The 57,671-nt window shown below is 66.9% G+C and carries 49 protein-coding genes and 1 pseudogene (1 of these 50 running past the window's edge); 29 read left to right on the top strand and 21 right to left on the bottom strand.

Going from position 1 to position 57,671, the window contains the following annotated elements; translation table 11 throughout:
• From MOTC310_RS23760 to MOTC310_RS23750, 3 genes are all read right to left on the bottom strand, one after another.
• Positions 1–274 carry part of the coding region annotated (locus tag MOTC310_RS23760) for a glycosyltransferase family 2 protein (RefSeq protein WP_331303532.1) on the bottom strand (this coding region is incomplete at its 3' end). The annotated region extends 614 nt beyond the left edge of the window, so 274 of the 888 annotated nt are shown.
• Positions 271–1,269, bottom strand: coding sequence for a glycosyltransferase family protein (locus MOTC310_RS23755; protein ID WP_331303531.1), 999 nt, complete (start codon positions 1,267–1,269; stop codon positions 271–273). The genes MOTC310_RS23755 and MOTC310_RS23760, both read right to left, overlap by 4 nt.
• Positions 1,266–1,898: a PadR family transcriptional regulator gene (locus MOTC310_RS23750; protein ID WP_331303530.1), complete on the bottom strand. Its 633-nt coding sequence runs from the start codon at positions 1,896–1,898 to the stop codon at positions 1,266–1,268. The genes MOTC310_RS23755 and MOTC310_RS23750 overlap by 4 nt, the downstream gene beginning before the upstream one ends.
• Positions 1,899–2,225: 327 nt before the next feature.
• Between MOTC310_RS23750 and MOTC310_RS23745 the strand changes: the two are divergent.
• The 6 genes and pseudogenes from MOTC310_RS23745 to MOTC310_RS23715 all read left to right on the top strand — a co-directional run bounded on the left by MOTC310_RS23745 (position 2,226) and on the right by MOTC310_RS23715 (position 16,853).
• Positions 2,226–6,493, top strand: a pseudogene (locus tag MOTC310_RS23745) (glycosyltransferase).
• A 1,092-nt stretch (positions 6,494–7,585) separates the two neighbouring features.
• Positions 7,586–9,868 (top strand): glycosyltransferase family 4 protein, encoded by a 2,283-nt coding sequence (locus tag MOTC310_RS23735; RefSeq protein WP_331303527.1) that lies wholly within the window; start codon positions 7,586–7,588, stop codon positions 9,866–9,868.
• Positions 9,861–10,871: a DUF4214 domain-containing protein gene (locus tag MOTC310_RS23730; protein ID WP_331303526.1), complete on the top strand. Its 1,011-nt coding sequence runs from the start codon at positions 9,861–9,863 to the stop codon at positions 10,869–10,871. The genes MOTC310_RS23735 and MOTC310_RS23730 overlap by 8 nt, the downstream gene beginning before the upstream one ends.
• A 1,358-nt stretch (positions 10,872–12,229) precedes the next feature.
• Entirely contained in the window at positions 12,230–13,936 is a 1,707-nt protein-coding gene (locus MOTC310_RS23725; RefSeq protein ID WP_331303525.1) for a glycosyltransferase, read from the top strand.
• Positions 13,936–15,981 (top strand): glycosyltransferase, encoded by a 2,046-nt coding sequence (locus tag MOTC310_RS23720; protein ID WP_331303524.1) that lies wholly within the window; start codon positions 13,936–13,938, stop codon positions 15,979–15,981. The genes MOTC310_RS23725 and MOTC310_RS23720 overlap by 1 nt, the downstream gene beginning before the upstream one ends.
• Before the next feature lie 11 nt (positions 15,982–15,992).
• Entirely contained in the window at positions 15,993–16,853 is an 861-nt protein-coding gene (locus tag MOTC310_RS23715) for a hypothetical protein (protein ID WP_331303523.1), read from the top strand.
• A gap of 374 nt (positions 16,854–17,227) precedes the next feature.
• Here MOTC310_RS23715 and MOTC310_RS23710 read toward each other — a convergent pair whose 3' ends face one another.
• The 3 genes from MOTC310_RS23710 to MOTC310_RS23700 are packed head-to-tail and all read right to left on the bottom strand — an operon-like array spanning position 17,228 to position 20,359.
• A complete protein-coding gene (locus MOTC310_RS23710) occupies positions 17,228–18,154 on the bottom strand; it encodes an NAD-dependent epimerase/dehydratase family protein (protein ID WP_331303522.1) in 927 nt (308 codons plus the stop codon).
• The gene (locus tag MOTC310_RS23705) at positions 18,141–19,094 is read right to left on the bottom strand and encodes an NAD-dependent epimerase/dehydratase family protein (RefSeq protein ID WP_331303521.1); all 954 of its coding nucleotides are present in this window, start codon (positions 19,092–19,094) and stop codon (positions 18,141–18,143) included. The genes MOTC310_RS23710 and MOTC310_RS23705 overlap by 14 nt, the downstream gene beginning before the upstream one ends.
• 26 nt (positions 19,095–19,120) lie before the next feature.
• On the bottom strand, positions 19,121–20,359 hold the full coding sequence (locus tag MOTC310_RS23700) for a class I SAM-dependent methyltransferase (RefSeq protein WP_331303520.1): 1,239 nt from the start codon (positions 20,357–20,359) through the stop codon (positions 19,121–19,123).
• A gap of 316 nt (positions 20,360–20,675) precedes the next feature.
• On the opposite strand from MOTC310_RS23700, the gene MOTC310_RS23695 reads away from it, so the two are divergent.
• Both MOTC310_RS23695 and MOTC310_RS23690 read left to right on the top strand, forming a co-directional pair.
• Positions 20,676–21,137 (top strand): NUDIX hydrolase, encoded by a 462-nt coding sequence (locus tag MOTC310_RS23695; protein ID WP_331303519.1) that lies wholly within the window; start codon positions 20,676–20,678, stop codon positions 21,135–21,137.
• 98 nt (positions 21,138–21,235) lie between these two features.
• The gene (locus MOTC310_RS23690; protein WP_020094679.1) at positions 21,236–21,385 is read left to right on the top strand and encodes a hypothetical protein; all 150 of its coding nucleotides are present in this window, start codon (positions 21,236–21,238) and stop codon (positions 21,383–21,385) included.
• A 56-nt stretch (positions 21,386–21,441) separates the two neighbouring features.
• On the opposite strand, the gene MOTC310_RS23685 is transcribed toward MOTC310_RS23690, so the two are convergent.
• The 5 genes from MOTC310_RS23685 to MOTC310_RS23665 all read right to left on the bottom strand — a co-directional run bounded on the left by MOTC310_RS23685 (position 21,442) and on the right by MOTC310_RS23665 (position 26,045).
• Complete coding sequence (locus MOTC310_RS23685; RefSeq protein ID WP_331303518.1) at positions 21,442–22,680, bottom strand: HAD-IIIA family hydrolase; 1,239 nt, start codon at positions 22,678–22,680, stop codon at positions 21,442–21,444.
• 10 nt (positions 22,681–22,690) lie between these two features.
• On the bottom strand, positions 22,691–23,278 hold the full coding sequence (locus tag MOTC310_RS23680) for a D-sedoheptulose 7-phosphate isomerase (protein ID WP_331303517.1): 588 nt from the start codon (positions 23,276–23,278) through the stop codon (positions 22,691–22,693).
• Positions 23,279–23,357: 79 nt separating this feature from the next.
• Positions 23,358–24,290, bottom strand: a complete 933-nt coding sequence (locus MOTC310_RS23675; RefSeq protein WP_058607231.1) for an NAD-dependent epimerase/dehydratase family protein — start codon at positions 24,288–24,290, stop codon at positions 23,358–23,360.
• 67 nt (positions 24,291–24,357) lie between these two features.
• Positions 24,358–25,359 carry a GHMP family kinase ATP-binding protein gene (locus MOTC310_RS23670; protein WP_331303516.1) on the bottom strand — a complete coding sequence of 334 codons (1,002 nt, stop codon included), beginning with the start codon at positions 25,357–25,359 and terminating at the stop codon, positions 24,358–24,360.
• Positions 25,360–25,592: 233 nt separating this feature from the next.
• Positions 25,593–26,045 carry a DUF4214 domain-containing protein gene (locus MOTC310_RS23665; RefSeq protein WP_331303515.1) on the bottom strand — a complete coding sequence of 151 codons (453 nt, stop codon included), beginning with the start codon at positions 26,043–26,045 and terminating at the stop codon, positions 25,593–25,595.
• A 213-nt stretch (positions 26,046–26,258) separates the two neighbouring features.
• Between MOTC310_RS23665 and MOTC310_RS23660 the strand changes: the two genes are divergently transcribed.
• From MOTC310_RS23660 to MOTC310_RS23645, 4 genes are all read left to right on the top strand, one after another.
• Positions 26,259–27,674: a phosphomannomutase gene (locus tag MOTC310_RS23660; RefSeq protein WP_331303533.1), complete on the top strand. Its 1,416-nt coding sequence runs from the start codon at positions 26,259–26,261 to the stop codon at positions 27,672–27,674.
• A gap of 138 nt (positions 27,675–27,812) precedes the next feature.
• Positions 27,813–28,184 (top strand): hypothetical protein, encoded by a 372-nt coding sequence (locus MOTC310_RS23655; RefSeq protein ID WP_331303514.1) that lies wholly within the window; start codon positions 27,813–27,815, stop codon positions 28,182–28,184.
• Between the two features lie 10 nt (positions 28,185–28,194).
• On the top strand, positions 28,195–28,947 hold the full coding sequence (locus MOTC310_RS23650) for an FkbM family methyltransferase (RefSeq protein ID WP_331303513.1): 753 nt from the start codon (positions 28,195–28,197) through the stop codon (positions 28,945–28,947).
• 11 nt (positions 28,948–28,958) lie between these two features.
• Entirely contained in the window at positions 28,959–29,279 is a 321-nt protein-coding gene (locus MOTC310_RS23645) for a hypothetical protein (protein ID WP_331303512.1), read from the top strand.
• A 751-nt stretch (positions 29,280–30,030) separates the two neighbouring features.
• Here MOTC310_RS23645 and MOTC310_RS23640 read toward each other — a convergent pair.
• On the bottom strand, positions 30,031–31,155 hold the full coding sequence (locus MOTC310_RS23640) for a plasmid recombination protein (RefSeq protein WP_331303511.1): 1,125 nt from the start codon (positions 31,153–31,155) through the stop codon (positions 30,031–30,033).
• A gap of 332 nt (positions 31,156–31,487) precedes the next feature.
• On the opposite strand from MOTC310_RS23640, the gene MOTC310_RS23635 reads away from it, so the two are divergent.
• Positions 31,488–31,934, top strand: a complete 447-nt coding sequence (locus MOTC310_RS23635) for a hypothetical protein (RefSeq protein ID WP_331303510.1) — start codon at positions 31,488–31,490, stop codon at positions 31,932–31,934.
• Between the two features lie 302 nt (positions 31,935–32,236).
• Here the strand turns inward: MOTC310_RS23635 and MOTC310_RS23630 are convergent, their stop codons facing one another.
• Positions 32,237–33,961, bottom strand: coding sequence for an AAA family ATPase (locus tag MOTC310_RS23630; RefSeq protein ID WP_331303509.1), 1,725 nt, complete (start codon positions 33,959–33,961; stop codon positions 32,237–32,239).
• 568 nt (positions 33,962–34,529) lie between these two features.
• On the bottom strand, positions 34,530–35,417 hold the full coding sequence (locus MOTC310_RS23625) for a hypothetical protein (protein WP_331303508.1): 888 nt from the start codon (positions 35,415–35,417) through the stop codon (positions 34,530–34,532).
• A gap of 756 nt (positions 35,418–36,173) precedes the next feature.
• Between MOTC310_RS23625 and MOTC310_RS23620 the strand changes: the two genes are divergently transcribed.
• Entirely contained in the window at positions 36,174–37,352 is a 1,179-nt protein-coding gene (locus tag MOTC310_RS23620; protein ID WP_331303507.1) for a type II toxin-antitoxin system HipA family toxin, read from the top strand.
• A 455-nt stretch (positions 37,353–37,807) separates the two neighbouring features.
• On the opposite strand, the gene MOTC310_RS23615 is transcribed toward MOTC310_RS23620, so the two are convergent.
• Positions 37,808–38,098 carry a hypothetical protein gene (locus MOTC310_RS23615; RefSeq protein ID WP_331303506.1) on the bottom strand — a complete coding sequence of 97 codons (291 nt, stop codon included), beginning with the start codon at positions 38,096–38,098 and terminating at the stop codon, positions 37,808–37,810.
• 204 nt (positions 38,099–38,302) lie between these two features.
• Here MOTC310_RS23615 and MOTC310_RS23610 point away from each other — a divergent pair, with 204 nt between their 5' ends.
• A complete protein-coding gene (locus MOTC310_RS23610; RefSeq protein WP_331303505.1) occupies positions 38,303–38,569 on the top strand; it encodes a hypothetical protein in 267 nt (88 codons plus the stop codon).
• A 19-nt stretch (positions 38,570–38,588) separates the two neighbouring features.
• On the opposite strand, the gene MOTC310_RS23605 is transcribed toward MOTC310_RS23610, so the two are convergent.
• The 4 genes from MOTC310_RS23605 to MOTC310_RS23590 all read right to left on the bottom strand — a co-directional run bounded on the left by MOTC310_RS23605 (position 38,589) and on the right by MOTC310_RS23590 (position 43,696).
• Positions 38,589–38,816 carry a hypothetical protein gene (locus tag MOTC310_RS23605; RefSeq protein ID WP_331291340.1) on the bottom strand — a complete coding sequence of 76 codons (228 nt, stop codon included), beginning with the start codon at positions 38,814–38,816 and terminating at the stop codon, positions 38,589–38,591.
• Between the two features lie 116 nt (positions 38,817–38,932).
• Positions 38,933–42,106, bottom strand: a complete 3,174-nt coding sequence (locus MOTC310_RS23600) for an efflux RND transporter permease subunit (protein WP_331303504.1) — start codon at positions 42,104–42,106, stop codon at positions 38,933–38,935.
• A gap of 8 nt (positions 42,107–42,114) precedes the next feature.
• The gene (locus MOTC310_RS23595) at positions 42,115–43,422 is read right to left on the bottom strand and encodes an efflux RND transporter periplasmic adaptor subunit (RefSeq protein ID WP_331303503.1); all 1,308 of its coding nucleotides are present in this window, start codon (positions 43,420–43,422) and stop codon (positions 42,115–42,117) included.
• A 76-nt stretch (positions 43,423–43,498) separates the two neighbouring features.
• Positions 43,499–43,696, bottom strand: coding sequence for a polyhydroxyalkanoate synthesis regulator DNA-binding domain-containing protein (locus tag MOTC310_RS23590; protein ID WP_012318231.1), 198 nt, complete (start codon positions 43,694–43,696; stop codon positions 43,499–43,501).
• A 289-nt stretch (positions 43,697–43,985) separates the two neighbouring features.
• Here MOTC310_RS23590 and MOTC310_RS23585 point away from each other — a divergent pair, with 289 nt between their 5' ends.
• From MOTC310_RS23585 to MOTC310_RS23570, 4 genes are all read left to right on the top strand, one after another.
• Complete coding sequence (locus tag MOTC310_RS23585) at positions 43,986–44,663, top strand: response regulator transcription factor (protein WP_331303502.1); 678 nt, start codon at positions 43,986–43,988, stop codon at positions 44,661–44,663.
• Positions 44,656–46,062, top strand: coding sequence for a HAMP domain-containing sensor histidine kinase (locus tag MOTC310_RS23580; RefSeq protein ID WP_331303501.1), 1,407 nt, complete (start codon positions 44,656–44,658; stop codon positions 46,060–46,062). Before MOTC310_RS23585 ends, MOTC310_RS23580 begins: the two co-directional genes overlap by 8 nt.
• 127 nt (positions 46,063–46,189) lie before the next feature.
• Positions 46,190–47,722 (top strand): GGDEF domain-containing protein, encoded by a 1,533-nt coding sequence (locus tag MOTC310_RS23575; protein WP_331303500.1) that lies wholly within the window; start codon positions 46,190–46,192, stop codon positions 47,720–47,722.
• 206 nt (positions 47,723–47,928) lie between these two features.
• Positions 47,929–48,177, top strand: coding sequence for a PilZ domain-containing protein (locus MOTC310_RS23570; protein ID WP_331303499.1), 249 nt, complete (start codon positions 47,929–47,931; stop codon positions 48,175–48,177).
• Positions 48,178–48,290: 113 nt separating this feature from the next.
• On the opposite strand, the gene MOTC310_RS23565 is transcribed toward MOTC310_RS23570, so the two are convergent.
• Positions 48,291–49,019 carry a GntR family transcriptional regulator gene (locus MOTC310_RS23565; protein ID WP_331291350.1) on the bottom strand — a complete coding sequence of 243 codons (729 nt, stop codon included), beginning with the start codon at positions 49,017–49,019 and terminating at the stop codon, positions 48,291–48,293.
• A gap of 176 nt (positions 49,020–49,195) precedes the next feature.
• Between MOTC310_RS23565 and MOTC310_RS23560 the strand changes: the two genes are divergently transcribed.
• The 10 genes from MOTC310_RS23560 (at position 49,196) to MOTC310_RS23515 (ending at position 57,181) form a co-directional block, all read left to right on the top strand.
• The gene (locus tag MOTC310_RS23560) at positions 49,196–49,945 is read left to right on the top strand and encodes a maleate cis-trans isomerase family protein (RefSeq protein ID WP_473753943.1); all 750 of its coding nucleotides are present in this window, start codon (positions 49,196–49,198) and stop codon (positions 49,943–49,945) included.
• Entirely contained in the window at positions 49,942–51,030 is a 1,089-nt protein-coding gene (locus MOTC310_RS23555) for an ABC transporter ATP-binding protein (RefSeq protein ID WP_331303497.1), read from the top strand. Before MOTC310_RS23560 ends, MOTC310_RS23555 begins: the two co-directional genes overlap by 4 nt.
• Before the next feature lie 67 nt (positions 51,031–51,097).
• Entirely contained in the window at positions 51,098–52,141 is a 1,044-nt protein-coding gene (locus tag MOTC310_RS23550) for an ABC transporter substrate-binding protein (protein ID WP_331303496.1), read from the top strand.
• Complete coding sequence (locus MOTC310_RS23545; protein ID WP_331303495.1) at positions 52,138–53,043, top strand: ABC transporter permease; 906 nt, start codon at positions 52,138–52,140, stop codon at positions 53,041–53,043. Before MOTC310_RS23550 ends, MOTC310_RS23545 begins: the two co-directional genes overlap by 4 nt.
• 18 nt (positions 53,044–53,061) lie before the next feature.
• Positions 53,062–53,880: an ABC transporter permease gene (locus MOTC310_RS23540; RefSeq protein WP_331303494.1), complete on the top strand. Its 819-nt coding sequence runs from the start codon at positions 53,062–53,064 to the stop codon at positions 53,878–53,880.
• Between the two features lie 18 nt (positions 53,881–53,898).
• Entirely contained in the window at positions 53,899–54,651 is a 753-nt protein-coding gene (locus MOTC310_RS23535; protein ID WP_331303493.1) for an aspartate/glutamate racemase family protein, read from the top strand.
• Positions 54,648–54,842, top strand: coding sequence for a hypothetical protein (locus MOTC310_RS23530; RefSeq protein WP_331303492.1), 195 nt, complete (start codon positions 54,648–54,650; stop codon positions 54,840–54,842). Before MOTC310_RS23535 ends, MOTC310_RS23530 begins: the two co-directional genes overlap by 4 nt.
• Positions 54,839–56,272 (top strand): amidase, encoded by a 1,434-nt coding sequence (locus MOTC310_RS23525; protein WP_331303491.1) that lies wholly within the window; start codon positions 54,839–54,841, stop codon positions 56,270–56,272. Before MOTC310_RS23530 ends, MOTC310_RS23525 begins: the two co-directional genes overlap by 4 nt.
• Positions 56,269–56,601 carry a hydroxyisourate hydrolase gene (locus tag MOTC310_RS23520; RefSeq protein WP_331291359.1) on the top strand — a complete coding sequence of 111 codons (333 nt, stop codon included), beginning with the start codon at positions 56,269–56,271 and terminating at the stop codon, positions 56,599–56,601. The genes MOTC310_RS23525 and MOTC310_RS23520 overlap by 4 nt, the downstream gene beginning before the upstream one ends.
• A 133-nt stretch (positions 56,602–56,734) precedes the next feature.
• Positions 56,735–57,181 (top strand): hypothetical protein, encoded by a 447-nt coding sequence (locus MOTC310_RS23515; protein WP_331303490.1) that lies wholly within the window; start codon positions 56,735–56,737, stop codon positions 57,179–57,181.
• Here the strand turns inward: MOTC310_RS23515 and MOTC310_RS23510 are convergent.
• The gene (locus tag MOTC310_RS23510) at positions 57,166–57,498 is read right to left on the bottom strand and encodes a hypothetical protein (RefSeq protein ID WP_331303489.1); all 333 of its coding nucleotides are present in this window, start codon (positions 57,496–57,498) and stop codon (positions 57,166–57,168) included. The two genes, MOTC310_RS23515 and MOTC310_RS23510, sit on opposite strands and share 16 nt — an antisense overlap.
• Between the last annotated feature and the right edge of the window lie 173 nt (positions 57,499–57,671).

Raw genomic sequence — 57,671 nt, 5'->3', positions numbered from 1 at the left:
GGTTCAGGAACAGGATCGCGGGGGCGTCGCCGGCGGCGGCGCCCTGGTCGCAGGCCCGGCCGAAGCCGAGATTCGCGGTGTTCTGGATCAGCCGCAGCGGGCGGGGCAGGGCGGGCAGGGTCTCGATGGAGCCGTCCGTCGAGGCGTTGTCCACGACGGTGACCTGCACGGCCGCGGCGTCCTCGGCGGCCGCGAGGCTCGCGAGGCAGGCGCGCAGCAATTCGCCACCGTTCCAGTTGACGATCACCACGTCGAGGGCAGGGCGGTCGGTCACGGCAGGTCCCGGGGCAGAGCTCGCGTCCGATCTCTCGGCGCAACTTCGGGCAGGCCCCGGGGCGGCCCGAGGCGCCCGAGGGCGCCGTCGCGGGCGGCTGCGAGGAGCCTGAGCAGCACGGCGGGCCGGAAGCCCGAATCCGCCCAGTACAGCCCGGCCTGGAGCGGCAGGTAGGCGGCCTGGGCGAGCTTCCAGCGCAGCGGCACGTGCGGCAGCCGCCACGCGTAGACCGCGTTGCGCAGGTAGGTCCCCATGCGGAACAGGGGCTGGCGCGGCATCGTGATCCCGAAGGCCCGGATCGTCCCGCCGCCGACGCGGTGCGGGATCGCGACGGCGCGGGCCAGGTAGCAGCCGTAGCCGAGGCTCCAGGCGCGGAAACACCACTCGAGCTCGACCCCGTCGATGAAGAAGTCGCCGCGGAACGGCCCGACCCGCGCGAAGGCGTCGAGATCGATGAGCGAGCCCGAGGTCGCCAGGAACTGCACCGGGGCGAGGCCGTCCCGTTCCGGCGCGCCGGGGCGGGGCGGGTAAGCGGGCGCCTTGTGGCCCTGGGCCGGTCCCGGGGCCGGGCCGACCACCGCCGCCGGGATCCCGGCCTCCCGCAGCCGGTCCCGCGCCGCCAGCAGCGCGGCGGCGAGATCCGCGGGCGGCTCGGCGTCCTGGTCGAGGAGGAGGAGGGTCCCGGCCCCCGCGGCGCGGGCGGCCGCCGCGATCCGGTTGAGCGCCTCGGCGATGCCGAGATTCGTGCCCGCCGACAGCAGGGTCACGCCGGCCCGGGCGAGTTGGTCGGCCGTCCCGGCCGGAAGGCCGCCATTGTCGAAGGCGATCACCGCGGCGAAGCCGGCCGAGGCCAGGGTGCGGACGCGCTCCACCTGGTCCGGCCGCGGCCGGAACAGGGTGATGCCGAGAACGAGGCGGCCGGGTCGCGTGTCCGGCACCGGCCGCGTCCCGGTGACGTTCGCGGTGACGGGCGCGAGAGGGTCGCGACCCGTCACGCCCGCTCCACCGCGGCGGTCGCCGCCTCCAGCGCGGCCGTGACCGCGGCGGCCTGCTCGGCGCTGAGCGGGCCGCGGGCGAGCCGCATCTGCAGGGCGAGCTTCAGGCCCTCCTTGGCGCGCACGACCGAGGGCGGTGGCCCCTCACCCCGGGCGGCCTCGGCCTCCGCCATCCGGGCCAGGATCGCCTCGAGAGTCGGGCGGTTGCCGTCCAGGAAGGCCTGCCCCTCCGGCGTGATCGCGTGCAGCCGCTTGGTGCCCTCCCCGGGGGTCACCGTGACGTGGCCGAGTTCCTCCAAGAGAGTGAGCGTCGGGTAGACGGTTCCGGGACTCGGGCTGTAGGCGCCGCCGACCCGCTCCTCGATCGCCTTGATGATCTCGTAGCCGTGGCGCGGCTTCTCGGCGATCAGGTGGAGGATGACGAGGCGCAGGTCGCCATGGGCGAAGAAGCGCGCGAGGTCGCCGCGGCCGCCGCGGCCGAACATCCGGCGCTCGCCGGGCCCCCGGCCCGGGTGGCCGTGCGGACCGTGCCGCCCGTGGGGATCGCCGCCCATCGGGCCCCGATGGGCGCGGACGCGGAAGGCATCGAAGGGATCGGCGCGGAGGAAGTCCGAGAAACGGCGATGCATGAATGCGACTCGCTTTCGATATGTCTGAAATTCAGATATATCGAAATACGGTCGCCAGCAAGGCTCCCGCTCCCCTCGCGAGCCACGGTCCCCGTTACGGGCGGCACCGGCACCCCACGGTTTACGGAGTCGGCCGGTTCCGTTAGTGCGACTTGTGTCCGACAGGACGATCCTCCCGCGCCGCCTCGCGCCTCCGACGCTGCCCGCCAGCTGCCGCCCATGACCCGATCAGAGCCCCGCGCCTCGACCGCGCCCGCCCGGCGGGCGGCCGATGGATCCCGCGCCCCGTGACGGCCCGCGGCGAACGCCCCTCCGCAGAGGCCTGAGATGCGCCGCGGCTCCGACGGGACCGGCCGGATCTCGGCCCTGACGCGGATGCGACGCCGCCTCGGCCGGCTGCGCGACCCGCTGGCCAGGCCGGCGGCGCTGCACCGCCGCTTGGCGGGTGCGGCGACCGGCGCGGATCTCGAGGCGCGCCTGGTCGCCGTGCTGACGCCGCACGTCGACGCGGCGTTCTACGCGAGCTGGTACGGGATCACGGCCGACCCGGTGCGCGACTACCTCGTCCACGGCTGGCGCGCGGGCCGCGACCCGCGCCCCGACTTCGACTCCGCCGCCTACCTCGCCCGGCATCCCCACCTCGCCCGCGCCGGCATCAACCCGCTCCTGCACGCCCTCGCCCGCCGCCGCGCCGGGCGTGGCCGGGCCGGCGGTGAGGGAGAGGCGGCCGCCCTGCCGAAACCCGACACGGCCGAGGCCCAGCGCCTCGCCCGCCGCCTCGTCGACGGCGCCTTCTACCTTGCCGGCAACCCCGACCTCGCCGCCGCCGGCGTCGACCCGGTCGACCACTACATGGCCTCGGGCTGGCGCGAGGGCCGCGAGCCGGCGCCGCAATTCGACACCCTGACCTACTGCCTCACCCGCGGGATCACCTTCGCCACCCAGAACCCGCTGGTGCACTACGTCCTCCACGGCGGCCCGGCCCGGCCCGACCCGGAGGCGGCGCTGGCCCTGCGGATCGAGACGCTCGCCCCCTACTTCGACGCCGCCCATTACCGGCAGCGCCTGCCCGAGCCGCAGGCCGAGGCCCTGGCCGGCGCCGCGGACGCCGAGTTGCTGCGCCACTACGTGGCGGAGGGCTGGCGGGCGCGGATCGGCCCGCGGCCGGACTTCGACCCGGCCGGCTACGTGCAGGCGCGGGCCGGCAGCCGGGCGGTCGCGGACGACCCGTTCTTCCGCACCGTGGCCGAGGCGCGGCTGACGGGGGCCGAGCCGTTCGCCGAGCCGCACCGGCTGAACCTGCCGGCGGTGGAGGCGGACTGGTACCGGGCGACCTACCCGGACGTGGGCGGGCGCGAGCCGTTCCTGCACTTCGCCGAGGCGGGCTGGCGGGAGCTGCGCGATCCCGGGCCGGGGCGCTCGACGCTGGCGGCGCTGCTGCGGGTCTGCGGGCTGCGGCCGGCGCGGGCGCCGGTGGAGGACACGGCCTGGCTCGGGGCGATCGGGCGGGAGCCCCCCGACCGGGACGCGCTCCTGGACCTGCAGGCGCGGCTGGTGGCGGGGCATTTCGACCACGGCTTCTACCGGGCGCGCTACGGGCTGTCGGAGGCGGAGGACGCGGTGCGCGACTACTGCGACACCGGCTGGAAGAAGGGCCGCAACCCCAGGCCCGACTTCGACGGGCAGGCCTACGCCGACGCGCATCCCGGGATGCGCGAGACCGGGCTGGCGCCCCTCGTGCACCTCCTCGCCACGGCGCTGATGCACGGGACCGACATATCGCCCGGCGCCTTCCAGCCCCGCTACGGCACGCCGGATTCGCGGGAGGCGGCGCTGGCCGACGAGGCCCGGGCGATCGCGCCGTTCTTCGATGCCGCCTTCTACGCCAAGCGCAACCCCGACGCCGCCGACGCCCCCGGCGGCCCGCTCGCCCACTTCGTCGCCTACGGCCAGCATGAGGGGCGCGATCCGAGCGGAACCTTCTCCATCGCGTTCTACAGGGAGACCTACGGCCATCTCCTGGGTCCCGGGGAGTCGCCGTTCCTGCACTACGTGCGCACCGGCCGGGCCGCCGGGCTGATGGGCTGCCCCGAGGATCTCGGCACCTACCCGCCCATGGAAGCCCCCGCGTCCCACGACTGGGACCGCCTGCCCCGGGCCCTGCCCATCGATCAGGCCCGCGTCGTCGTCATCGTCCCCGTCTACAAGGGCCGCGGCGAGACCCTGCGCGCCATCCACGCCTGCCTGTCGGCACCCCAGGCCACCCCCTTCACCCTGCTCGCCGTCAACGACCGCTCCCCCGACCCGGAACTCGCCGCAGACCTCGCCGCCCTCGCCGGCCGCGGCCTGTTCCACCTCGTCGAGAACGAGCACAACCTCGGCTTCGTCCGCTCGGTCAACCGCGCCCTCGGCCTGCGCCAGGGCCGCGCCGTCGTCCTGCTCAACTCCGACGCCCAGGTCTTCGGCGACTGGCTCGACCGCCTCGTCGCCCACGCCGAACCGCAGACAGACCCTCAGGCCGGGTCCGGCGGGGAGGCAGGGGCAGGGATGGGCGCGGGGCTGCCCGTGGGCAGCGTCACGCCCCTGTCCAACAACGCCACGATCTGCTCCTACCCGCGCTTCAACGCCAACAACACCATGCCGCTGGAGATCGCCCGGCCCGAGCTCGACCGCCTCGCCGCGCAGGTCAATTGCGGCCGCGCCGTGCCCGTGCCCACCGGCGTCGGCTTCTGCATGTACATGACCGCGCAGGCCCTCGACGCGGTCGGCGTCCTCGACGCCGAGGCCTTCGGCAAGGGCTACGGCGAGGAGAACGACTGGTGCCTGCGCGCCATCAAGGCCGGCTTCGTCAACCTGCTCGCCGAGGACGTGTTCGTCCACCATGCCGGCCAGATCTCGTTCGGGCTCGACGCGGGCGGCGAGTACGACCAGGGCCAGGCGGCGCTGCTCGCCAAGCACCCCGACTACCCGGCCCGGGTCGGGCAGTTCGTCCAGGCCGATCCCGGCCGGCGCGGGCGGGCGCGGCTCGACCGGGCGCGGCTGGCCCGCCACTTCGCCGGCCGGGCGCTGCTCTACGTGACGCACAGCTGGGGCGGGGGCATCCAGCGGCACATCGACGACATGGTCGCCCAGGCCCGGGCCGAGGGCCTGAGCGTGGTGCTGCTGCAGATCGACCGGACCCGCAACCTCGAGGTCCACGTCGCCTACCGCGGCCCCGAGTTCCTGTACCTGCCCAACCTCGACAGCCTGTACCTGCCGCGGGACGCGGCGGAGCTCGCGGACTTCGTCGGGCAGCTGGNGACCGGGCGCGGCTGGCCCGCCACTTCTCGGGGCGGGCGCTGCTGTACGTGACGCACAGCTGGGGCGGGGGCATCCAGCGGCACATCGACGACATGGTCGCCCAGGCCCGGGCCGAGGGCCTGAGCGTGGTGCTGCTGCAGATCGACCGGACCCGCAACCTCGAGGTCCACGTCGCCTACCGCGGCCCCGAGTTCCTGTACCTGCCCAACCTCGACAGCCTGTACCTGCCGCGGGACGCGGCCGAGCTCGCGGACTTCGTCGGACAGCTGGCGCCGGTGCTGATCCACGTGCACTCGCTGGCGGGGCTGCGCTGGGGCGCGGCGCGGGCGCTGATGGCGGTGGTGGCGGGGTCGGGGCGTCCCTACGCGTGGACGCTGCACGACTACTCGCCGGTGTGCCACCGCAACCACCTGGTGCAGCCGGACGGGCGCTACTGCGGCCTGGCGCCGGTCGCCGAGTGCCGGTCGTGCCTGGCGGTGGACGCGGAGGGGTTCGAGGAGCCGGATCCGGGCGAGCGGCGGGCGGCGTTCGGGGCGTTCCTGGCGGGCGCCGCGCGGGTGTTCGCGCCGTCCTCCGACACGGCGGGCCGGATCCGGGCGGTCTACCCGGACCTCGCCGTCACGGTGCGGCCGCACGTCGAGCCGGAGCGGTCGGTGCGCTCGACCGCCCTACAGCGGCCCGGCCGCGTTCGCCGCGTCGCCGTGCTCGGCGCGATCAGCCTCCCCGAAGGCGGCCTGCTGCTGCAGGCGCTGGCCACCGACGCGCAGGACCGGGACCTGCCGCTGCACTTCACGATCGTCGGCCACTCGGACCCTGCCCTAACGGGCGGCCTGGAGCGCGCCGGCGTCATTGAGACGGGGCGCTACTCCACAGACGATCCGACCCTCGACCGGGTCGCCCGGGCGGCCCTCCAGATCGCCGAGACCGGCCATCACTGGGAGGGCGACGAGGTGCTCGATCTTATCACCCAGGTCTCGGCCGACCTGATCCTGCTGCCGTCGATTTGGCCCGAGACCTACGCGTACGCGCTGACCCTGGCGCTGCGTACCGGTCTGTCGGTGGCGGCCTTCGACCTAGGAACGCCGGCCGAACAGCTGCGCAACGCGCCGAACGGTCACCTCCTCCCGTACGCACTCGCCACCGATCCGGCCGCCTGCAACGACCGCCTGCTGGACATCGAAATCGCGAACTCCGGCCGGAGCTCGGCGACAATTCAGGACGGCGCCTACACCGATCAGATTGGCGTCTATTACAGCTTGGAAATTGGAGCTGCCTTAGGCGTGCGCAAAGTATGAACAAATTAGCAATTTTGGTCGAGGCATGTGGTGCAACGCCGAAGCCAAGGCGACGTCCGCGATCTCGAAACTGAACTCACTGGAGGGACCGGTCAAGTTTTATCTGCATGTACTGTATGCGTTGATGCTGTGCGACATGCGCACGCGCTTCGGAGCGGCTCGGCCAAACGTTTTAACCAACCGTACCCCTGCTACATGTACTTGGCTGCCAAAAGCAGACGACATCATCGCCCCGGTGGCCTTCTTGGACGAGAGATCTCACCTTTTCCATTCCGGGTCACACGCGTGCTCACCTACCGTGGCTCCAGCTTCACGGCAAATGCCTTTGAGGCGGCTTGCCAGCCACACAAGTGAAGCTTGCCAAGATACGCCCCACCGGCCGCGCAACGGTGGCACGGCCGAGCACTGCTACGATCGCGTGCGACGGGACGAGCAGCGAATCACGCTCTGCAGTCACGGCACCCTCAAGACCAAGCCCTGCGGCTTCAACGCGGCCAATAATGGCCCTTGGCCTCATGGTACTGCGCCTACGTCTGGGAACCGATCCCGCGCCAGCCAACCCAATCTCAATGCGCCCATTCTCATCGCGCGCTCCTCGCATCGTCGCGGACGCCGAGGAGGTCTCACATTCAGACGGTGGAGTAGACCGCGGAGGTCACCTCGCGCCGCTTCCTCTTGTCGCCATTAACCACCCGGTCTAAGACTGGGGTCATATGAGCTGAGCACCTACATCTTAACGACAAGCTGGTGCTTTTCCAGGCCAAGTTTAAGATCTAAACTGGGAAACTCTGCATGGCAGCGCGCAACAACCATCTTTTCAGAGCAGCTTATATATTTGTTTTGAGCATGCCAGGCAGAATTCCATGGCTCTACCCAAAATGGTTCTAGTGCTTTAGTGTTATCTAGGTCGTCTACTCGATGTCAACGCAGAAAAATTTCAAAACATAAACAGCTCGCCGTCATGGAGATAGCGCGACGGGTCAAGCCTATGACATTTTGACTGATATTTTCAAACAATAACAAACGCAGATTGTCAATACAAATCAGACCACCCCTTCTATATATATACCCCTGGACAGGCCAGTTAAAACAATGAAGCAAGCTACTATAGAAAAAGACTCGAGGTCGCGAATTAAAATTCTTGTAGATGGCCCGATAGCAGGAACTTACAGCTTAGCACTAGTCAACAGAAAATTCGCTGTTGCTCTAAGCAATTTCGGTTTCGATGTGTTCGTCACTCAACGAGAAGGTCCAGATCCCACTACGGATCAATTCTTTCTACAAGAGCCGAGGCTGAAGGAAAAATACATACCGTATAGTGAAATATTGTTGCACGAATTTGACGTGCATACGAAAAACGACTGGCCGATGGCTGAGGCTCCACGCTGCGCACCGATATTGACAGCCCACTGCTACGCTTGGGAGGAGAGCCTCTTCCCTACAGCAGTGATTGCTCAATTAAATAAATTCGACGCCATATTCTGTACATCTCGGTATACTATCGAAGCACTGAGTTCCAGCGGCTACACCGGAACAACGTATTATATGGGCAACGGCGTTGATCATATTGAGAACATGGATTTAGCTTCCGAACCCAACGTTAGCGCGGAACGCGGCGAATTAGTAAGTTTTATTCACGTTTCATCCGGCTTGCCGCGGAAAGGCATGAAAGCAGGACTCCAAGCTTTCATCGAGGAATTTCGTGATCATGACGATGTTCGGCTAATATTGAAAACACACTACAATCCACACAACGAATTATACGAGCTATTTTCCTCACTAGACGCCGCCACGAAAAAGAAAATCGTTTTCGATGAGTCCTATCTCAGCTCCGCCGAAGTTCAAAAATTGATAATGGCGGCCGATTGCTGCTTTTTGCCTAGCAAAGGAGAGGGATTTAACCTACCCGCCGCCGAAGCGATGCTACTTGGAACTTTAGTCTGCGCAACTGACGCAGGCGGCAATCGCGAATTTTGCACTTCAGACACTTGCGTACTTATTCCCACAAAGTTTTCCCGCTCCTCCTCAGTGATTTCTTCCGGAAAAGCTGCTTGGCTTGAGGCAACTCACGAAGATCTACGAGCCGGACTTCGCAGAGCTTATGAGCTTTGCAAAGCTAGAGACAAAACGCTACAGCAGCGAGCCTACACTCAAGTGAAGTCCTACACATGGCAGCGGGCGGCGGATCATTATTGCAAAGGACTTAAGCAACTAGACTCGATCAAGGAGGCTCGTTGCGAGCCGATAGCAGACAGGCGAATTGTATTAATTAGCACTTTCAATCAGCAGTGTGGAATCGCGACCTTCTCTGGAAATCTTGTTAAATATCTGTCAGCCGACTCTTCATTGGACGTTGTAATTTATTCCGAGGAAGTATCAAGCGAAAAAATTATTCGAAATGATAGCATCAAGGTAAAGCGCAACTGGAACCGATCGAGACAAGGCGTCAATAAGCTATTGCAGCAGGTCCATGGAAGCGAAATCGGGTCTCTTTTTATAATCCAACATCATCCCGGGATTATCGGCTGGGAAGATCTCGCTCATCTTTGCAACGAGATCCTAAGCTTCGCATCAGGTTTGATTGTTGAACTACACTCCACCGATGGTGACGCGGCACAAATCAAAAGATTTGTAAAAACCGTCGGCGGACGCGCCCACCTTATCGTTCACAATAGCATTGATTATATGAAATTAATAGAAGGCCTTCGCGAGGCTAGCTTTGTATACCTATTTCCGCACCCATCGCATCAGGTGAAACAAGAAGCAATCTTGCCCAGCGGATCATACAACATATTCACTTTCGGCCTATGCAGCCGTCACAAAAATTTCGAGCACTTGCTCTATGCCGTTTACGAGTTAAAACACAGGGGCCTCCCTGTCGGCCTTAAGGTGCTGACCTCGGTAGATCCAAAAAATCGCGCGAGCATCGATTATAGCCATTTCCTCTATCAACTGAGAGATGCGTTGGGCCTGAGAAAAGAAGTAGATCTTAGTTTTGATTTCCTCCCAATTGAGGAAGTTTTCGCGATTGCTCGTTCATCGAATGTTGCGGTCTTTTGCTACGCTGATGTTAATGAGGGTGCTAGCGGCGCAATAAGGGTCCCATTAAGCTGTGGGGTGCCAACTATAACTTCGTTTTCCTCCATCTTTGCAGATCTTTCCGGCATATGTACTCAGATTGATACCAGCGACAGAATTTCAACTGCAAACACAATCCAAGAACTTGTTACCAACTTCAATAAAGCAGCTCGGCTTGTCGAGTTACAGAATGACTACATATCGTTTTCATCATGGATCCAACATGTCATTAGGCTGACGAAATTATTTTCTATAGAAAGTCGTTCTTTTGAAATTACCCGAGGTCAGCATGTATAGTTCCAACTCTTCAGCGAAAGGGGCAACTATTGACAATGCCAGGTCCACAGGCGTCCGATCCACTTCGTTATCTCAGTTCTCTGACGTAGCTTCCTGTAAAATCTGGGCTTGTGAGCATATCTTCGATGCTTCAGCCATGCCCTGGTTCGAAAGAGCAATATCTCGCAATGGAATACTGTTTCCGATGATGTTTTTCAAAATGCTTGAACGTTGCTGGCCGGGGAGCGTGTTTCTTGGAAAGGGCAGAATTGCAATTAGCGACAATATCATAAGTCGGGGCTATCTCAATTGTGTGTCTGACGAGATATTTACAGATGCGCTGTATAGTTTATTGTTGGGCCGGGCCCCCGATGATGCAGGTCGTCAATATTACGACTCGCAGCTGCGAAGCGGAGTATCTCGCGATGAGTTAATAGACCACGTTCTCGCGTCGGACGAGTTTAAGGAGTCTGGGCGAAGCACTAAATTAGCAAGCGTTGCAGAAAGCGATTTTATTCACGTCAGAAAACTCATCCAGGACGACCTCATATTGTATCGCTCCCTCGGTCGAGCAGACTATTTCCAGCCGAGACCGAGTATTTCCGTCGGCGGGATTTCTCACAACATTGCTAGTTATCTGATCTATCAAGCGGAGCCGCGCAATAAACCAATCCTTGCAATGGGCATGAATCTAGTCGGACACTGGGATCAAGATGGACACTTCGTATGCGGAACCGATTGGATCGTGTTCGGCCCGAAAATTAATTTGCGAAGTGGTATTTATGAAATAAGATTAGATATCGAAGCGCCAGGCGATTTTCGGTTCCACTTTGATGCATGCCACAGCGAAGGGCATGAAGTTGTATTTTATAGCACTCACAAGGGAGACTCAAAAGTTACATTTTGTATCCCGATCCGACACGACATTCCAGATTTTGAGGTGCGGCTCCTCAATTTGACCGCGCTATCCACAAAGCTAAAGATCAACGAGATTTCTATCAGGCTTACAAATGAGAGCGAATAACAGAGTTCATGTGATGTGGCGCTTGCTAGTTTCGCTATATATGAAGGCAATCGTCGGGATAGTTTTACCGTTACGATCAACGTTCGCGAGCAAAGCCACGTCCTGTTGATCCGAGGGAAATTTCAGGCTTAATTTATACGCGATCGGGATAATCGAAAGCGCTTACGCCGGAACCACGTTGAGACCCTGATAGCAGTGATACCATTTGAGGCGCGTAGCTTGGAGTTCTTCGCTCAAGCAGCGCCTATACCAATTATGCTTCGATCCATTTTGCGCTCCGGCGGGTTAGAGAAACAGGAATTCAGACCTATTGCCGAGGCGTTGCAATGTGTGTGATACGCTGTCCCCGGGAGGGGTTCGCTCTCTCTGGCGATTATATTTTGGTGTTTGGGTCGCTTGACTCGAAAGATGCAAGCCAAATGCTGATCAGTTCAATCTTAGTGAGCGCTGAGTCTGTGTAACAATGCTATCGCTAGACGACCCAGCATATGGATCTATCCTAAATATTAGTCGACAGGCTGCCATTCTCGAAATTTCAATGAATGGGTCCTGCGCCGTACCTCTTGAAGTACTAGATCCGGATCACATTGATCTTGTTGCTTGGTGTTTCGCGGGATTTTCCGGGCGAAAGATTGTGGATCCGAGCTGCTTTCTCATCTTGGGCGCTCGAGATGAAGTGGCTTTATCGAATCTATCATCGATCTTGATTCGCACACACTTTGGTGACCGGCGCACCAGTTTGGCATCGCGATCGACGCCCCTATCAGCCGCTGAGAGCTCTTTGATTGCAAATGCTTTTATCTCCTCTCTGTGGCCATTGGGCCACCTATATTTCAATTCTTTAGCACCGATCTTGAGCGTAGGTTTGGACGCGATTTTGGTCAACGGTGCACCAAGTAGCCTGAGCATCACGCGCGGCGACGCAACAGTCACTTGGTTGGTGGATGGGATTGACTTCATTCCGGATTGCGCGATTGTTCGATCAAAAGTGGGTTACGCGTGCAGGCCTATTACATCCGTTCTGTTCCAATCTCCTCACAGAGCTGCCATAACACTTATAGCCGACGGTCTATTCGACACGCATTCATTTAGTCGAGCCATCCTAAGTGGGCATGGCCGATACGTGGCAACTTGCGTCGTTTGAGCGGCATAATCGCATGACGACTCTTGATAGGCCCACCGTTCTGGTAGTGACACCGATGCCTGCGGCGCCAGTAAGCGCTGGCAATCGACGACGGCTTTTGGCGTTGTGCGAAGTCCTTCAGCGGAGCGGTTTTGCAATCGATTTTGCTTACCTTCAACACGAGGATCAGATCTATCGCCGCTTTGGAAATCATCCGCCGACGGATGCGGCCGGGATGGACGCTATCTTCGACCGTGTTTTCTATATTCCCGCAGCAGCGCAGATTCCGCTGAAGACTTGGGCGGGCGGCTTCACGATCGACGCTTGGTGCCCGCCCGAACTCGACGAGTTCGTGGCCTGGTATTTCAAGAGAAACCCCGACACGTGCGCGATAGTCGTCAATTACGTGTTTCTGTCGCGGTGCCTCGACGCCGTTCCGGATGGCGTGCTGCGTGTCATCGACACGCATGATCGGTTCGCCGACAGACATCTCCAGTACCGGCCTTTCCGCGCCGAGCCGAATTTCTTCTTTACGGACCGCGCGTCGGAAGCCGTCGGCCTGTCACGTGCGGACATGATCCTCGCGATTCAATCGGCGGAGGCGGACTATTTCCGCGGCCTCGTCGATCGCGACGTGTACCTGCTTCCGCCCGTCTTCGCCGAGCGTGCGAAGTTTCGCGCACCCCGCCGGCTGACTCGGTTTGGCTTCATCGGCCACGGGAACGATCCGAATCTGTTCTCGATCAGCAGATTTGCCCATGGCTGGGCGGCGTCCTGGAAGCCAAACCTGCCCGTTCTCGTTATCGCCGGGGAAATCTGCGGGAGCCTGAACGGGCTGGACCTACCCGGCGTCGAGCTGGCGGGATATGTCGACGCTGTCGAAACCTTCTACGCGGGCGTCGACGCGGTGGTCGCGCCGATGCTGATGGGAAGCGGTCTCAAAATGAAGGTCGCCGAAGCGCTGTCGCTGGGTCGGCCGGTGATCGGCACACGAATCGCGTTCGAGGGGTTCGACACCGATTATCCCGCTCACCGATTGGACGGCGTTGCGGACACCGTCGCGGCGATCAGACGCCTGCACGACGATCCGGACGGCCTCGCGACACTGACCGCGGCCTGCGCGGAGCTGCTCGCGCGCTACAACGCCAAGGCCACGGCCTGTGAGGTCGCGTGGCTGAACGCGATTCCGCGCCGGTCCGCGCGACGCGTCGCTCCTTCAGCTGCGCGCGCGCCGGACGTGTCGACCACTGTCGGAGCGGGGATCATTGTGCGGGAGGAACGCTCCCTGCGCTCCTTGCCAACCGCGGACGAGGACGGCGGAGTCCTCGTGGCGACCGAGAATCCCTCGCCCGCGACCGCCCGTGAAGCGGGCTACCCGTCGGAGCGGCGGCGCTGGTTCGTGAGCCCGGAGCTGGACGGAAGCCTGCAATCTGCGGGCCCGGCCCCGGCCCTTCACGGAGGTCCGGTCAGCCTATCCCCGGAATGGATCCACCGCCGTTCTCTTCCGCAGCCGGCCCGGGAGGCGATCGCCGGGTCACTCGGCGATGCCCAGGCCGACTGGACGGCGGACGGTTGCCTGATCGGGTACGAGGCCGACGGGCTGACGGTGGTAACCTGCGTCCCGAGTTTCCTCGTCGGGAGGTCGCGGGCGACCGCGGCCTTCCTCATCGGGGACGGCGAAAGGGCACGGGAGTTGCGGCTGACCAGCACCGCAGCGTTGGCGCGCTCTCCCGGCCTCGCCTTTGCCGCGACTCGAGGCGCGCTGACACCAGTGCCAGCCAGTCTCACCTTCGAGCTGCTGGAGATCGACGGATCCGCCTCTCCGATCCCTGCAGCGCGCAAGACGCCGTCCGGGCTGAAGGCGGTACTGTTTCTCAGCGATGACCTCATGGGCCTGATCCGCCTTGCTCCGGCGCGCAACACCCACCTCGAAGTCCATTGATGAAAAAAATCGAGGCGGTTGATCCACATTACGGAAGGCTTGCCGCGATCGCGGAGGCGCGCCTCATCGGGAACGCCATCGCGCGCAACGGCCTCCGGATCGCCTTCCCGCCGGTCGCGGTGCCGGACGTCTCGATCGTTATCGTGTCGCTCAATGCCCGCGATTTGCTGACGCTGACGCTCTATCGCCTCGCTACGCAACAGGCTTTCGCGGGCGCGTCGTTCGAAGTGATCGTCGTCGACAACGCCTCCGACGCGGAGACCTTGACCGTCCTCGATCTGCTCGACGGGGCCACGGTGATCCGCAATGCGGAGAATGTCGGTTACGGCCCGGCGTGCAACCAGGGTGCTGGAGCAGCCCGCGGACGCTACCTCCTCTTCCTTAACCCCGACGTGGAACTGATGCCCGGCGCGATCGGCGCCCTGGTGTCTCCATTCTCGGATGCAACCGTCGGCATCGTCGGAGCCCACCTCGTGTTTCCCGGGGGCTATCTGCAGGAGAGCGGCGCGTTCTTCCGCGATGATGCGCAGATCACCCACCCCTATCTCCGTGGGAATACAAATCCGCTTCTGGCAGAAAGCACGTTCCAGCGCGAAGTCGGCTATGTCTCGGGCGCTGTGCTCATGGTCGAGCGCGCACTCTTCGAGGATCTGGGCGGCTTCGACGACCTCTTCGCTCCGGCCTATTTCGAAGACACGGACCTGTGCGTCCGCTGCCACCAAGCCGGGCGACGCGTCATCTACCAGCCGCGGGCGAGCGCGATTCATTTCGAGAACGCCACGACTCCGGTTCGCGCCGACGTCGAAGCGCTGATCGATCGCAACCGGGTCCGCTTCCTCGAGCGGCACCGGTCATGGCTGTTCCCGCATGCGGGACCGCATTTCGGTGATCGCACCCACAATGACTGGGCGCTCAAGGTGCTCTACATCGACGACGGCGTGCCCCATATCGACCTCGGCGCGGGCATGCCGCGGGCGAACTTCATTGTCGCCACCATGGCTCGGCTCGGCTATCAAGTGACCGTGTATCCGGTCTATCGCGCGGATCCAGAGATCGCGCAGCGGTACCGAGATCTGCCCGACACCGTCGAGATCCTGGATGCCGAGGAGGGGATGGGGCTCGCGCGGCTGATCGACGAGCGGCAGGATCACTACGACGTGCTCTGGGTCAGCCGCCCGCACAACATCGATCTGGTCTGCCAGATCTTCCAGAACCGGGACATGGCGCTGCGCGATTTCGCGAGGAGCCGCGTGATCTTTGATTCGGAGGCCCTGTTCTGTCTGCGCGCCTTCCTGGAAGAGACTCTGCAGGATGGGTATGGATTCGGCGCGCGCTTGGCGGCCTCCGCGCGGCGGGAGACCCGCAACTTCGCGCAGGCCGATCATGTCGTCTGCGTCTCGGAGGCGGAGGCGCGCCTGCTGCAGTTCCATGGCGTGCCCAACACCACGGTGCTCGGCCACGCCTTCGCGTCGCAGGCGGAGATCACCGTCGATCTCGATAGCCGCAAGGGCTTCGTCTTCATCGGGTCGCTGGAACACGAGAATTCGCCGAATGTCGACTCACTGATCTGGTTCCTTGAGACCGTCTGGCCGGACGTGCATCGCGCCCTGCCGTGCGTGCCGTTCATCATCATCGGACAGGTCGCCCCAGATCTGCGCGCACGCCTGTCGGCACCCAACGTCACGGTGATGGGCCGGGTCCCGGACCCGACTCCGCTCCTCGACCGGGCGCGCGTCTTCGTCGCCCCCACCCGCTTTGCTGCCGGTATGCCCCACAAGGTCCACGCCGCCGTCGCGCAGGGGCTCCCGTGTCTGGTCACCCCGATCCTCGCGGAACAGCTCGGCTGGCCCGAGGGCTCCGGATACCTGACGCGGGACTGGCGCGACCCAAAAGCCTTCATCGCCGGGCTGATCCGTCTCCATGAGGATGTGGAGACCTGGCGGCGGCTGCAGCGCGCCGGGCTGGCGCAGGTGGCGCAGGATTGCTCACCCTTGGCCTACGCGGAGAAGCTCCGGTCCCTGTGCGAGGCGCCGGTCTTCGCATGAGCCAGCCATCCTTGAAGCGGGCCGCGATCCGGACGCTCTCGCGCGTGGTTCGGCGCGTTGTCATAGGGCGCGTGCCGGGATTGTTCGACACGGCCTACTATCTGAAGCACAATGGCGACGTCGCGGCCTCGGGCATCGATCCTTACCTCCACTACGTCTGGCGCGGCGCCGCCGAGAACCGCGATCCCGCCGAGGACTTCGATACGGCCTTCTTCCGCAACCAGAGCGGCAAGACCCGCCTCGACCCAGTGCGGCACTACCTGCGGTTCGGTTCCACCGCTGGGCTTGATCCGCATCCCGGGTTCAGCAGCACCTCCTACCTGATCCGGTACCCCGACGTGACGGCCTCGGGCGTCAACCCGCTGCTGCATTACCGGACGAATGGTCGGCGCGAGGGCCGGGTGGCCCAGCCATCGGCGGCCAAGACCATGAACATCTTGGCCCTGCGCTCGGTGCCGTCCCGGCACCTGCGCAGTCTGCCGGAGGAGGGACGTCCCTTCTCGATCACGCTGCTGCGCGCGTTCCCGGCCGGTGACACGTTCGAGTCGGTGAAGCGCTACTGCTTCCTTCTCAAGCTGACCCATGACGAGATCGCGCTGCTCGTGAACGCATTCGACACGATGCCCACCAGCGGCCACACCGCGATCACGCTGGAGGTCTCGGCCGACACGGACGCGCGGGGCGAGGCGGAGCCCCATGACGCGCGACCGAAACTCGATACGGTGCTCTTCGCCTTCGAGCACTGCTATGTGGCCGTACAGGGCGACACCCTCCGGATCCGTTACGCCGAACTTCGGCTCTGGGATCTGCGTGAACAGGAGGCCCGGGTCGCGGAGATTTTTCCGGCCGGCGCCGTGGAATTCCGTATCTAATGCGCTCACTACCAAGGATTAGCCGAGCCAAGCTTCCGAGATAATTTCCGTCGCTGCCGTGGCGTGATTATCGCCAATCAAATTTCCGGCTTACGAGCAGAATTGCAGGCTCTACTTGTCGTTCCCGTTGTCCGCCGTGCGGCCGATTCGACAATTTGAGTGGCTTATGGCGGCAATAAAAAATATACAGGCGCAATACTCTAGAGACGATCTCAATAATTCGGGCATTACCTTTCGGAACCGAAGCTTGTCGGTATAGTAAACTTACACATACCTCAAACATAAAGCTTCGCATGCGCATAAACGACATACCCTCAGGACTCCGGGCGTCCGTCATGGGTCGATCAGCGGCACGGCGAGCGCGAGGGGCGGTCTCAACGGCCGGCATACTCCGCCGCGACGAGCCTGCGCAGGCCCGCTTCGAGATCGATGCGCGGCCGCCAGCCGGTCCGGTCGAGGAAGCGCGTCGAGTCGAGCATCTTGTAGGCCGCGCCCTGGAACGAGCCCGGCGGGCTCACGAGGGGCACGGACCAGTCGAGGGCGGCCAGGGCCGCCCGCGCAACCGCCTCGACGGTGACGGGCGCGTTGGCGGCGCAGTTGAGGATCTCGTTGTCGAACGCCCGGTCGGCCGCCAGGATCGCGTCGATCTGGTCGTCGACGTACAGCACCTCGCGGACGGTCTGCGGGTTGCCCCAGACCTCGAACTGCTGCGCGCCCGCCGCCTTCTCCCGCGCGGCGCGGTCGAGCAGGGCGCCGACGAAGTGGCTGCGGTCGGAGGCCTTGTTGTCGTGCGGGCCGTACAGGGTCGCCAGCACGCAGTGCAGGAAGGTCAAGCCGTACTGGTGCGCGTAGGCCGCCGAGCCCGTCGCCAGGACCTGCTTGGCGAGCCCGTAGCCGATCACCGAGGGGTGCGTGGGCCCCTGCCCGAACCGCGCCTCGGGGAGCGGCTCCGCCGATTCCGGATAGGTGCAGGACGAGCCCGTGGAGACGAGCTTGGCCTGCGGCTGGTAGAGGCGCCACGCCTCGAGGACGTTCAGGTGGACCCGGGCATTGATCGCCAGGAGCTCGCCCTGGATGTCGTACTGCACCGCGCCGGTGCGCTGGCGGGTCACGACGTGGAAGATCCGGCCGGCCTGGGGCGCCGCGCGCAGCGCGTGCTCGACATTGGCCCAGTCGGAGAGGTCGCCCGCCGCGCGACCGATCTCGACGACCTCGCGACCCTCGGCCCGGAGCCGCGGGACAAGGTTGCGCCCGAGGAATCCGTCCGCCCCGATGACGATGTCGCGCTCAGGCCCCGGCATGGTGAGCCCCGTCGCGACAGGCCTCGCGATACCACGCGATCGTCGGCCGCAGCCCGTCCGCGAGTCCCGTGAAGCTCGACAGCCCGAAGCGCTCCCGCAGCCGCCGGTTGGTCGAGCGGCGGGCGAGCACGCCGTGAGTCGCCGTGTCGGGGGCGTGCACAGGCCGGTCCTCCCCGGCCACCTCCAGGATGGTTCGGGCGAGGTCGAGCAGGGTCGTGGTCTCGCCGCGGCAGAGATTGAGCGCGTCGCTCGTCTCCCGCATCGCCAGGGAGCGGGCGAACACGTCGACCACGTCGCCGACATAGATGAAATCGCGCTCGACCAGCGGGTTGCCCTTGATCTCGAAGCGCTCTCCCGGTGCCAGCGCGCGCATCACGAAGGCCGGCAGGACGTGTGCCTTGCGCGGATCCGTCGAGTCGTGGGGACCGTAGGGGTTGCTCAGGCGGAAGCTGATCGTGTGGATGCCGTAGCGCTCGGCGTGGAGGTCGGCGATCACCTCGGACCAGCGCTTCGACCAGGCGTAGAAGGCCTCGTTCCGGTTGGGCGGCGCGTTAAGGTCGACAGCCTGCGCGTCGTCGAGGGGATCGAGGGCCGCCGGGTAGACCGCGACGCTCGAGGCCGCGCGCACCTCGCGGATGCCCTTCGTCAGGCAGAACCGGTAGAGGCGGTTGGCGATCTCGGCGTTGCCGGTGAGCAGGTCGCTCTGCGCCGTCTCGAACTTGTCGGCGTCGTAGCGCTGGGCGGCGACGTTGACGACGATCGCGTCGGCGGGGACCGACAGCGCCTCAAGGGCGTCGAAGCGCGCGGCCTCATGCGCCCCCGGCACCGCGCGGCCGGAGGGGCTGACCGCGATCAGCCGCGGCACCCGGCCGGCGAGATGCGCGACGAGGTTGCGGCCGACGAACCCGGTGGCGCCGACGACCACGACGGTCTCGGGCAAGGAGGATCGGGGCAAAGCGGCCACGCTCAGAACGCCTTCGGCAGGTCGGCGGCGGTGATCACCTTGAGTTCCGGCACCGGGACGATGAAGGCGCCGCCGTTCTCAAGGTAGCGGCGCTCGCGCGCCAGGAACTCGTCGATGAAGTTCCAGGCGAGCACCAGGTAGGCGTCGGGCGCGGGCACGCTGCCCTCCTCGACGATCGGGATGCGGGCACCGGGGATCAGGCGGCCGAACTTCAGCGGATTCTTCTCGGCCGCGACCTGGACCAGCCGCGGGCCGATCCCGAAGGCGTTGAGCAGGGTCGCGCCCTTGGCCGGGGCACCGTAGGCGTGGACCGTCTTCCCCTCGGCGTGCATGCGCTCCAGCAGGTCGAGCAGCGCCGCCTGCAGGCGCCGGACGTTCTCGGCGAAGCCTACATAGGTCTCGAACTTGCCGTAGCCGCGGGCCTCCTCGTCGGCGCGCATGCGCTTGACCGCATCGCTGACCGGATGGGCGCCGGGGAAGCCGACATGCGCCTCGAGGGAGCCACCATGGACCGGGACGACGCTGACGTCGAAGACTTCCAGGCCGTGGCGCGCGAACAGCTGCTCCAGGGAGCGGAGCGTGTAGTAGCACAGGTGCTCGTGGTAGATCTGATCGAAGGCGGTGTTCTCGATCATGCCGCCCAGGTAGATCGCCTGCACGACGAAGACGCCGTCCGGCTTGAGCAGCGTGACGATGCCTTTCACGACGCTGTGCAGTTCCTCCAGGTGGAAGAAGACGCCGGCGGCGGTGATCAGGCTCGCCGGCCCGTTCTGCGCACGGACGATCTCGGCGGTCTCCGCGTTGAAGAAGTGGTTCAGCGTCGGCACGCCCGCGGCGCGGGCCAGTTCCACGACGTTGGAGGCGGGCTCGACGCCGCAGCGGCGCAGGCCGAAGGGCTCGTACTGCCGCAGCCACGTACCGTCGTTGCTGCCGATGTCGACGACGAGGTCCTGCGGCCCGAGGCCGTACCGCTCCACGAGCCGGGCCGCCGTCTGGCGGAAATGCTCCACCAGCGTCTTCGTCGTGCCCGAGACGTAGGGATAGTCGCTGAACATGCTCTCCTTCGGGATCGTGTGATCGATCTGGACGAGCGTGCAGTCGTGGCAGAAGCCGGCGCGCAGGGGGAAATGCGGCTCGCGGCGGTCCGCAAGGTCCGGCGGGATCAGGCGGTTGCAGTGCGGCTGATCGGTCAGGTCGAGGAACAGCTCGACATCGCGTCCATCGCAAACGCGGCATGCCATGGCGAGTTTCGTTCCCGTCATCCTACGACCTGTGACATCCGCGGCGCGACGCTCTACGACCCCGAGAGGCTTATCGGCTGGGCGAGGACAGCGCAACGCGCGGTCGCAGCTCGTTCGAAGTCAGAGCCGAAAGACGAGACAGTTTTGCCATCGCGCATATCCTTCAGCGGCGAAGATCCACAATGACCGCCGCGGACATCCGAAAGCACAAGCCCCGAGCCCGAAGAAAGCGATGATCTCGACACCGAGTTGGACAGTCCGCAAATCCCACCACGTCATGAAGGATCGCTGGCTCGGTCTCCGTTCCGATGCGTGCGTGACGCCGTCGGGGCACATCGTCGATCCCTATTACGTGCTCGAGACGCCGGACATCGCCCTCGTGCTGGGCATCGACGCGGCCGATCACGTCATCCTCGTACGCCAGTACCGTCACGCCTATGGCGGCCCGAGCCTGGAGCTTCCGGGCGGGGCCATCGACCCCGCCGACCCCGATATTCTCGCGGCCGCCGAGCGCGAGATGCGTGAGGAGACCGGCTACATCTTCGCCGATGCCGAGCGCGTGGTCACCCTGAACGCGGATCCGGCCCGCTACGCCAACCGGATGCATCTCGTCCGCGCGCGCGTGACTGCGGCCGGGCCGGCGCGTCCGGATCCCGGTGAGGACATCACCGTCGTGCGCGTACCGCGGACCGAGGCCTTACAACTCGCCCAGTCGGGCGCCATCGTCGGAGCCGTGCACGCCGCCATGCTCCTGATCGGCCTGTCCGGCACACAATGATGGCCGTTACCGGATTGTGGATCGAGCGATCGAACCGCTGACAAGACTCGCGCGTTCCGCCAATACGATTAATCATCGGTTAAAGAGCGGATCGAAGCGTGCCCGATTACGACATCCAGATCGTCGCTCCGCGAGATCGGAAAGCCGCGGACGCGGAGCGCGAGACTCCGCCCAAGCGCAAGCTCGACTGGGATCGCGCCATGCGCGAGGCCGCGGAAGCGGAACTCTCGATCCAGTCGCATGACTGATCGTGCCGGACGGCGAAGCGCGCCCCGGCGAGGGCCCATACCTCCTGGGTCCCTTCCTACCCCGTCAGCGCGACCTCTCGCAGGAAGGCGAGCAGGTCGTCCGACCTGAAGTGATGCACGGCGAGCCCCGCCGCACGGCCGGCGGCGAGATCCGTTTCCTGATCGCCGACTAGGAAGCTGCGCGCGCGGTCGATGTCCCAATGGGCCATCAGGTCGAGGATCATGCCGGGCTCGGGCTTTCGCCATCCGTGGACCGCTCTGTAGGCCTCGACCGTCCCGTCCGGATGATAGGGGCAGTAGCGGAGATCATCGATATGCGCGCCGGCCTCGCGCAGGTCGTCCCGTATCCAGGCGGTCAGACGGGCGACGTCGGCCTCGGTGTAGAAGCCGCGGGCGACCCCCGCTTGGTTCGTGACGACGAACACGAAGTAGCCGGCCTCATTCAGCGCGCGGACGGCGTCGCGCGCGCCCGCCATCCACTGGAACCGGTCCACGGAACCGACATACCCGTGGTCGTGATTGATAACGCCGTCGCGATCGAGGAAGGCGGCCGGTCTTCTCCGACGGGCCGGGATCTCTTCCTGGGCCCGGGCGTAGCTCTCGGGCACGCCGATATCGAGGAAGTAGCCGTCATGGGCCTCGCCGACCACGCGGCCCTCGGCGACCAGCGCGGGCAGGACGTCCCGTTCCAGTGAGCAGGCTGGTGGCAGGCCGGTGAGTGCATCGCGGCGCACTAGGTAGACGCCGGCGTTGACGAGACCGGGTCCCGGCTCAGGCGGCCGCTCGAGGAAGGCTGTGATCCGGACGCCGTCGAGGAGCGCGACGCCGTAGCGCGCGGCGTCCGGCACCCGGCGGAGCGACAGGACCATCGCCGCATCGGGGTGACGCGCCGCCATGGCGGCCAAGGACAGCAGGTTCACGTCGAACCACGAGTCGCCGTTCAGCAGGAGAAAGGTCGCGTCGGCCTCAGGAAGGGCATGCATGACGGCGCCTCCGGTCCCGGCCTGCTCCGGCTCGACCGAGACCCGCAGCGTCATGCCGAAGCGTCGCGCGACCGGGTTGTCGGCGGCGTAGGCGCGGATCTTCTCGCTGTGGAACGAGGCCAGCAGCACGATCTCGGTGAAGCCGTGGCGGCCGAGCTCGAACAACAGCACGTCCAGGAACGGCTCCCCGGCCACGGGGAGCAGCGGCTTGGGCATCGCCGAGGTCAGCGCGCCGAGGCGCGTGCCGAAGCCGCCGCACAGGATCATGGCTTGCCGGACAAGGCCTCCACCCTTCCGCTCTGGCTCGGTCACAGGCCGCCCCTCACGCTGCCGTCCCGCGCGGGAACAGGCTTTCCTCGACAAGGCCGCAGACGATGTGCGCGGCGGTGATGTGGATCTGCTGAATCAGCGGCGTGGCGACCGTCGGCGCGTGCAGGCAAACATCCGCCCGCTCGGGCATCGCCCCGCCCGTCGCGCCCGTGAAGGCGACGACCCGCAGACCCAGGCCGCGGGCCGCGTCCATCGCCTTCAGCACGCTCGGCGACCGCCCCGACGTGGAGAGCGCGAGCAGGACATCGCCCGGCCGCCCGAGGGCCAGAACCTGCCGCTCGAACACGTGCTCGTAGCCGTAATCGTTGCCGATCGCGGTGATCACCGAGGTGTCGGTGGTCAGCGCCACGGCCGTGGCCGGCGGCCGGTCGTAGTTGAGCCGCGAGACGAACTCGCCCGCGATGTGCTGAGCGTCAGCGGCGCTGCCGCCGTTGCCGATCGTCAGGAGCTTGCCGCCGCCGCGCAGGGACGCGGTCACGAGATCGGCGATCGCGGCGAGGGTCGCGTGGAAGCCGGAATCGTCGAGGGCGGCCTGGAAGGTGTCACGGGTCTGCGTGAGAAAATCGACGATCGCGCTCATGATCACCTCGGTCCGTTCCCGCGCCGGCCGCCGTGTCGGGCCGACCGGCGGCGCGTTCGCTGCAGGCCGCCCATCCCGATCAGACGTTGGCGAACCGCGAGTTGCGGATCATCCGGAAGCCCTTGATCAGCTCCTTGATGCCCCGGTCGAGGTCGAAATCGGGGAACCAGCCGGTCGCCTCCAGCTTCTCGTTGGACACGATGTAGTCGCGCTTGTCCGGGTCCTCGCCGATCGGGGCCTCGACGTAGACGAAGTTCGGAACGTGCGCCTTGATGCGCGCGCAGAGCTCCAGCTTCGACAGGTTGGCGCTCGACAGGCCGAGATTGTACGCCTCGCCGCGCATCCGGTCGAAATTGTCCATCGCGTGGATGAAGCCTTTGGCGACGTCGCGGATGTGGATGTAGTTGCGCTTGAAGTGGCCCTCGAAGACCAGGAGCGCCCGGTCGGTCACGGCCCGGTGGGTGAAGTCGTTGACGAGGAGGTCGAGCCGCATGCGCGGCGCCATGCCGAACACCGTCGCGAGCCGCAGGCTGACGCCGCGCCCGCTGTCGAGCACGGCCTTCTCTGCCTCCACCTTGGTGGTGCCGTAGAGCGAGATCGGCCGCAGGGGCGATTCTTCGGTGCAGAACTTGCCGGCCTCACCGACGCCGTAGCCCGAGTTGGTCGTCGGGTAGACGATCCTCTGCTCGCCGCCCGCGCGCTGCGCCAGCGCCACCACGGCGTCGCGGTTGAGCGTCGTGGCGCCGATCGCGTCCTCCTTGCACAGGGGCGCGCCGACCAGGGCGGCGAGGGGAATCAGCACGTCGTGCTTCGGGATCAGCTCGTCCAGGATGCGCGTGTCGCGCGCGTCACCCTTGATCGGCTCGAACGTGTCGTACTGGCAGGCCGAGAACAGGTCCGGGGCGCCGGACTTGAACGTGTCGAGCACCGTCACGTGATGTCCGCGCTCCAGAAGCATCGGCACCAGGATCGTCCCGATGTAGCCCGCGCCGCCGGTGATAAGAATTCGCATCGTTGCCTCTCGTCGCGATGGGTCCGCGGCCCGGCTGCGGCCGGGCTGGGGCCTGTGAGGACGCCGCTCAGCGCGTCTGGCGATAGATCAGGGTGGACCCGTCGACGTCGATGCCGATCGGAACGACGGAAAGCGGCGCGACCCGCTCGATCAGGGCCGGAAGCCGATCGGGATCGATCAGAGCGAGGAAGAAGCCGCCCCCGCCCGCGCCGCATAGCTTCGCCCCGTAAGCCCCCGACGCGATGATCGCTTCGAACAGATCGTCGAGCACCGCGTTCGAGACCTCATGCGACAGGGTCCGCTTGATGCGCCACGAGGCGGAGAGCATCTCGCCGAGCTGCGCGAGCCAGCCGCTCGTCCCCGCTTCGAGCAGAGAGACGCATTCCTCAACGAGGCGGTAGAGTTCGGACAATTCCTTGTCGATCGCGCGCGCCCTTGTCACCGCGATCTGCGCGGCGACCGTGGTCGTCGCGCGCCGCGCGATGCCTGTATGAACCAGCACCATCGACGCGTTGAGTTGCTGAATCGCGGCAGAACTCATCTGGACGGGCGAGATCCGTATGGCGGAGCCGCTGAAATCGAACCGATTGATCCCGCCGAAGGCGGCGTGGAGCTGGTCCTGCACGCCGACGTTCTCGCGCAGGATCTCGCGCTCGACGTGTATCGCCTTCTTCGCGAGTTCGATCTTCGTAGGTTTCTGATTTTGAATCGCGTATATCGTTCTCAGAAATCCCACGGTGAACGCTGAGGACGAACCGAGACCGCTACCTGCTGCAGGCAAATCGGAGATGATGCTCATATCGAGCCGTCGATTGACGTCGAAATATTTGAGCACCTCTCGCACCACCGGATGCTCAATTTCGTCGATGTGCCCGCAGTGCTCGACGCGGGAGTAGCTCAATCTATAATTGTAATCCTGACACCCTATCAAATCCAGCGCAGCTATGATGATGTACTTATCAATAGCGGCACCAACGACCGCTCCAGGCGCCCGCTCAAAATATTCCGGGTAATCTGTGCCGCCGCCGAACAAGCTTATTCGAAGCGGCGTCCGAGTCACGGTCAACATGGAGGTATTCCGCTGCTCCTATCCGCCCAGGCAGATCTCAGACGCACAGCCCCCACCCGAAAGGCGACAGCGCTCGATCCATCGACCCATATCTCGACTCTATCAACACATTCTTGTGCGCGGGAGACATATTTTAGCGCTCTATCGAATACGGCCTCGCGGCACCTCATATTGTCAAAAACATCCAAAGCACATGTATTGACCTACACACAACGAATATAGGTGGTTCTGGCTTAATTCAGCGACGCACGGAATTCCTCTGAACTGATGACGGTCCCCAGAAGTTGCCTCCGCGAGATCTTTCCCGCATTCAGCTGGGCAGACCAATGCCGCAGCGCATCGTCCTCCGCGTCTCGTCCCAGAACGATACGGTACAGATCCATCACGAACGGCATGGTGTGCTTCCCCGACTGCTGCTGATCGAAGGCACCGGATTGGATGTACTCGACAAGCAGCAGCGAACGGCTTCGCCCGCGCGGCGAACTTGTGATCACGTCGCAGATCGCGCGGCTCAATTGAGGGGGCCACTCGTCGAGGTTCTGGCGCAGAAAGGAGGCCACGTTCCCGATCGCCTCAATCTCATCGACCGCCACGAGGTGCCCCAGTCGCCACGTTTCGGCGACACGCTCCGACAAGGCAATCGTCAAACTGACCACGTTCGAGAGATCGAGACCCTGCGAATGCATCCTGACCACAGCCGAAACTTGGAGGTGAGCTCGTAGGACTCAATGCTGGGATCATGGTTAAGAGAGGGTAAACGGTATTGCGCGGAGGCGCGTGCGGCGCCTTCGTTAAGGATCCCGTGCGCGAGCCCGGCTCCCGTCGCGGGACGTTGTGATGCACGGCGTTTCGCGGCATCAGTGATCGATCCCAACTCAATCGACACTGACGGAACCGCCGTGAGCAGCCTGAGATTCGGTACGAGTGGCTTGAGGGGTCTGGTGACGGACCTCGTCGGAGGGCCGGCCTACGCCTATGCCAGCGCGTTCTTCCGCTCCATGTCGGGCGAAGCCCCCCGGGCAGTCGTGATCGGGCGGGACCTGCGCGACAGTAGCCCGAGCATCGCCGCGACGGTGGCGGATGCCGCTGCGGCAACGGGCTTCACGGCGATCGAATGCGGCGCCCTCCCGACACCGGCCCTCGCCCTCGAGGCGATGCGGCGCGGCGCCTGGGCAGTCATGATCACGGGCAGCCACATCCCGGAGGATCGCAACGGGCTCAAATTCTACCGGCCCGACGGAGAGATCACGAAGGCGGACGAGGCGGCAATCTTGGCCGCTCTGGACCGCGGCGCACACGCCGGCGTGTCGGCGGAACGGACCCCCGCCACACCGGAACCCCGCGCCCTGGGCCGCTACCAGCACCGCTATATCGACGCATTCCCGTCCGAGATGCTGGCAGGCCTGCGCATCGCGGTCTACCAGCAGAGTTCCGTCGCCCGCGATCTCCTGGCCGATCTGCTCACCGGCTTCGGCGCACAGGTCACGACGATCGGCCGGTCCGAGACTTTCGTGCCCATCGACACCGAGGCACATCGGCCCGAGGATATCGCGTTCATTCGTGACGCCATGGCCTCGGGCGATTTCGACGCGCTCGTGACCACCGATGGCGACGCCGACCGGCCTCTCATCGCCGATGAGGCGGGCCGGATCGTGCGTGGCGACGTGCTCGGCCTGATCACGGCACGCTTCCTCGGGGCCGACGCGGTCGTGGTGCCCGTGACGGCCGGTTCGGCGTTGGAGCGTTCCGGCGGCTTCGAGCAGGTCCTGCGCACGAGAGTGGGCTCGCCCTACGTCATCGCCGGCATGGAACAGGCGCGGCGCTCCGGTGCGGCCATCGTGGCGGGCTTCGAGGCGAATGGCGGCTTCCTGCTCGGCTCGGACATCACACGCGACGGCAGGACCCTCCCGGCCCTGCCAACGCGCGATGCCATGCTGCCGATCCTGGCGACACTGGCCGCGACGCGCGCGGCCGGCACCTCGCTGGCCGACCTCGTGACCTCCCTCGATGCGGGGGAGATGGCGAGCGACCGGCTCCCCAACACGCCGTCCGAACGGAGCAGCGCCTTCCTGGGCCGCTTGCGCGAGGAGGCCTTCCGGGTGTCGTTCCTCCGACCGATCGGAGCGCCGGAATCCATCGACGAGCAGGATGGGATCCGGATCGAGTTGGACGGCGGGCGGACGATCCACTTCCGGGCTTCCGGCAACGCGCCGGAGTTGCGCTGCTACGCTGAGGCCAAGTCGGGGACCGAGGCTCAGGATCTCGTGCGATGGGGCCTCGCGGCAGCCGCCACCGCCATGGCCGAAGCGATCTAGAGAACTGGGATTGCCGTGCCATCTCGATAACCGGTCCACCTCGGTGGCTGTGATCACGTAAGGCCGCTGTCGCTTGACGCCGAGGTGTCACCGACCGCGTTCCGAACCCGTCCCCTCCCGGGCCTGTTGAGCTACCGAATGCCGAAGAATCTCGCTCACGACATCGACACGAAGTTCATTCGCCAGATCCAGCAGCAACAGATCGAATTGGCGCTGCTGCGGGCCGAACGCGACAGCGCCGTGCGCGACCGCGATCTGGCCCAGGCGCGGTCCGAAGGCCATACGAAGCTAATCGACGCCTTGTTGGAGAGCCTTCGTCCCTATGGGTTCAGCCGTAAAGGGTTCCTGTCCGCTATTCGTAGGGCGGCCCAGACCATCCCCGATCACGGGGTTGATTCGGTTCAGCACACGGTCCTGTTCGACGGCTCAAATCGGATCCTGCAGACGCGGCACGGCGCCTCGATCCGCCCGTTCCAGACCCGCCCCCATCGATCCCAAGTAACAGGTTGAGCAGAGAGCCATGGATGTCGAGCTCCTGACGGTGTTCAATGCACTGGTCAATCTCAGGGACAATCTGGAAGCGCCGCCGCATATCGTGAGCTCGGAGCTCGATTTCCTGTCCTTCGCGGCAAAGAGAGCGCCCCTTTCCAACGCACAGCTGCTACAGGATCTTTGGGCACTGTACGAATTGAATGAGAAGCGGAACGGATATTTCGTCGAATTTGGCGCCTGCGATGGTATAAGCCTGAGCAACACGCTTCTTCTCGAGAAGGCCTATGGCTGGCAGGGCGCTCTCGCCGAGCCTGCCCGCGCTTGGCATGCGGCATTGTATGATAACCGAAACTGCTACATCACTGACAAGTGCGTTCACAAGAGCAATGGCGTCGAAGTCCTGTTCAATGAGGTTGATATCGGCGAGCTGTCCGGAATGGATGAATTCGCAGCAGGCGATTTTCATTCTCAGTTCCGCCAAGATAAACGACAATACCCAGTCCAAACGATCTCGCTCGACCGTTTTCTCTCCGAGGCACGGGCGCCGAAGCGGATCGACTATATGAGTATCGATGTGGAGGGCGGCGAATTCGACGTCCTGAAGAGCTTCGATTTTACGTGCTACGACATCGCACTAATCAGCGTCGAACATAATTTCTCTGATAGCCGCGATAAGATATATGATCTTCTGACTGGACTTGGCTATCGCCGACGGTTCCGGCAACTCTCCCTGTTCGATGATTGGTACGTCCGACCTGATCTCGTTGCGACAGCGATCTGACGGAGCCGGCCATGTCAGCACAGACCGCGATCGAGATCCTCGACTCAATGTTCGATCTGTTCAAGCAGATGGGGAGCGGGATCGCCCTCGACTTGCACTGGCTAGAGATCGTACAACGCCTTCACCGTGTCCGCGCCGAAGCGATGTGGTCGGGCGATTTGGATTTTGTCGCCACGAAGTTGAAGGCTCAAGCCGCCTATTATGCGGGGGCCTACAGGCAGCCCGATGGGTCCGAGCAGGTGCGGCGCCTCAACGCCGAGAGGCTCGAGGAGGTTGTCAAATGTTACTCGATCTTACGCGCGCACCTTGAGCAACAAATCTCTCGGGGCTAGCGTTTGCGCACCGCCAGAATTGAAACGAAAGCGCGATTGGATACAAAGCGATCAAATCGAGGTATTTTTAATGAGACACCACATGTTGAGCAGGGTGGCACAACAGAAATTCACACACCAAATTTACAACGGCCGCTCAATACAAAATAGTGCAGCCCGGCGGCTTTAGTAAGTCACTCCTTGACCGCAAATATATATAATTTTTTACCCGATCCATCAATTTAATATGGTCATATATCGATGCATAGGCAGAACTCGGCAGGCCTTAGATCGATCGCAAAACTAATCTCAGCTCCGCGGCTCTGAACGCTGTCGGGCTGGCGGACTGTTCGGTGGAGTAGGCAGGCTTGTACATGGGTCCGTGGAAGAGCGATTAGAAAATTAGCCTCGTCCATTATCAAAAGCGTCTCCGCAAGGCTGCAGGCCGACGCGGAGCGCTCTTTAATCGATTGCGCGATCGAAAGTGGGTACATCACCTCCAAAATCTCAGCACGCACGAGAGCGACGCAATCGAAGACGGATATTTCAGCATCGCTCGCCGGCCACAAAGCATTTTCCAGCGCACAGATCCTGTCTTACGCAAGGGAGCGCTCGAGCTTCAGCCTAAACGCGAGGCTGCATGGTTTGCATTCTACGGCAGACAAGATAATCTGACTGACTTCATCGGGCTTTTTCTAGTCACTATAGCCGTAAATTCGACTTATCCCGCGATATGATCGAAGCGCATCCCACATCGACACCAATACCTAACTTAAAATTGGCCCATGGAAGGATACCAAGTATGGAGGCTATTTCTGTCCTCCCTGGCTTGAGCCGTCCTTGCCTGGATGTATTCAAGGACCATCATCAATCCGGCAGGCAGACCCGGGCTCATTGCCTTCCACAACGCGGATTTTTCGGCGTCATCAAGGCTGGTGTCGTGAATGAGAAGTAGTTCGCCGCTCTCTGCACAAGGCTCGACGGCGACGATCCTACCATCGGTCAGGGCCTCGATCCCGATCGCGATAGCGTTGAGGGCGTCATCAACCTTAACTCGGGCCTCCGCCATCACCTTTTTTCTTTCGTCTGCCAGCCTAGCCTTGAGCTGAGCGGTTTTGTCCTCCGCAATTGCTAGCCGTCGATTGCGGGCATCCAGAACAGCCCGTTCTTTAGCGAGATCCCGCGCCGCCCTGGCTCTGGCCTCGTCGCGAGCCGCATCTACCAGCCGGCCGTAACGCTCTGGATCGAGGTGCTCGGCGGGCTGATCGACCTTGCGCGTGCCGCGACGAAGCGTGCGATCCAGAGTCTTGGCGGCGTGAGCTGACCATGAAGTCTGAAGCGCGCCGAACGCGGTTGGGTCCTTAGGATGTAGAACACGGTGCGCTTCGAGTGCGGCCGTCACCGACACGATGGTGACATCATCTTTGAACCGATTTAGCTTTGCAGCGCGGGTCGGCGCGGCCACGATGTCCACGACCCCGCCGCCCTTCTCATCGAGATCCTGCCGCCAGGCCACGACGCAGGGCCTCCCCCCGCCAAGTGCTCGCTGGACCCAGTCCACAGCTTGTTGAGCCAACTGGACGTTCCGCGTATTTTGGGGATCGTGCAATTCGCCGACTTCAGTGATCCAGCCGGGGCTGACGCTCACGAGGACGTGGAGGCCGATCGGCGCGCGTCCGTATAGTCGGGCACCGTTTGCTTTGAGGAAGCCATCGAGCGCCTTTGAGAGATCCAGCGGGTTCTCCGCATAGTCCGATCCCGAGCGGTTGAGCGGCGTTCGAGCCGGGTCCACACGCGCCTTGCTGCTGGGATCAAGCCGCAGACCGTGCGATGCGATGCGGGCTAGCTCGCTGCGGTCTCTGATACGTTCGACACGGACACACGTGAAATGTGTCATGGTTCTCGCGCCCCCTGGCGTGTTCGTTTCTCTAGCTTGGCCAAGTGCGACGAAAATCGCGATGGTCCCTGATGAGCCGTAACCTCAAGGGTCGGCGTCGGACCTCGTTCATGAGTGCCTCATGGTTGGAGGTATCGGTGCCAGGCAAAATCTCGCGTCCAATGCGAAGTGAAAAAAATTTTCCAGTTCCGAGCGGGTTCAGGGATAGGTCCAGGACCCACTAGGGGACCTAGTTAAGCGCCATGTCCGAGGTCACGCCGATCTAAATTTTTCGCTTCCGATTTTCATCACCCTCAGTGCCTATCCTCCCGGCATACCGCGAGGTCCTAACCATGGCTGCCGGAACCTTCGATTTGAAACGCTTCTTCGTTGCGAAGGCAGCGGCGTTGCAGGAGGTTCCCCGGATCCTGAGTCCACGTGGAGAGGGCGCCCAAGCTTCGATCACCATCCTTGGCGACCCCATTGGATATGCCGCTGATCTCGACGCGCGGGTCCATGAGGCTCGGACCGTGACCACGAATGGCGTCGTGAAGCGATTGCCGGCCCACATGAAGGTCGCAACTTTCGATATCGGGCCGGCGCTCGACGCCAGCACGGGAGGCGAACTGACGCCATCCACGATCCGCGCCTCGATCCTGGCACAACACGGGGAAGCCGCCTGCGCAGCGGTCCTCCACCGTGATGGGCCGGAACCTATCGTCGTGGTCATGCTCGAACCTGACGATCAACAGTTCCGTGCAGACGAGCATTCGATCCCTTGTGGCGCGAAACTTCCGTAAAGGTCGGTGTTTCCGGCGGCGCAGTTTCGCCACATGGCGACGTGGGGGAAAAAGTGTCTCGAGGGAGGCACCGAGAGAGCTCAAACGAATCTGAAGAAGAAATCTCGATATCAATTGCAATCGTCAACATTAACGATAATTCAACAGAAATAGATACAAGTTACTATCTCGATGGTTGCGCAAGCAATTCGCAACCTCTTCGGCACCGGAGAATACACGATCATTGCAAAGTCACGGCTCATGCGAGTTACAGAATAGCATCGGAGAGCGCTATATCCTCTCCCGCAATCAATCATTTTAGTCTACTGTCGCACAGCGAGAGTTTCGCGCGCGTTGACAACAGCCTCGACCAAGCGAATCAGTCGCCTGACCGAGCCGCCTCGCCAGGATCGTCGAAGCAACGCGATCTCCTCGCCGTCGAGCGGCGCAATGAAGGCGGGAGCGAGCTCGTGATCGGCCGCGATTCCTGCCATGACCGGTTCGAGCAGAGCATCGAGATCTGCGTGGCTCGGGGCCGGCATTTCCAACACGCGCAGGCGATCGAGCAGAGGGGCAGGCAAGTTGCCGATCTCATTACCAGTGGCCAGCCACGAGACGCGGCTGATATCAATCTCCGTCTGGAAACAAGGGTCTTGGTAGGTTCGGGCGGTCTCCGGTTCGAGCATCGAAAGCAGGGCATCCCAGAGCCTACCGTGATCCGAACGGGTCGCGGATTTCTCCAATTCATCGATCTGCATCAGCGGGTTAGCACTACCGGTCCGAGCTACCGCCATGATCGGATGCGCCGGTTCCGATGTCGCCCAACGGCGGTCGAGGCCACCCAGCGATGCGCCGGCGTCGCGCGTCGCATCGACTCGCCACAACCCCAGCCCGAGATGGAAGGCAATCCTGGCGATGAGGCGGGTCTTGCCGGCTCCCGGCGGGCCGATCAGCAAGGTCGGCCGGAACGTGGTGTACTCACGTCCGATCAGGTCCGCCAGAAGCCTGTCGATCGTAACCTGAGCGTAAGGAAATTCGAAGACGAGCCGCGTGCGCACGGCTGCGAGATCCGGCACGGCGACCAGCGGGAGCGGCTTGCCGATGATGTGCTCATAGCCGCGGGCGATGGAGCGGCCGCGGTCGCTCCCGGTCACCTGGATTGCCGGAACGACGAGGACGTGGCCTTTGGGCACTTCCGCGGGTGGGGCATCGGCAACCGCCAGCTGTGGCGTGCTGTCGACGGTTGCCGCCTTCTCGCGCCGGCGCGCCTCGCTTTTTTCGACGAGTTTAGCCTCGATCTTCTTCCATCTGCGCCGCTCCCGCGTCGCCGCGCTGTCTGCGACGGGTCGTGTCAAGACCTCCCCAACGGGCACGAGCGCGTGGACGAGTGCCACGTCACTGGCGAAGGCATCATCGGCGCCACAGGCCAAGGTGGCAGCAGCAGCGATGGCGCTGCTCGTCTGCTCGGAGAACGTCAGAAGCGCGTCCGAGAGCGCGTCGTGCCAAGCTGCCTGCAGGGCGACAGCGAGATCGGTGGCCCCGGTGCTATCCGACTCGGTGCCCTGTTCGGCGACGCGTCCGATACAGAGGCGCGTCTGCGTCTCGGCCAGGGCCGCGAGCCCTTTCCGGAGGTCGAGAACAGCTTCGCGTTCCAGCCAGAGGGGCTGGGCCAAGCGCGCCGCAGCTCTGCGATCATCGCCGGCGCAAGAAAGCAGCGTCACGACATCGGCCAACGCCCGCGCCACCGGCTGATCGTGCTCCACACCCCACACGTCGAGGAACCGGATCAAAGCGGATCGTCGGGCGATCCATCGACGGTCGCGCCACAAGTCACCCTCGGAAGAGGCAGCCGCGATCCAGGCGGAGACCAGCGCCTCGGCATCCGGGGCAAGGGTGGTGATCTCGAGGGCGAGTTCGGAGCAAGCAGAAGCCACGCGCAGATCCTGAGCGAGGCAGGCGCGCAGGCGGCGTGGAAGCATCGGCTCGAGCAGGCGACGTGCCGCCTCGGGGTCGATCTGCAGGGCAGGCGGGGTCGAAGAGAACGCCATCGGCTTCCTCCCTTTCAGCGTGCGACGCAGACGCGGCCGGCACCGCGGCGCGGAACGGAGCACCAAGCGTGGGCAAGGCAGAGCACCTCGAGATCAGCCCGGCGTCGAGCTCGCCGCCCGAGCACGTGCACGAGCAGATCGATGCAGGAGCCGTCACCCCGCGCTGCGCACAGACAGATCGCCGACATCGCCGGATCGAGGCGCCCAGGAGAGGCGACGGCCTCGGCAAGGATGCTGAGAGCGATATGGGTCGCAGCCGCCGGATCGCCCCGGCAAGCAGCGGACCAGTGAGGGGACGGTAGGGGCTGCGCGGCATTCAGGGCAGCGGACAGGCGACGCTGCGCCGCCATATCGAGGGCCTCAGGGGCGAGGACGCGCCACCAGGACAGGGGCAGCGAGAGGTTGGCTGCGTCAGTTGTGCCGGAGAAGTTGGGAGCAGGGTCACGGGCGAGTGTCATTGAGGCAGACTTGGAGAGCACGCCGGCGCGCAGGCGCACGGTGCGGGATCGATGGCGAGCGGGATGGACGCATCAGGTCGCGGCCGCGACCCAATGCCAGCGTGTTGCGATCAGGGCGCGAGCAGCCCGGGCGAGTGCGGGTGTTTGACGTTCTCAGGACCGGCGAGGCTCGCCAACGCCATCGTCAGCAGGTCCGGCACGGCCGCGCGCAATCGAGCTTGAAGCGCCGCCGTCACGGTCTCGAGCGCTGCCAAGACCGGGGTCGCGAACAGCTGATCTATAGCCGGTCCGCTCACAGTAAGGTCATCGCTGTACCCGGCCCGTCCATAGACATCGATCAGCACCGCGCGGATCTGCGCGACCTCATAGCCGAGTGAGGTCAGAAACGAGCGGCCCTGGACCTGCGCGCACCGCAACACCCATTCAACTTGGTGAATTTTCCTGGCCTCGTTTTTTCCGGAGCCTCTTTTGACCTCGGCGATGATGGCTCGACTCTTTTTCCGGTCGACCACGATTAGGTCGAGGAATACCGACTGTGCGACGGCGCCCGCGAGTTCGATTGAGGTCTGGTTGAGCTGGGCGACGCTGCTGGCGCGGACGAGTTCCTGGGTCGGCACGGTGATCGGCATCGCGACGTTGCGCAGCACAATGTAGCGCCCGCTTCGCTCCAGGACGTCAGTGATGGCCGCCTCGATGAGGCCCCCGTGCCTCTTGACCATGGAGGCCAGCACGGAGCCGAGTTGCGACAAGCCTGGTCCGAGCAGGGGATCGGGCACGAAGGTCGCCCGGAACGCGCCGTCGAGCGCTGCTTCGGCCGCGGCCATCAGTTCGGGTGCGCAGATCTGCGGGATCACGGGCTGGACGTGGCCGCAGCCGAGGGCCGCGGCGCTCCCGAGCGGCACGGTGATCCGGCTGGGCGTCGCGGATCCAGGCTGCCTACGCGCGGCCAACCGCTGTCGGCCGCCGCGTTGGGCGGCGGGGTGGGGAACGATCGTCATGGATTTTTTCCGACCAGGGACACCAACCCGCCCCCCCATACCAAACGGTAGGGCGACAGACGGGCTCGGTTCCGCGGCTTCAGGCCTGCGGCGACGACGGCGTCAGGATTTCGGGATAGCGAGGAGACGCTGAGGCACGGCGTATCGCGTGCGAGCGCACCTTCAGGCGATCAGGCGGGTTGCCGGGACGGGCGCTTGGCGCTGCCCAGAAATCATGCATCGGGCCAGTTTCGTCGGCGTGATAACGCCGGTAGTGAAGGTCTCAGCCATGGTCGGTATCCTCTTACGATACGGATCGTGGTCAGGCCGGCACTTGGTGCTGCTAACACCGGTGCCGGCCGCTCTCTGCTAAAGAGCGGCGCGGCATGTGCGTGTGGTCTGCCAGGGACGAACGTGGCGCGGATCGGGATCTTTGAGAAGACCACAACGGCGGCGATATGTTCTTGAGGCGGCCCTTCCTGTCGCGATCGTTAACGGAAGCCTGGCGCCCCTTTCCTTGTTGCAGGTCTGCGCTCCACATCGCATGATCGACTAACGGCTGGATGGCAGGTTGTCGCCAGCAAATTTTGCATACTGCGCTGATCTCACCGATTGGTATAGATCAACGCGGCGACATTTGCCTGTGTGATTACGTCAGAGATACAGCGGATTTTATGCTGGATCGCCGCAGAATTATTGTGAGCGGGTATGTGGCGGACCTCTAAGTACAACCGCGTTGAGGAAATGCACGTGTTTCGGTCAGGGCGGAGCGGCTACGTGCCCATCGGCCTCTTGATCTTCGAGGGTGGCTCCTCAAGGCGCATCGGTCGTTTTGCCTATAGCTCCGACTATCTAGCTGCAGAAGGACGTAGGCCAATCGACCCCATTGGCCTGCCGCTCGGAAACAAGTGGCGGCCAGCGGCTCCGGGAGAGGTTCATCTGGCCTTTCACGATGCAGGCCCTGACGGCTGGGGCAAGGGAATCCTGACCCACGCATATCCGGAACTGGAACTCGGCATGCCGGAGTTTCTGGCTTTGGGCGGCCCGTCGCGTACGGGCGATCTGGCCTTCGGCTCAACGCCGGAGGCTCCTGAAAGGTGGACACCCAGAACGGACGCGGCGCCTGAGTTAGTTCAAAGCGAGGGCGTTCTCGAAGAAATGCTCATCGCAGCAGAAAACTATGAAGGCGGCGAAGCGTCAGCGGATCAACTCGCCAAGCTACTCATGCATAGCTCAAACATTGGAGGAGCTCGACCGAAGGCCCGCATTTGGATTTCAGACAAGGAATGGATCGCAAAATTCTCCACATGGGACGATAGGTTCGACAATCCCAGGGCTGAAGCGGTTTGTCTGGATTTTGCTGAGGCCGCAGGACTTCGAGTCCCAGAGCGCAAACTGCATGTCGTCAACGGTCGGTCGGTTCTCTTGATATCGCGCTTCGACCGATCCTCGGACGGGGCTCGTTTGTCTTACCTCAGCGCTGGCACTTTGCTGGGTGAACCCGCCTTTGGATATGCCACAAACAAGACCTATCTCGACATCGCATCAGCCGCGCGCCGGATCGGTGTTCAGGCGCCGGCACGTGAGATGTTCCGCAGGCTCCTGGTTAACGCCTATCTGCGGAACACAGATGATCATTTGCGCAACCACGCCTTCATCAATGATGGGACCGGCTGGAGTCTTTCACCGGTGTTCGATGTTGTCCCGCATCCTTCAGGCACCAAGCATGTCTGCGCCCCAGCTCCCGGTATGAGCCGGGAGTGCAACCTGAGCATCGCATTCGCGGGCTACCCCAAATTTGGCCTCTCCGCTACCGAAGCCACATCGATTCTCGATGAAGTTGATGAAGCCACCTCACGCATCGGGAGTTTTTTCGACGCCCGAGGCGTGTCGCGTCAGGACCGGGAAATGCTATTGGCATGCTTCGGCTTGCTGCCTGGCCCCATCACGTCTTAGCGAATCTTCGCAGCGGCGAATCATTGAAACTATATTAAAAATGAGCTCATTCAACGGAATGCTTAATACCTTGAGAGGTAAAATGTTGTACCAAACTGGACGTGCCGCAAAGTATTAGAGCCCGATTTATACATCTATCGAAATTTCAAATCTCAATAATTAGGTCCGTTATAAATATGCCTGGATATGCTTGCGAAGCGGCACGTCGTGCTTTCGAACCACACATCCCTAATCAGAAGTTTTCTTGCGACTAGAAATCTCAGCCGTCCGAACCTACAAATAATAAATTCGACAGGGCCGTAAGCAAACGTGCAAATTTTCTAAATGATATCATTGACCCGCAACGGCCCACAAATTGGTCATCGCGCGATCCATAAGTTCAATGGAACCGCGAATGATAGACTATGCACGGGCGTTAAACCTGCTGATAACGCCGGCGTCCGCAATCTTTTAAATCAGGCGGCCCGCGTGCTGGCCACGTCCCGCCCGTGCGCCTGATCCATGATCTCGCCGATCCGCTCGCCGACGGCGACGGCGATCTCCATCGAGGCCGCCCCTTCCGAGTTCTGCCGGCAGATCCGGGTCAGGACGTCGGTCACGCGCTGCTCCATGACGCCGAGGATTGCCGCGGCCGCCTGGGGCTGGGCGCCGCGCAGGACCGCCGCGAGGTCGCAATAGGCGTCGTGAAGGAGCTGGAGCGTCAGCCGATCGACAGCCTGTTCATCCTCCGCCGACAAGGCCCGCATCACGCCCCTCTCCAACGTCCCACGCTCGACGCCACCGCAAGCCTTGCCCCGATGCGTTAACAAGGCGTGAAGATCGCGCGCAGCTGAAAGGGAGCGGCTAACCTTTCCGAGGTCGGCAGACGCTGCTCGACCGCAAGCGGGATGGAACTTGGCGGGTCCCGTACGGGTCAACACGGCAGGATCCCTCAGCGCGAGAGCTCTTCCATGCGCCGCCTCATCGCCACGCTCACCGCCGCGAGCCTCGGTCTCGCCGCGACGCCCGCCCTGGCCCAGGTGCAGCAGAACAATCCCAACGCCGCCAACCGATCCATGGAGACCAGCGGCCAGATGCGCGCCCTGCGCCAGGAGCAGACGACCCAGGGCAACACGCTGCGGATGGACATCCAGCGGAACCAGGCCGCGACGCCCGCACCGAATACCGGGCCGAACGCCATCGGCCCGACCGGGGGCACCGGCGTCATCGGCCGCTGAGCGGGCAGGCTGCGCCGGCCTACACGTCCGGCAGGGGCCGCCCCTTCACGACCACCCGCGGCCACCGCTCCAGGCCGATCGGCATCAGCACGGCGATCTGCGGCGGCACCGCGGCGTCGCCGAGCAGGCTCTCGAGGGAGATCCGGCAGGCCGCCTCGAGCTCGCCGCGCGTGCGCGCGCCGGAGGTCTTGATGTCGGCGATCAGGAGCGCCGCGATCTCGTGGGCAAAGGCGTCGCCGTCCAACATCCCGGACTCCCGCTCCGTGTCGAACCAGCATAGGCCCCCGCGGATCGTCCAGGCATCAGCACAGAATTGCGTATCCACATACCGATTGCGGATACGTTGTCGCGTTCCGATCGCGGTCACGGGTCGGCCGCCGCGCGCCGGCGGGCTTCGGAGCCACCGGGCCGTCGCCCGGCGGGTGACGTGGGCCGCGCGAAGGGCAGGCGCAGACCGGCGACCGCGGGGTAGATTGCCGGCAGCACCACAAGGGTGAGCAGGGTCGCCGAGATCAGTCCGCCGATCACCACGGTGGCGAGCGGCCGCTGCACCTCGGCGCCCGCGCTGGTGGACAGCGCCATCGGCAGGAAGCCCAGCGCCGCCACCAGGGCCGTCATCATCACCGGGCGCAGCCGCATCTCGGCCGCCCGCTTCGCCGCCTCCCGGCGTCCGAGGCCGGACGCCTCCAGGTCCCGAATGTAGCTCGTCAGCACGACGCCATTCAGGATCGCGATGCCGAAGGTCGCGATGAAGCCGATCGCCGCCGAGATCGAGAACGGCATGTCGCGCAGGGTCAGGGCCAGGATGCCGCCGGTGGCGGCCACCGGCACATTGAGGAAGATCAGCCCGGCGAGGCGGATGTCGCCGAACATCACCACCAGCAGGACCAGGATCGCCGCGAGCGCCGCGGGCACGACCACGGTCAGCCGGGCCGTCGCCTCCTGGAGGTTCTGGAACTGCCCGCTCCAGACCAGCGAGTAGCGCGGCGGCAGCTTGACCTGCTGGTCGACGGCGGCCTTGGCGGCGTCCACGAAGCTCTGAACGTCGCGGCCGCGGACATTCGCCTGCACGGAGATCCGCCGCTGCAGGCGCTCGCGGCTGATCTGCGCCGGGCCGGAGGCCACGTCCACGCTGGCGACCATCGACAGCGGCACCATCATGCGGCTGCCCGCTTCCCGGCCCGGATCGCCGGAGCCGGACCGGCCGATCGGCAAGGCGCGGATCCGCTCGATATCGCCGCGGTCGGCCGGATCCAGCCGCACCACGATCTCAGTGATCGAATTGTCGTCGCCGTAGACGACGCCGCTGGTGCGGCCGCCGATGCTCTCGACCATGTCGAGCACGTCCGACACGTTGATGCCGTAGCGGGCCGCCTTGGCGCGATCGACCTGGATCGTGAGTGCGGGCATGCCGGCCTGCGCCTCGGCTTTCACGTCCGCCGCCCCGTCGACCCCGGAGACCGTGCGCACGATGGCGTCGGCCGTATCCTTGAGGGTCTTCAGGTCGTCGCCGTAGAGGCTGATCGCCACGTCGCCGCGCACGCCCTCCAGCAGGTCGTCCATGCGCATCTGGATCGGCTGCGAGAAGGCGTAGGCGACCCCCGGCACCTCCTCCTTGAGGCGCTTGTCGAACGCCGCCACGAGGCCCTCCTGCGTCTCGGCGGTCTTCCACGTGGCCGGATCGGTGAGGGTGATGAAGCTGTCGGTCGATTCGACGCCCATCGGGTCGGTCGGGATCTCGGCGCTGCCGGTGAGCGAGACCACGCGCTTCACCTCTGGGAACGACTTCAGCACCCGCTCGATGCGGGTCACCGTGGCGAGCGAGGCCGAGAGATCGATGCCCGGCAGCTTCTCGGAGGTAATGACGATCGAGCCCTCCGACAGTTTCGGCAGGAACTCGCCGCCGAGCCGGGTCGCCAGCACGCAGGAGACCGCGAAGAGGGCGAGCGTCGCCAGCACCGTCACGAGGGCGTGCCGCTCGGCGGCCTTGAGCATCGGCGTGTAGGCGGCCCGCATCCAGTTGACGAGGCGCGTCTCGCGCTCGCCGACGCCGCGTCCGGCGAGAAAGATCGCGGCGAGCGCCGGCATCAGCGTCATGGTGACGATGAGCGAGCCGGAGAGCGCCAGGATGACGGTCAGCGCCATCGGCACGAACATCTTGCCGGCCACGCCCTCCAGCGCGAGGATCGGCACGTAGACCAGGATGATGATCGCCACCGCGAACATCACGGGCTTGGCCACCTCGGCGGCGGCGTCGCGGATCAGGTCCTGGGGCGGACGGTCCGGGTGCTCGCCGCGGGCGCGCAGGACGTTCTCGACCATCACCACGGCCCCGTCGACGATCAGGCCGAAATCGATGGCGCCGAGGCTCATCAGGTTGCCCGACAGGCCGAGCAGCCGCATGCCCGCGAAGGCCATCAGCATCGCGAGCGGGATCGCGGCCGCCACGATCAGCCCGGCGCGGAGGTTGCCGAGGAGCAGCAGCAGGACGACGATCACGAGCACCGCGCCTTCGAGGAGATTGTGCTCCACGGTGCGGATCGTGCGGTCTACGAGCGCGCTGCGGTCGTAGTAGGGCACGATCTCCATGCCCCGCGGCAATTGCGGGCGCAGGTCGTCGATCGTCTCCTTGACCTGCCCGACCACCGCGCTGGCATTCTCCCCGAGCTGCATCAGCGCGATGCCCACGACCGTCTCGCCCTGCGCGTCGTGCGTCACGGCCCCGAGCCGGACCTTCGGCGCCTCGACCACCTGGCCCAGCGTCCCGAGGGTGACCGGCACGCCGCCCGGCCCCGTATCGACCACGATGTTGGCGATGTCCTCCGGCCCCTTGGCGAGGCCGAGGCCGCGGATCGTCTCCTGCTGATCGTTGTGCTCGATATAGGCGCCCCCGCGAGCGGCGTTGTTGTCGGTCAGCGCCGTGAAGACCTGGGCGAGGCCGACGCCGTAGCGGCGGAGCGCATCGGCCGGGACCCGGACCTCGTAGGTCGGCATCTGGCCGCCGTAGATGTTCACGTCGGCGATGCCGGGGGTGAGCTTCAGCTTCGGCGCGATCGTCCATTGCAGGGTGCGGCGGAGCTGCATCGGCGTGTAGGCGGGCCCGCGCAGCTCGAACTGGTAGATCTCGCCGAGGCCGGTCGCCATCGGGCCCATCTGCGGGTCACCGACGCCCGCCGGCATCATGCCCTTGGCCGCCGGCAGCCGCTGGAACACCTGACTGCGCGCCTCGGTGATCGACATCCCGTCCGCGAAGGTGACGTAGACCGCTGAGACCCCGGCCCGCGACGTCGAGCGGATCCCGGTGAGGCTCGGCGCCCCCGCCATGGCGTTCTCCACCGGGGAGGTGACGAGGCGCTCGACCTCCAGCGCCCCGAGCCCCGGCGACAGGGTCAGGATCATCACCTGCTTGGGCGAGATGTCCGGCACCGCGTCGATCGACAGGCCTTCGAGGTTGGCCACGCCCCCCGCCGCCGCGGCGAGCGCGATCATCAGCACCAGGAACCGGCGGCGGACCAGGAGGGCGAACCACGACCGCATCGGGGGCCTCAATCCGTCGAGCCGAGCAGGCTGCGCAGCAGGATCGCCTTGAGCCCGAAGCTGCCCTTCGTCGCCACGCTCTCCCCGGCCGCGACGCCGCTCTGCACCTCGACCCAGTCGGAGCGCTGGATCCCGAGTTTCAGGGCGCGCCGCTCGAACCGATCCTCGGCCACGCGCACGAAGGCGATCGGCCCCTGCTCGGTCTGCTGGATCGCGGCGGCCGGGACCGTGACCCCGTCGCGGCCGAGATCCGCCGCCATCGTCACGGACACGAACATGTTGGCGCGCAGCAGATCGCCGGGGTTGTCGAGCTCGATCCGGGCGGGCGCCGTGTTGGTGTTCGGATCCAGGGCGGCGTTCACCGAGCGGACCCGGCCGTCGAGCGGAGCCTGACCCGGAACCGGGCTCTCCACGGAGGCGGTGTCGCCGGCCTTCACCCGCCCGAGATCGGGTCCGTAGAGGTTGGCCAGGACGAGGATGCGGGTCGGGTCGGCGACCGTGAAGGCGTCGCGGGTGGTGTCGACGACCTCGCCCAGGGTCACGCCGACGCTGATCACGACGCCCTGTATCGGGGTCACGACGGCGCTGGTACCCGGGGCCGCCCCCTCGGTCGGGGCGAGGCGCTGGTACTGCGCCCGGTACATCTCGGCGTTGGCCTGGGCCGATTTCACCGCGGCCTGCGCCTTGGCGAGATCGACCTGCCGCCGCTCCACCTCGGCCTGCGCGACGCCGCCGAACTTGAGCTGCTCCTGGCCGCGCTTGAGCTGCAGCGCCGCCACCGCCTCGGAGGCCTGCGCCTCGCCCAGCGAGGCCTGCGCGGCGAGATAGCCGTTGCGCGCGTCCAGGATGCCGGCGGCGTCGAGGGTCGCGAGGGTCTCGCCCGCCTGGACCCGGTCGCCGGGCTGGACCGCGAGGCTCAGCACCCGCCCCTGGGTGCGCGGCTTGAGATGGGTCACCCGACGCTCGTCGAAGGCGACGGTGCCGGGGACGCGCACCGGCAGCACGATCCGGCGGGTCTCGGCCGTCCCGAAGGCGAGGCCGATCCGCTTCTGCCCCGCCGCGTCGAGGGTGACGCGGTCGGGGTCGGCCGGCGCGGCTTCGGCCGCGCTGGTCACGTGCTGCGCCGCGGGCGCCAGCCCGAGCCGCTCGCGGAGCGCGTCCCGATAGACCCAGCCCGCCGCCGCGAGGAGGATAAGGACGAGGGCCAGCCAGACCCGCGCGCCGCCGCGGCGGCCGGCGTCNCCCGCGTCGGCGCGCCCGACGTTGCGGCGGTCGACGTCGCGGTCACCGGCATCCGTCTCGGCGGTCAGCGCCATGGGCACGCCCGCCGGGACTCCAGGCCACCGGCGGCTCCCCCGGCCCGCCGCGCGCGCGCGCTCGTGCCGCGCGCGCTCACGCGTCGAGGCCGGGCCGGAGCACGTCCTCGGTCACGAAGCGGCCGGTCTCGACCTCGCGGACCACGACCTCGTAGCCCGCGCCGCGCATCTCCTTGAGCCGGTCGAGGGTGACGTAGGTCCCGGTCTCGACGTCGTAGAGGCGGCTTCCGGCGTAGCGGTTGATCAGGCGCCGGGGGCGCCGCTTCCTAGGCATGCGCCCCCATCCGCGCGGGGGGCGTGCGGCCGCGAGGCGGGCAGGGGCGGCGGGATCGGGTCGGCATCGAGGGTATCCGGCAGGCGCGCAGTTCGGCATCCGAGCGGGGCGCCGGTACGCGATAGAGTCATTCCAATAAAGGGGGCCAAGCCGATGCGGTGCCATTAAATTCGGGTTCATGATGGCCCGCCCGGGGCGATTTGCGCGGCGAAGTCCGGCACAAGGGAAGCGCGTCGGTGACCCGCGTCGGGGCATCGGGGCGGGGCACGGACCGGAGCGGGGGCCGCGCGTGGCGAAGCTGCTGCTGATCGAGGACGATTCGGAGACGGCCGCGGACGTGCGCGCCGACCTGCGCGGGCGCGGCCACGACGTCGTCTGGGCCGCGACCGGACCGGACGGGGCCCGGGCGGCCCGGGACGGCGGCTGGGGCGCGATCATCCTCGACCGGATGCTGCCCGGACAGGACGGCCTGAGCGTGCTCCAGGATCTGCGCCGGGACGGGGACCGGACCCCGGCGCTGGTCCTGAGCGCGCTGGGCGACGTCGACGAGCGGATCCGCGGCCTGCGGGCCGGCGGCGACGACTACCTCGCCAAGCCCTTCGCGCTGGGCGAGCTCGCGGCGCGCATCGAGGCGCTGCTGCGGCGCCCGGTCGACAGCCGCGAGACCGTCCTGCACGTGGGCAGCCTCGCGATCGACCTGATCGCCGGCACGGGCCGGCGCGGCGCACGCGACCTGGAGCTGCTGCCGCGCGAGCTCAAGCTCCTCGAATATCTCATGCGCCGCCCCGGCCAGATCGTGACCCGGGCGATGCTGTTCGAGGAGGTCTGGAACTACCGGTTCACGCCCAAGTCCAACCTGATCGACGTCCATGTCGGGCGCCTGCGCCGGAAGCTGGAGGCGGCCGGCGAGCCGCCCCTGATCCACAGCGTGCGCGGCACCGGGTTCACCCTGTCGCCCGATGCTTGACCTGCCCCGCCCGGCGGACCTGTTCCGCTCCACGGCAATCCGTTGGGCGCTCGGCATCGCCCTGTGGTCGGCCCTGCTCGCCCTGGCGATGTTCGCCTTCGTCTACTGGCAGACGGCCGACTACCTGCGCGAGGAGCTCGCCGAGACCCTCCGGCTGGAGGTCCGGGCGGCCGCGGCCGATCCCGCCGCCGCGGCGACACGGGTCGACACGTGGATCGCGATGGACCTCCACGCCACCCATTACGGCGGCCTGTTCGCCCCGGACGGGGCGCGCCGGGCCGGCAATCTCGGGGCGATACCGGACCGTCTGGCGCGCGACGGCGATGCGTACCGGGTGAGCGCGACGGTCGACCTCGCCGGGCGCCGCCTTCAGGACGAGATCTGGGCGGCCGCGCTCGAGCTTCCCGACGGCAGCACCGTCGTGATCGCGCACGACACCGACGAGATCGACCGCGTGCGGGCCACGACCCTGCGCGCCCTGGGCCTCGGGCTCGTGCCGACGCTGGCGCTCGCGGCGCTCGGCGGCCTGCTGCTCACGAGCCGCGCCCGCCGCCGCCTCGCCGCCACGGAGGCCGCCGTGGCCGAGGTGATGCGCGGCGATCTCGGCAAGCGCCTGCCGGTCGGACCGCGGGACGACGAGTTCGACCGGCTGACCCGGACCGTGAACCGGATGCTCGACGAGATCGAGCACCTCATGGGCGAGGTCCGCAGCGTCGGCGACGCCGTCGCCCACGACCTGCGCACGCCGCTCACCCGCCTGCGCGCCCGGCTCGAGCGCACCCGCTCCCAGGCCCACACCGTGGCGGAATTCCGCGAGGCGATCGACCAGGGGCTCGCGTGGATCGACCAGACGCTCGCGATGGTCACCGCCGTCCTGCGGATCGGCGAGATGGAGGACGGCCGGCGGCGGGGCGCGTTCACGCGGGTCGATCTCGGCGAGGTGGTGGCCGTCGCGGTCGAGTTCCACGCGCCGCTGGCCGAGGAGAAGGACATCGACCTCGCGCTCACGGTGCCGCCCGGGCTGCACGCCGTCCACGGCGACCGCGACCTGTGCTTCGAGGCCTTCTCGAACCTCCTCGACAACGCCCTGAAATTCACGCCGCCCGGCGGTCGCGTCGCGGTCGGATTGCAGCGCACCGAGACCGCGATCGTCGCGACCGTCGCGGATACCGGCCCGGGGCTGCCGCCGGGGGAGCGCAGCCAGGTGTTCCGCCGCTTCTACCGCGCCGAGGCGGCGCGCCGGACCTCCGGCCACGGCCTGGGCCTGAGCCTTGTGGCGGCGATCGCCGACCTCCACGGCGCCCCCGTGACCATCGCCGAGGCGGCGGGCGGCGGCTGTCTGGTCACGCTGCGCTTCCCCCCGGCCGGCGCGGATACCGAGAGGTCTGCGGCGCGATGACCGCGGCGCGGAGGGTCGCCGTCCACCGCGATTCGCGTCCGCCGGCCTCGGCCGGAAAGCCGCGAAAGCCGCGGTTAAGGCTCTCCATGTCAGAGCGCGGCAACGAAGCGCCGGCCGCGGGGGACCGATGAACGTCTGGCGACGCGCCGCCCCGTGGCTCCGCTCGGCCCGCACCTGGATCGTCCTCGGGATCCTGGCCCCTTTGGGCATGGTCGTGACGTCCGGCCTGATGCTGGCCGACCTGCGGCGCGACGCCTGGGCCAGCGCGGACCAGACATCCTGGAACCTCCTGCAGGTTCTCGAACGCGACATCGCGCGCAACATCGAGATGTACGATCTCTCGATCCGCGCCGCCGTCGACAACCTGAAGTTTCCGGGCCTGACCGAGGCCGATCCGCGCCTGCGCCAGCTCATCCTGTTCGACCGCGCCGCGACCGCCCGCGACATGGGCGTGATGCTGATCCTGGACGAGCGGGGCGAGGTCGTCGCCGACATCGCGGCCATCCCGCCCCGCAAGGGCAACTACGCGGATCGCGAGTACTTCCAGGTCCACCAAGCGAGCGCCGGGCTCGGCCTCCACGTCGGGCGCCCGATCGTGTCGCGGCTGAACGGCGAGCGGATGCTGCCGTTCAGCCGCCGCATCGACAAGCCCGACGGCAGCTTCGGCGGCGTGGTTCTGGGCACCGTGAAGCTGTCCTACTTCACGCACCTGTTCAGCGAGATCGACCTCGGGCCGGGCGGGGCCATCAACCTGTACCTGACCGACGGCACGCGGATCATGCGCTATCCCTACGTGGAGGCCGATCTCGGGGCGAACATCGCGCAGGCGTCGACCTTCAGGCGGTTCCTGCGGGACGGGCGGGGCAGCTTCGTCAGCGCCTCCGTGCGCGATGGCGTCGAGCGGAGCTACACGTTCACGCGGATCGGGACCCTGCCGCTGATCCTGAACGTCGCCCTGTCCACCAAGGACGTGGAGGCGGAGTGGGCCGCGAAGGCGACGATCATCGGCGGCATCGTGCTGGCGCTGTGCGGCCTCACGATCGCGCTGTCGCTCCTGTTCGGGCGCGAGCTGCGCCGCCGCGAGGCGATGCGGGCCGAGATGGCCGCGCTGTCGCGCACCGACGCCCTGACCGGCCTGCCGAACCGCCGCTGCTTCGAGGACGCGCTCCGGCGGACCCTGGACGCGGCCCGGCGCGACGGCCAGCCCCTGTCGCTGCTCATCGTCGACGCGGACCATTTCAAGCGCTTCAACGACCGCTACGGGCACCCGGTGGGCGACGAGATCCTGCAGGGCTTGGCGCGCTGCCTCGCGGCGAGCGTGCACCGCCCCCAGGATCTCGTCAGCCGCATCGGCGGTGAGGAATTCACCCTGCTCCTGCCCGAGACGGACGAGGCCGGCGCCCTGCGGGTCGCCGACACGGTCCATGCCGAGGTGGCGAAGCTGACCGTCGAGTCGGCCGGGCTCGGGGCGGGGACCGTGACGGTGAGCATCGGGCTCGCCGCCGTGCGACCGGGCGGCGACCGGAGCGCGCCGCTGCCGGACCCGTACCGGCTGGCGGACGGCGCCCTGTACGAGGCCAAGAACGGCGGCCGCAATCAGACCCGCAGCGTCGCGCCGCCGCCCCCGCGGGGAGCCCTTCAATTGGTGCGGACGTCCTGACCCGCACGAAGGCGCGCTTTCGCGGAGCGCTTTGACGGAATCGACACGAAATCCGTGGTTTCCTGGGCGGGATGGCGGCCGGCCCGGAGAGGACCCGACGTCGTCGCGTCGGGACGAGGCGGGCGGGTAACGACCATCCGTGCCTCGGGCCGGCGGAGCGCGTGAGGATCCGGCGGGATCCGACTCGCAACCATAGGGTAACGAGGATGGACGACAGACGCGCCGCGCCCCGCAGACGGACCCTGCTCGAGGGCCATATCGAACTCGCCGGAGGCGGCGTGATCGACTGCACGATCCGCAACATATCGGACGGGGGGGCCCGCCTGAGGGTCGTCAGCGTGATCGGCGTGCCCGACGCGTTCGTGCTGTCCTACGGGGTCGGCGGTCAGCGGCGGCCGGCACGGGTCACGTGGCGCCAGGAAACCGAACTCGGGGTCGCGTTCGGCGACCTCTGAGGGCGGCGGCCGAGGCTTCCACGCCCACCCGTGTTGAGGGGCGGATCGGATGGGCGTGGAAGGCCAGCGTCCGGCTGGTGAGCAACCGATGCGCCGACAGGGTTAACGTTTCCTTACCGGGCCGCGGGGTCGGCGCGCCGGGCCTGGAGCGTCTCGGCGATCACCACGCCGGTCCGCAGCACGTGGCGATGGGCGACGGTCCCGGCCGCGGCGGCGTCCCGCGCGGCGAGGGCCCCGAACAGGTCCCGGTGTTCCCGGGCCGATTCCTCCCAGCGGCTGCCGCTGGAGAGCGCGCGCAGGCGGGCCCACTGGGCCCGGGCCTGGAGCGCCGCGTGGGCCTCCGCCAGCGGGCGGTTCCGGGCGGCCGTGACGATCGTCCGGTGGATCTCCTGGTTGAGGGCGAAATAGGCGTCGAGCGCTTGGTCCCGGTGCATCCGGTCGAGCTGCGCCTGCTTGCCGCGCAGGTCGTCCATCAGGGCTTCGGAGATCCGCGGCGCCGCGAGCTCCGCGGTCAGCCGCTCGATGCCGGCCAGGGCCTCGAACAGTTCGAGGATCTCCTCCGGCGTCCAGTCGGGGACGCGGGCGCTGCGGTTCTGGTGCAGCTCGACCAGCCCCTCCGCCGCCAGGAGCTTGAGGGCCTCCCGGAGCGGGGTTCGGGAGATCCCGAGCGCGACCGACAGGTCGGTCTCCACGAGGGTCGCGCCGGCCGGCAGCGCGCCGCGCACGATCATGTCCTTGAGCCGGGCCGCCGCCTGCTCGTGCAGCCCGGTCCGCGGCACCTGCGCGGCCGGGACGACCAGGGCCTTGCGGGGCCGGCCCCGGCGGCGTGCGACGACGTCCATCGATCCTCCCGTTCCACCACGCCAGCCTAGCGCGTCCGGCCGCCCGGTCGATGATCCATTTTTCGGCCTGTAACGCTGCCATATCATGCATTTGCGCAAATTGCATGCAACATGCAGAAAATGCCTTGTCGACGGTCCGAGCCTGTCGGATGCTCGGTGCATCGGGGATGGATGCGATGGAACGACCGAACCGCACGACGCGTCTGGGCATGCTGACGCCCTCGTCGAACAGCGTCCTCGAGCCGGCCACCGCCCACCTGCTGGCCGGCTGCGCGGGGGTGAGCGCGCACTTCGCCCGCTTCCGCGTGACGGAGATCGGCCTGTCGCCGGCGGCCCTGGACCAGTTCGACCCAGAGCCGATCCTGGCGGCGGCCGAATTGCTCGCCGATGCCCGGGTCGCCGCGATCCTGTGGAACGGCACCTCCGGCGCCTGGCTCGGCTTCGACGCGGACGAGCGCCTGAGCGCCGCGATCACCGACCGGACGGGATGCCCGGCCTCCACCGCCGCGCTCGCCTTCCGCGACCTGTTCCGCGCCCGGGGTTTCCGGCGGATCGGCCTCGTCACGCCCTATACCGGCGACGTCCAGCGGAGGATCCAGGCCAACTGGGGCGCGGCCGATTTCGACTGCGGCGCCGAGCGCCATCTCGGCCTGTCGGAGAACTTCGCCTTCGCGGAGGCCGGTCCCGAGGCCATCGCGGGCATGGTCCGGGCGGTGGCGGCCGAGGGCGTCGACGCGGTGGCGATCGTCTGCACGAATCTCGCGGGCGCCGCGCTCGCCCCGGCCCTGGAGGCCGAACTCGGCGTGCCGGTGGTCGATTCGGTGGCCGTCACCCTGTGGAAGGGCCTGGACCTCGCGGGCTGCCCGACCGCGCACCTCGCCGCCCACGGCCGCGCCTTCGCGGCGGGCGGGGAGGGCCGTCCGTGAGCGCCGGGACCACCCTGATCCTCGACGGGATCACCCAGCGCTACGGGTCGGCCCTCGCCGTCGACACCGTCACCCTCGACATCAGGGGCGGGGAGCTCGTCGCGCTGCTCGGGCCCTCGGGCTGCGGCAAGACCACCCTGCTGCGCGCGGTGGCGGGCTTCCTGAAGCCCACGGAGGGGCGCGTCATCATCGGCGGCCATGCGGTCGACCACCTGCCGCCGAACCGGCGCACCGTCGGCATCGTGTTCCAGAACTACGCCCTGTTCCCCCACATGAGCGTCGCCGACAACGTCGCCTACGGCCTCGCGGCCCGGGGGGTCGGGCGGGCCGAGCAGAGGGCGCGGGTGGCCGAGATGCTGGCGCTGGTGCGGCTGGAGCACCTCGCCGGGCGCTTCCCGCGGGAGATGTCGGGCGGCCAGCAGCAGCGCGTGGCGCTGGCCCGGGCGCTCGCCGTGCGCCCCTCGATCCTGCTCCTCGACGAGCCCTTCGCGGCCCTCGACAAGAACCTGCGCCTCGACATGCAGATCGAGATCAAGCGCATCCAGCGCAGCGCCGGCACCACCACGCTGATCGTCACGCACGACCAGGAGGAGGCCCTGTCGATGGCCGACCGGGTCGCCGTGCTCAATGCCGGCCGGCTGGAGCAGTTCGCGCCCCCCACCGACGTCTACGACCGCCCCGAGACGCTGTTCGTCAACACCTTCGTGGGCACGGCCAACGTCCTGCACGGGCGGCTCGCGACCGGGCCGGGCGGCGCCCGGGTGGTGGCCCTGGAGGCGGGCGGCCTGCTCCCGGCCGCCACCGCCCTGCCGGACGGGACCCGGGTCGCCGCCTGCCTGCGGCCCGAGCACGTCGCCTTCGCGGAGGAGGGGGCAGGGGCCGAGGACAGCCTCGACGGCGTGGTCGAGATCGGCCTGCCGCTCGGCGCCACCCTGGTCCACGAGATCCGGCTCGACGGCGGCGCACGCCTGAAGACCGCCGAGCCGCGCGCGGCGGGCGCCCGGCCCCGGCCGCCCGGCACCCGCGTGCGCCTGAGCCCGACCGCCCCCGAGCGGGTCAGCGTCTTCCCCGATCCCCGCCACTGAGGCCGCGCCAGTCGATACCGAGCCCGTCGACACCGAGCCTGCCGACACCGAGCCAGGAGAGCCGACCATGACCCTGCACCGCCGCAGCCTCCTCGCCGGCGCCCTGACCCTCGGCGCCGCCCAGGCTTTCCCGGGCCTGTCCCGCGCGCAGGCGCGCAAGCTCGTCTTCGCGACCTTCACGGGCAGCTGGGAGGAGGCGCACCGGGCGGTGCTGGTGCCGCCCTTCCGCAAGAGCTCGGGCGGCGACGTCATCCTCGATCCGATGCTGTCGGTCGACCAGATCGCCAAGGTCCAGGCCGCCCGCGCCAACCCGCCGATCGACGTGATGCTGCACGATCCGGGCCCCGCGCTCACGGCCATCGCCCAGGACCTCGTCGAGCCCTATCCGGTCGCCCAGTCGGCCCATTACGGCGACCTGATCGCGGACGCGCAGGAGCCGATGGGCCCGGCCCCGTTCTTCCAGATCGTCGGCCTGACCTACAATCCCGAGAAGGTGAAGACCCCGCCGACCTCGTGGGCCGACCTGTGGAAGCCCGAATTCAAGGGCCGGGTCGGCATCACCAACCTGAACTCGACCCTGGGCACCGGCTTCCTCGTGGAGATCGCCCGGATGCATGGCGGCTCGGAGACTGACGTCGAGCCGGGCTTCAAGGCGTTGGAGGCGCTCAAGCCGAACCTCGCCGCCGTCGCGGCCAATCCGGGCGCCCTGGCGGCCCTCTATCAGCAGGAGCAGGTCGATATCGGGCCGGGCAATTTCAACGCGATCCAGATCCTGAAGGCCCGGGGCGTGCCGGTGGAGTTCGCGGCGCCCAAGGAGGGCATCATCGCCTTCAAGACGACGATCCACATCGTCAAGAACACGCCCGTGAAGGAGCTGGCCTTCAAGCTGATCGAGGCCGCCCTGTCGCCGGAGGTGCAGGCCAAGCTGATGCAGAGCCCCTACCTGATCGTGCCGACCAACCGGAAGGTCGCGATCGAGGGCGAGGTCGCGAAGGTCCTGGCGAAGGACGCCGACGAGCTGAACCGCAAGTCGGTGTTCCAGGACTGGGCCGCGATCAACCGCGGCCGCCCGGCCTGGATCGAGCGCTTCAACCGCGAGATCCGGGTGTGAGCGCCGGCCCGGCCATGGCGGCGGCGGGCCCGGTCGCGGCGCCCCTGCGCCCGGGCCGCGCCTGGACGGCGGCCTACGACATCCGGCTCGCGCTGCCGCTCGGGGGGTTCTTCCTCGTCTTCTTCCTGGCGCCGCTGGCGCTGCTGGTGCTGGTCAGCTTCTACGCCGATCCGGCCATGACCCGGTTCGGCCTCGACCAGTACGCCCGGTTCCTGCTGGACCCGTTCTCCCTGCGGGTGCTCGCCGCGACCCTGTGGCTCGGCGTCGAGGTCACGGCGCTCACCCTCCTGCTCGGCCTGCCGCTGGCGCTGCTCCTGACCTGGGCGCCCGGCCGGCTGCGCGGCCTGCTGACCCTGATCGTGCTGCTGCCGCTGCTCACGAGCGTGGTGGTGCGGACCTTCGCGTGGATCGTGATCCTCGGGCGCCAGGGCATCGTCAACGCCGCGCTCCTCGGCCTCGGGCTCACCGACACGCCGCTGAAGCTCCTCTACACCGAGGGCGGCCTCGTCCTGGCGCTGGCGCAGGTGCAGATGCCCCTGATGGTCCTGCCGCTGGTCACCGCCCTGTCGCGGATCGACCCGAACCTCGCCGACGCCTCGGCGGCGCTGGGGGCGGGGGCGTGGCGCACCTTCCTCCGGGTGACGCTGCCGCTCTGCCTGCCCGGCATCGTGGCGGGCTGCCTGCTGACCTTCGCGGCGGCGATCACCGCCTTCATCACCCAGTCGCTGATCGGCGGCGGGCAGATGCTGTTCATGCCCATGTACCTGTACCAGCAGGCCTCCTCGCTCAACAACTGGCCGTTCGCGGCGGCGATCGCGATCGTCTTCCTCGTGGCGGTCCTCGCCTGCGTCACGCTCCTCAACCTCGTGGGCCGCCTGTCGCGCGGCCGCGCGCGGGCCTGAGGTCACCCGGAGGTCACCATGCGGACGAGCCTGCGGCGCGACTTCGACTGGTTCAGCTTCCACGGCGCCGTGCTGCTGCTCGCCGGGCTCTGCCTCGTCCTGCTGGCGGCGCCGACCGTGATCGTCGTGGTCGTGTCGTTCACCAGCGGCTTCTCCCTGCGCTTCCCGCCGCCCGGCTACTCCCTGCGCTGGTACGCGGCGCTCGCGGAGGCCGAGCAGCTGCAGGCCGCCGCCTGGAACAGCCTCGTGGTGGCGGGCTGGACGACCCTCCTGTCGGCGGTGCTGGGCACCGCGGCGGCGCTCGCCATCGCCCGGTCGCCGCTCCTCTCCGCGCGGCTCCTCGACAGCCTGTTCCTGTCGCCCCTCGTCCTGCCGGCCCTGGCCTTCGGGCTCGCCGCCCTGATGCTGTTCAGCGTCGCCGGGATCCCGGTCTCGCCGCTGACCCTGATCCTCGGCCACACCGTGGTCTGCGTGCCCTTCGTGGTCCGCACCACGGTCGCGGCCCTGTCGCAGATGGACCCGGTGCTCCTCGAGAGCTCGACCTCCCTCGGCGCCTCGCGCCTCACCACGTTCCGCCGGGTGACCCTGCCGCTGATCCGGCCCGGGATCCTGGCGGGGGGGTTCATCGCCTTCATGGCGAGCTTCGACAACGTCCCGGTCTCGCTGTTCCTGCGCGACGCCGCCACCGACATGCTGCCGATCCGGATGTGGCAGGACCTGGAGGGCCGCCTCGACGTCACGGTGGCGGCGGCCTCCAGCCTGCTGATCCTCGTGACCGTGGTGCTCGCCGCCGTGATGGAGCGGGCCGCCGGCCTGTCCCGCCGGATGGCGGGCTGAAGCACCCGGAGCCCTCGCATGCGGATCCTGCTCCTCAACCCCAACACCTCGGCGGCGATGACCGCGCGCATGGCGCGGGCCGCCGCGGCGGCGCTCGCCCCCGACGCGCACATCACCGCGCTCACCGCGGCGACGGGCCTGCCCTACATCGCGAGCCGGGCCGAGGCGCAGCTCGCCGGCGCGGCGGTGCTGGAGACGCTGGCCGCGCACCAGTCCGGCCACGACGCCGCGGTGATCGCGGCCTACGGCGATCCCGGGCTGGTCGCCGCGCGGGAGCTGTTCGACCTGCCGGTGGTCGGCATGGCCGAGGCCGCGATGCTGACCGCCTGCCAGCTCGGGGCGCGGTTCGCGATCGTCACCTTCGCGCCCGCCCTGCTGCCCTGGTACGAGGACGCGGTGGCCCTGGCCGGCCTGTCGGCCCGCTGCGCCGGCCTCCACGCGGTGCGCCGCCCGTTCGCGGCGGTGACCGAGGCGCAGGAGGAATTGCGGCCCGAGATCCTGGCCCTGGCCGAGCGGGCGGTCGGGGCGGGGGCCGACGTCGTGATCCTGGCCGGGGCGCCGCTCGCCGGCCTCGCCACGACCCTGCGGGACGCGGTGCCGGTGCCGCTCGTCGACCCGCTGGCGGCCGCCCTGGGCCAGGCGCAGGCCCTAGTGCGGCTCGGGACGCGGCCGCCGCGGGCCGGCCGCTTCGCGCGGCCCCCCGCGAAACCGGCCACCGGCCTGTCGGGGCCGCTCGCCCGCTGGATCGCGCATCGCGAGGAGGCGTCATGACCCGGATCGACGCGAACGGCCCGCTCTGGACCCTCCCGGCCACGGCCCTGTGCCGCCGCTACGCCGCCCTAGTGCGGCTCGGGACGCGGCCGCCGCGGGCCGGCCGCTTCGCGCGGCCCCCCGCGAAACCGGCCACCGGCCTGTCGGGGCCGCTCGCCCGCTGGATCGCGCATCGCGAGGAGGCGTCATGACCCGGATCGACGCGAACGGCCCGCTCTGGACCCTCCCGGCCACGGCCCTGTGCCGCCGCTACGCCGCCGGGACCGCGAGCCCCGTGACGGCCGCCCGCGCCTGCCTGGAGCGGGCGGAGGCCGTGAACCCCGCGCTCAACGCCCTCGTCGCCGTCGATCCCGAGGGCGCGGAGCGCGCCGCCGCGGCGAGCGCGGCGCGCTGGCGGGCCGGGAGACCGCTCGGCCCCCTCGACGGCGTGCCGCTGACCGTCAAGGACAGCCTGAACGTCGCCGGGTTCGCGACCGGCTGGGGCAGCCGGCTCTACGCGGGGCAGGGGGAAGCGCGCGCGCTCGACCGGGACGAGACGCCGGTGGCCCGCCTGCGCGCGGCCGGGGCGGTGATCCTGGGCAAGACCAACGTCCCGGAACTGACCGTCCAGGGCTACACCGGCAACCCGGTCCACGGCGTCACCCGCAACCCCTGGGATCCGGCACTGACCCCGGGTGGCTCCAGCGGCGGCGCCGTCGCGGCGGTCGCCTCCGGGATCGGGCCGCTGGCGCTCGGGACCGACGCGGGCGGCTCGATCCGCCGCCCCGCCTCCCATACCGGCCTCGTCGGCCTGAAGCCCACGGCCGGCCGGGTGCCGCGGACCGGTGGCCTGCCGCCGATCATGCTCGACCTCGAGGTGGTCGGGCCGATGGCGCGCACCGTCGACGACCTCGCGGCGGCGATGCGGGTGCTCGGGGCGGCCGACCCGGATTCCGTCGCGCCGCACGGTTTCGGCCCGTTCGGGAGCGCCGCGGTGCCGGAGCGCCCGCTGCGGATCCTGCACGTCCCGACCTTCGGGACGGCCCCGGTCGATCCCGCGATCGCCGACAGCGTCGCCGAGGCGGCCGGGCGCCTCGCCGGCCTCGGCCACCGGGTCATGACCGGCCGATTCGACGCGGCGACGGCCGTCACGGAGGCGTGGCCGGTCCTCGGCCAGGCCGGCATCGCGTGGCTGATGCGCGCGCATCCGGGCCGGCTCGACGATCTGGGCCCCGACATCCGCGCCCTGGCGGAGGCCGGGGCGGCCCTCTCGGCGGCCGACCTGCTCGACGTGCAGCGGATGGCGCTGGCGCTGCGCCAGGACCTCGCGGCGCTGTTCGCCGAGCACGACCTGCTGATGACCCCCGCGGCGGCGGCGCTGCCCTGGCGGGCCGAGGAGACCCATCCGCCGCGCATCGCCGGGGTGCCGGTGGGCCCCCGCGGCTCGGCGACGTTCACGGGCTTCGTCAACGCCGCGGGCTGTCCGGGGATCTCGATTCCCTGCCGCCCCTCGGGCGCCGGGCTGCCGGTCGGGTTCCAGCTCGTGGCGCCCTGGGGCGGCGACGAGACCTTGGTGGCGGTGGCGGCGGCCTACGAGGCGGCCCATCCCTGGCGGATGCTCTGGGAGGACGGGGCGCCGTGACCGGCCTGTCGCTCCACGCCGTCGACGCCGCCGCGGGCCGGCCGGCCGAGGGGATGCGCGTGCGCGTCCTGCGGGCCGGGGGGAGGCGGCGGGTGATCGCGGAAGGCCGCCTCGGGGCGGACGGGACCCTCGACCATCCGGTCGTGCGGACGCGGCTCGCCGCCGGCCTCTACGAGGTCGTGTTCGTCATCGGCGACGTCGTCGGGGCGGCGGGGGAGGGGTTCCTCGAGGAGGCCGCGATCCGCTTCCGGATCGACGACCCCGATCGCCACTGCCACCTGCCGCTGAAGTTCACCGCCTTCGGCGTCGCGCTGTTCCGCGGCTGCTGAGCGGCGGTATGCTCCGCCCTCGGACCCGGCCCTGCGACGGCGCGGCGCTGCCGCCGCCCGCCCCCGCGCGGTGACCGGAGCTTCGGGAGGGCCTAGACTCGCGCCCGATCGCGGCGCGCGCAGGAGGAGGCCGATGCGGGTTCAGGCGATGACGATCCCGGCCCTGGCCGGGCGCGCGACGCGCGGCGCCCCTCCGGCGCGGCGGATGCTGGCCGCGCTGACGATCCTCGCGCTTCCGCTGGCCTGGGTCGCGGCCGGGCGGGCCCCCGCCGCGCCCGTCGACCCCGATCTGGTGCGGGTGATCCGCTTCATGGCGCTGCTCAAGGGCGGCTTCGCCCTGGCGGCGCTGGCCGGCTGCTTCTGGCGCCTCGGCCGGCCCGCCGGATGGCGCAGCGCCGTCTACGTGGCCGGACCGCCGCTCATGGCGCTCGGGGCGGCCGGATTGTGGTCCCTGCGCGATCCGGGCCTCGCGGCGCTCGGCCTGCATCTCGGCCTATTCGCAATTCTCGCGGCGGCGCTGACCGACCGCGAGGCCCTGCCCGACCGGCCCCGCGCGGCGCGCCGTCAGATCGTCTCGTAGGCGAACAGGACCGCGATCAGCGTCAGGCCGATCAGCCCGATGACGAAGCAGATGTCGGCGCAGCGCTCCAGCCTGGCCGGGAGGTCGCCGCCGTCGCCCAGGCGGATCGACAAGTAGGACGCGATCGCGCTGACCAGGAACAGGATCGCCGTCAGGGCGGCGGCCTCGTCGACGTGGCTCGGCCCGATCCAGCCCTCGGCGATCTTCACGAGACCGATCAGCGTGGTGCAGACGCCGACCATCGTGCCGGCATTGGGGAGGATGTGGCGCGATAGGCTATCCTCGCCGGAACCGGTGGCCTTCCGCCTTTCGGCCATGCGCTCCTCGTACAGCTCCGCGCCGGCCGATCACCCCCTATACCGCGCCCGTGGAGGTTCGTCATGAAGCGCCCGCTCACCACCAGCTTCTCCGCGCCGCCGCCGGAGCAGGCCCGCCCGCCCGAAGCGGCGCCCGCGGCGGCGTCCTGGCGCGACGTCGCCCCGCTCGCGGC

Source organism: Methylobacterium oryzae, from assembly GCF_036441375.1.
GTDB lineage: Bacteria > Pseudomonadota > Alphaproteobacteria > Rhizobiales > Beijerinckiaceae > Methylobacterium > Methylobacterium oryzae_A.
Note: the sequence above shows the minus strand (reverse complement) of the source record. Positions and strands in the feature narration are given on the sequence as shown.

What these genes read in the sequence shown, in the direction of transcription:
- MOTC310_RS23750 (WP_331303530.1), bottom strand. Translation starts at nt 1,898, where the DNA reads ATGCATCGCCGTTTCTCGGACTTCCTCCGCGCCGATCCCTTCGATGCC.
- MOTC310_RS23735 (WP_331303527.1), top strand. Translation starts at nt 7,586, where the DNA reads ATGAAGCAAGCTACTATAGAAAAAGACTCGAGGTCGCGAATTAAAATT.
- MOTC310_RS23730 (WP_331303526.1), top strand. Translation starts at nt 9,861, where the DNA reads ATGTATAGTTCCAACTCTTCAGCGAAAGGGGCAACTATTGACAATGCC.
- MOTC310_RS23725 (WP_331303525.1), top strand. Translation starts at nt 12,230, where the DNA reads ATGGACGCTATCTTCGACCGTGTTTTCTATATTCCCGCAGCAGCGCAG.
- MOTC310_RS23720 (WP_331303524.1), top strand. Translation starts at nt 13,936, where the DNA reads ATGAAAAAAATCGAGGCGGTTGATCCACATTACGGAAGGCTTGCCGCG.
- MOTC310_RS23710 (WP_331303522.1), bottom strand. Translation starts at nt 18,154, where the DNA reads ATGCCGGGGCCTGAGCGCGACATCGTCATCGGGGCGGACGGATTCCTC.
- MOTC310_RS23700 (WP_331303520.1), bottom strand. Translation starts at nt 20,359, where the DNA reads ATGGCATGCCGCGTTTGCGATGGACGCGATGTCGAGCTGTTCCTCGAC.
- MOTC310_RS23680 (WP_331303517.1), bottom strand. Translation starts at nt 23,278, where the DNA reads ATGAGCGCGATCGTCGATTTTCTCACGCAGACCCGTGACACCTTCCAG.
- MOTC310_RS23675 (WP_058607231.1), bottom strand. Translation starts at nt 24,290, where the DNA reads ATGCGAATTCTTATCACCGGCGGCGCGGGCTACATCGGGACGATCCTG.
- MOTC310_RS23670 (WP_331303516.1), bottom strand. Translation starts at nt 25,359, where the DNA reads ATGTTGACCGTGACTCGGACGCCGCTTCGAATAAGCTTGTTCGGCGGC.
- MOTC310_RS23665 (WP_331303515.1), bottom strand. Translation starts at nt 26,045, where the DNA reads ATGCATTCGCAGGGTCTCGATCTCTCGAACGTGGTCAGTTTGACGATT.
- MOTC310_RS23655 (WP_331303514.1), top strand. Translation starts at nt 27,813, where the DNA reads ATGCCGAAGAATCTCGCTCACGACATCGACACGAAGTTCATTCGCCAG.
- MOTC310_RS23650 (WP_331303513.1), top strand. Translation starts at nt 28,195, where the DNA reads ATGGATGTCGAGCTCCTGACGGTGTTCAATGCACTGGTCAATCTCAGG.
- MOTC310_RS23645 (WP_331303512.1), top strand. Translation starts at nt 28,959, where the DNA reads ATGTCAGCACAGACCGCGATCGAGATCCTCGACTCAATGTTCGATCTG.
- MOTC310_RS23640 (WP_331303511.1), bottom strand. Translation starts at nt 31,155, where the DNA reads ATGACACATTTCACGTGTGTCCGTGTCGAACGTATCAGAGACCGCAGC.
- MOTC310_RS23635 (WP_331303510.1), top strand. Translation starts at nt 31,488, where the DNA reads ATGGCTGCCGGAACCTTCGATTTGAAACGCTTCTTCGTTGCGAAGGCA.
- MOTC310_RS23630 (WP_331303509.1), bottom strand. Translation starts at nt 33,961, where the DNA reads ATGGCGTTCTCTTCGACCCCGCCTGCCCTGCAGATCGACCCCGAGGCG.
- MOTC310_RS23625 (WP_331303508.1), bottom strand. Translation starts at nt 35,417, where the DNA reads ATGACGATCGTTCCCCACCCCGCCGCCCAACGCGGCGGCCGACAGCGG.
- MOTC310_RS23615 (WP_331303506.1), bottom strand. Translation starts at nt 38,098, where the DNA reads ATGCGGGCCTTGTCGGCGGAGGATGAACAGGCTGTCGATCGGCTGACG.
- MOTC310_RS23610 (WP_331303505.1), top strand. Translation starts at nt 38,303, where the DNA reads ATGCGCCGCCTCATCGCCACGCTCACCGCCGCGAGCCTCGGTCTCGCC.
- MOTC310_RS23605 (WP_331291340.1), bottom strand. Translation starts at nt 38,816, where the DNA reads ATGTTGGACGGCGACGCCTTTGCCCACGAGATCGCGGCGCTCCTGATC.
- MOTC310_RS23600 (WP_331303504.1), bottom strand. Translation starts at nt 42,106, where the DNA reads ATGCGGTCGTGGTTCGCCCTCCTGGTCCGCCGCCGGTTCCTGGTGCTG.
- MOTC310_RS23590 (WP_012318231.1), bottom strand. Translation starts at nt 43,696, where the DNA reads ATGCCTAGGAAGCGGCGCCCCCGGCGCCTGATCAACCGCTACGCCGGA.
- MOTC310_RS23580 (WP_331303501.1), top strand. Translation starts at nt 44,656, where the DNA reads ATGCTTGACCTGCCCCGCCCGGCGGACCTGTTCCGCTCCACGGCAATC.
- MOTC310_RS23575 (WP_331303500.1), top strand. Translation starts at nt 46,190, where the DNA reads ATGAACGTCTGGCGACGCGCCGCCCCGTGGCTCCGCTCGGCCCGCACC.
- MOTC310_RS23570 (WP_331303499.1), top strand. Translation starts at nt 47,929, where the DNA reads ATGGACGACAGACGCGCCGCGCCCCGCAGACGGACCCTGCTCGAGGGC.
- MOTC310_RS23565 (WP_331291350.1), bottom strand. Translation starts at nt 49,019, where the DNA reads ATGGACGTCGTCGCACGCCGCCGGGGCCGGCCCCGCAAGGCCCTGGTC.
- MOTC310_RS23560 (WP_473753943.1), top strand. Translation starts at nt 49,196, where the DNA reads ATGGAACGACCGAACCGCACGACGCGTCTGGGCATGCTGACGCCCTCG.
- MOTC310_RS23550 (WP_331303496.1), top strand. Translation starts at nt 51,098, where the DNA reads ATGACCCTGCACCGCCGCAGCCTCCTCGCCGGCGCCCTGACCCTCGGC.
- MOTC310_RS23540 (WP_331303494.1), top strand. Translation starts at nt 53,062, where the DNA reads ATGCGGACGAGCCTGCGGCGCGACTTCGACTGGTTCAGCTTCCACGGC.
- MOTC310_RS23535 (WP_331303493.1), top strand. Translation starts at nt 53,899, where the DNA reads ATGCGGATCCTGCTCCTCAACCCCAACACCTCGGCGGCGATGACCGCG.
- MOTC310_RS23530 (WP_331303492.1), top strand. Translation starts at nt 54,648, where the DNA reads ATGACCCGGATCGACGCGAACGGCCCGCTCTGGACCCTCCCGGCCACG.
- MOTC310_RS23525 (WP_331303491.1), top strand. Translation starts at nt 54,839, where the DNA reads ATGACCCGGATCGACGCGAACGGCCCGCTCTGGACCCTCCCGGCCACG.
- MOTC310_RS23515 (WP_331303490.1), top strand. Translation starts at nt 56,735, where the DNA reads ATGCGGGTTCAGGCGATGACGATCCCGGCCCTGGCCGGGCGCGCGACG.
- MOTC310_RS23510 (WP_331303489.1), bottom strand. Translation starts at nt 57,498, where the DNA reads ATGGCCGAAAGGCGGAAGGCCACCGGTTCCGGCGAGGATAGCCTATCG.